This window comes from Acinetobacter sp. PC34, assembly GCF_051789135.1.
In the GTDB taxonomy this organism is placed as follows: domain Bacteria; phylum Pseudomonadota; class Gammaproteobacteria; order Pseudomonadales; family Moraxellaceae; genus Acinetobacter; species Acinetobacter johnsonii.
Genome location: NZ_CP196664.1, coordinates 749731 through 807401 on the forward strand (window position 1 = coordinate 749731; position 57671 = coordinate 807401).

Genomic DNA, 57671 nt, shown 5'->3' on the forward strand with positions numbered 1-57671 from the left:
AAGATTCAAATCATTTTCCAAAATCCCTATGCATCACTCAATCCTCGTTTTACTGTAGGGCAGATTTTAATGGAGCCGATGCAAGTGCATCGTATCGGGGCGGATGATACTGAACGCAAACAGATGGCTTTGGACTTGTTGGAACGCGTGAGCTTACCTGCACAGGCTTTTTATCGTTATCCACATGAGTTTTCAGGCGGACAGCGTCAACGTATTGCTATTGCCCGCTGTCTAACTTTAAAACCTGAGGTTTTGATTTGTGATGAGTCGGTATCAGCATTGGATGTTTCGGTACAAGCCCAAGTACTGAATTTGCTACAAGATTTACAGGATGAATTTGGACTGAGTTATATCTTTATTTCACATGATTTATCAGTGGTGAAATATATTTCAGATCAAATCATGGTGATGAACCATGGTGATTTGGTGGAAATAGCCAATTCAGATGATTTGTACCAGTCACCGCAGCACGAATATACCAAACGCTTACTCAGTGCTATTCCACAAAGTGTGTCATGAATGGGTGGTGGCTGTTGGCGGGAGAATAAAAACGCTCAATAGGTTGGGCGTTTTTTATGAGGAGCTTGCAGCTTGTTCGTGTTACAGAATAGAAAGTGATTATTGCAGCGTAAACACATATAAAAAGAGCCACTCGAAAGTGGCTCAAATTTTGACTTTAAAAATTAAAACTTTTTAAAGCCTTTATTTCCAAAAGGTTTACGTGGCGCATTTTCATCACGCGTGTCGCGTTGACCATAAGTGCCTTTGTTGCCAAAGTTCTCTGGACGGCTGTCACGTTGTGCATAGCCTGAGTTTTGGCGTGGTTCACGTTGACCATAACCAGTTTGTGCATTGTCCTGACGACGTTGGCTATGTCCATTTGGATTTTCACGGCGTTCACGATTGAAAGCTGGCTTCGCTTGTTGTTGGCCTTCATCTTCATTGTCACGGCGCTGTTGGCGTAAGAAACCACCACGACGCGCAGCCATTGGTTTTTCTTGCATACGTTCAGTACGACGTTTTGCCATGCCGTATAAACCAGTGCCTTGGCGCGGCTTTAGCTCAACCGCTTTGGTTAAGTTGTCGATGTCGTTTTTGTCCAACTCCATCCAACGACCGGTACGTAGTTCGCGTGGTAAAATAACCGTGCCATAACGTGTGCGGAGTAGACGGCTGACTTTTAAACCTTGCGATTCAAAAATACGACGTACTTCGCGGTTACGACCTTCTTTTACCACCACTTGATACCAACGGTTAATCCCTTCACCGCCAATTTCAGAGAATGACTCAAATTTCGCTGGGCCATCATCTAACACCACACCTTTGAGCATGTTGTTCTTAATTTGAGGCGTCACTTCACCCATAACACGTACAGCATACTCACGTTCAACTTCATTTGATGGGTGCATCAAGCGATTCGCGAGTTCGCCATCATTTGTGAACAATAGTAGACCTGTTGAGTTAATATCCAGACGACCCACCATCACCCAGCGATCATTCGCGATTGCAGGTAATTGATCAAATACCGTTGGACGTGACTCAGGGTCATTGCGTGAACAAATTTCGCCCTCTGGTTTATAGTAAATCAGAACACGACGACGAATTTCATCTTCAATTTGGAACGATACTTTACGACCATCGATGCGAAGCTCATCACCTGGTTCAATACGTTCGCCTACTTGGGCAACTTGGCCGTTGACACTCACACGACCAGCGGCAATGACTTCTTCCATATAACGGCGAGAACCCAAACCAACTCGTGCGAGTACCTTTTGCAACTTTTCACTCATGACAGCATAACCTTAGAAATTATCATCAACAGTTCACCTATTTACGACTTCGGTGCATTCGCATCGAGCGCCATAAAAGCTTCCTTGGCATCCTGCAGGGGAGGCAACTGACCTAAAGAATTTAGGCCAAATGCATTTAAAAATTGGGGCGTCGTAACTAACAACGCAGGTCTTCCTGGGAGTTCACGAAAACCAGATTCTTTAATCCAGTTCCAATCAAATAACGTGCGTAACAGTTGACTGTTATTTGAGACTCCTCGAATTTGTTCTATATCTGCTCGAGTGACGGGTTGATGATAGGCAACCACGGCCAACATTTCGAGTAGCGATGGCGAGAGACGAGTTGGTCGCTCTGGCCACGTTTGTGCAACGATTTGACGGTATTTTGCTCGAACTTGAAAACGAAAACCTTGAGCAGTTTCAATCAGTTCAATCGAACGACCATGTTGTAACATGGCAAGTTGTTGTAAAAACTGGCGTAAATCTTGTTTGCTATATTGATTTTGGAACGATTCTTTCAATCGTGCAAGTGAAACAGGCGCATCACTGGCAAAAATAATCGCTTCTAACTGCATCAACACTTCATGCAAGTTATCTTCATTTGTTACAGGAGCGGTTTGTTCTAACATTATTTTTTGACTCCTTGTATCGAAAGCGGTGCTTCAACACCTGAACTCACAATTTGAATACGTTGCTGACGGGTTAGCTCTAAAATGGCCATAAACGTCACGACCATGCCCATACGACCTTGGATGGGACGCAGTAAAGATTCAAAAACTAAAACTTCACCTGAAGCGACTTTGCTTTCAATAAAAGCCATGCGCTCTTCAAGTAAAACTGGTTCTTGTGCAATTTGATGGGTAATCGGCTCAGGTCGGTTAAATACACAGAACAGTGCATCACGTAGCTGTTGCACATCATGACCGTCATTATTATCTAGAGTTTGGCCTAAGCTGACATTGGTTGAGAAGGTGTCTCGCTCTAATATAGGCATTTGCCCCAAGCGTTCAGCCGCTTGTTTAATTCGTAGGTAAGTTTCTAAACGGTCAATCAGCTCTTGTTTTGGGTCTTTTTCAATTTGGATTGCATTGGGTGCTTTTGGCAATAGCAAACGTGACTTTAAATCAGCCAAGAGCGCGGCCATCACCATATAGTCTGCTGTCAGCTCAATGTTAAGCGACTTCATGGCATCCATATAAGACAGGTATTGCGCTGCAATCGGGGCAATATCTAACTGTAATAAGTCAAAGCCATTTTTTTGAATCAGGTAAATCAGAAAGTCGAGTGGTCCTTCAAAATGCTCTAAAAGAATTTCAAATGCAGCGGGAGGAATATATAAATCCTCAGGGATGGAGTCATGCCACTCATCCATAACACGGATTTGTGGGAGATCTTCCATGGCATTATGGACGGATTGATTCATTACAGTTATTGGCCACGCGAATTTTCAAAGGCATGATTATGTTTTTTCGAATCAGTACTTAGGAGAAAAAGTAGAGGTGATTTAAAAAATACATAATTTTAATAGGGCTTAGTGTAAAACAAATTGCGGTGTGAATACATGATTTCACCGACCAAATAACAAAAAAAGCTGTAAATAAATATAGAGTATTTATTTGTGTGATGCTTTTTATCCACTGATGTCGTAGCTAAATTTGCAGAAATGGGGTGGGTTTGAGACAACTTGGCACACTTAGGGCCTAGTCCTGTGGTTTGCAAAATAATCGATTTGCTGCAGATAGTTAGATGGGTGATACAGATTTATTGAGATTAGATTAGTGATGGACAACGCTTTAATTTTATAAATGGTTTGAAAGAGTGAAGAGAGTAGCTGAAGCTCAAGTTAATGTCAGTTGACGCCAAAGAAAAGATTTACTCAGGTGCTTGTAGCGCAAATTCAATGATGCGCTGACAGCTGTCTTGTAGGCAGAGATTTTTGGGTTCGAGGTATTTGAAATATTGTTGGATGGTCGAGATCGGTAGGAAATAGTTGTACAGATTCTTTTCCCACATAATGCAGTTGATTGAGCTATGGCGTTGCACCAAAGTCTCGGACTCAAGCGTCCAAGGACGCTGCACATATAAATTATGTTGCTCGGGAAATTGGTTGAGATTGAGCAAAACCATAAACAGGGTCATGTTGATCTCTTGAGAATGTGAGATTCAGTTTCCCTAGCGAATAAATGCAGCGCATCACTCAAATGCGCTGACATCGCCAAGCCCACGGCGAATCACTTCAGGGTGATCACCTGATAAGTCGACAATACTGGTGGTGCTCAAGGTACCCAGCCCGCTGTCGATAAACACATCAATTCGTTTTGATAGTTGCATTTCTATATCATAGGGATCATCCAGTGGTTCTTCCTGATTCGGCAGGATTAAGGTACTGGTTAGTAGTGGTTCACCCAACTCTTTGAGTAACATTTGGCACACTGGGTTACTTGGAATACGTAAACCAATGGTTTTTTTCTTCGGATGCATCAAGCGTTTAGGCACTTCACTGGTTGCAGGCAAAATGAACGTGGTCACGGCTGGTGTATTGTTTTTCAGTAAACGATACATAGCATTGTCGACTTTGGCATAAGTGGCAATATCGGACAGATCCGCGCAAATGATGGCATATTGATGTTTGGCCCCAAGGCCGCGAATTTGAGCAATCCGCTCCATGGCATTTTTATTCCCAATCTGGCAGCCAATGGCATAAGCGGCATCGGTCGGGTACACCACCACATCGCCTGCGCGAATCCGTTCTACTGCTTGGCTGATTGAGCGTGCTTGAGGGTTATCAGGATGGACTCTTAAATGAAGCATCGTTTTTATCTCCTGATGGTTTTTTCAACATTATCGCGCTTTATCTCGGTGCTGTTCAATGGCCAAAATGTGAATCGTGCTAAATTTAGTCGAGCATTTCTCTTTGAAATTCATCGCTCTGTAATGTTTTGCCAGCACGAGTACATAGGCAAATACAGTCAATGAAGTGTTTTGCATCACGTGGTAATTGAGCTTGGCCTGAAAAATAAGCCTGAACTTGAGCGAAAACATGGTCTTTGAAGCGGTTGCCGTCACCACCTTCACCAGTCAGATTGTCTAAGGAAACACGGAACTTCCGACCAAAAGCTGTGGCAAATAACCATTCAATGGCTTGTGGTTTAATTTCAACCTGTTCAAATAAAGCTTGTTGCTCAGCCGTACGACCATCGGGTGCATACCAGTAGCCTAAGTCTGGGAGTAGACGGCGTTTATCTCCTGCAATGCTCCAATGGCTGATTTCATGTAAGGCACTATTAAAAAAACCATGGGCAAATTGGATGCGTGCAGGGGTGCTGTCAATCGCGGGAAAATATTCAGGTTCAAAGTCACCTTTAACCAAGTTGACATTCAGGTGGGAAAACCAACGATTAAAGTGTAAGATGAGCCAATCAACTTGTTCTGCTTCTGTACACAAATTCTCCCACGTCGAGAGTTGCACTTGGCGGTTTGAAATGTCAGAATCGACAGTTGAAATTGTGCTCACAAGTGATGAAATACTCACTTCTGTTTGCGGCTGCAACAGATGCATGACTTAAGTTACCCAAATGGTCTGTCTAAATAAGTACAAAATTGTATCTTAATCTTTGACAGAGTACTGATGAATTTGTAGAATTGCCGCCTTAATTATGTCAGCAAATACCTTTCCGGCACAGATTGAGCCGTTTAAATGGGCCGAACAAGGCTTTACATGGTCAGGAACACTGCCATTGTCTCGCTTTGCTCGTATAGCCCGTGAAGCTGTTGGATCAATTGATGATCAATTGATTAACATAGACTGTAAGCTATCAATGGATGCGTATCATCGTATTGTATGGCTAGATGGTCACGTTGAAACGAACGTTCCAATGGAATGCCAGCGCTGTTTAGGCACGGTAAACATTGAACTCGTTTCAGATTTTCATCTAGCTCTAGTGGATGATGAGTCACTGATAGAGCGCTTGGATGAGGATGCTGATTTCATCGTCTTAGGTGAAAGTGAAGCAACGACGAAAGGTAGCTATGATGCGCCTGCGACGGCTGATTTACTGTCTCTGATAGAAGATGAATTGTTATTGTTGATGCCTTTGTCTGCTAAGCATGACGCTTGTGAACATAAGCACCAACCTGCCGTTGAAGAACTTGTTGAAGAAAAGCGGGATAATCCGTTTGATGTTTTGGCAAGTTTGAAGGGTAAACTTAACTAATTTTTGTGTTATACTCTTCCGTATAAGACAACTGAATTTGTTCTGATCCATATTTTTCGATTTGTAAGGAGCCATCATGGCCGTTCAGCAAAACCGTAAAAGTCGCTCTCGCCGTGACATGCGCCGTTCACATGACGCTTTAACCGAGAATGCATTAACTGTAGACCAAGCTACTGGCGAGACTCACCGTCGTCACCACGTATCTAAAGATGGTATCTACCGTGGTCGTCAATTATTCGCTAAAGCATCTGCTGAATAATTGTCGAAGCATTAAGCTTAAAGCTTAGTCGAAAAAAGGGGAGCGTAAAGCTCCCTTTTTTTGTTGTCGAATTTTTATCGCTGCTGTTTTTGTTGTATTTGGCAATTACATCGACCTAAATTAAGTGTTAAATTTTCGCTCCATAAACGAGAGCAAAGACAAGAAAGGACTTTTTTATGTCTGCGAAACAACTTGATCAAGTCGCTCAGGCAACAAAAACAGCTTTTGTATTTCCCGGTCAGGGTTCACAAAAGGTTGGCATGTTGGCTGAATTGGCAGAACAATTTGCCAGTGTTGAAGCAACATTTGCAGAAGCCTCTAAAGCGGTTGGATTCGATTTGTGGCACATTGCACAATCTGGTGAAGGTTTAGACCAAACTGAATTTACCCAACCGGTATTGTTAACTGCCAGCATTGCTTTGTGGCGTGTATGGTTAGAACTTGGTGGTGTTGCACCAAAGTATTTGGCGGGACACTCACTTGGTGAATACAGTGCGTTGGTTGCAGCAGGAAGTCTAAGCTTAGGCGATGCAGTCAAGCTGGTAAACTTGCGTGGCAAGTTAATGCAAAGTGCTGTACCTCAAGGTAAGGGTGCAATGGCAGCAATCTTAGGTTTAGATGATGCGCAAGTTGTTGCTTTATGCCAACAAGTTTCGAGTCAAGCTGAAGGTTCAGTTGAAGCGGCTAACTACAATGCTCAGGGTCAAGTGGTGATTGCTGGTGAAAAAGCAGCAGTTGAAGCAGTCATGGCTTTAGCCAAAGAAAACAGCGGCAAAGCGATTGCATTACCAGTTTCTGTTCCATCGCATTGTTCATTGATGAAGCCTGCTGCAGAACAGTTCGCGCAAGCTTTGGAACAAACTGCCATTGAGCTGCCTAGCATACCTGTAATACAAAATGTGGGCGCGGAAATTGCTACAGATGTAGCACAAGTCCGCCAAGCACTTACAGCTCAGTTATATGAGTCTGTACAGTGGACCAAAACAATGCAGTTTATTCAGGATCAAGGGATCCAATATGTTGCAGAGTGTGGTCCAGGCAATGTTTTGGCAAACTTGGCAAAACGTCTACCTAATATTGAAAAAGCATTTCCACTCGATAGTAAATCACGCTTGGAAGATGCACTAAATGCCATTTTAGTGGCTGAAGGAAAAATTGCATGACACAGGAACGCAAAATTGCACTCGTGACAGGTGCAAGTCGAGGGATTGGTGCTGCCATCGCTCAGCAACTTATTCAAGACGGTTATTTTGTTGTGGGTACTGCGACATCTGAGCCAGGTGCAGAAAAACTTGCTGTAAGCTTCGGTGAACACGGTGCAGGTAAAGTGCTTGATGTTCGTGATGGTGCTGCCATTGATGCGCTTGTCACTGACATTGAACAAAACTATGGCCCTGTGTTGGTTTTGGTGAACAATGCTGGGATTACCAAAGATAATTTGTTACTACGTATGTCAGAAGATGACTGGGATGACATTTTAAATATCCATTTAAAAGCAGTTTACCGTTTGTCGAAACGCGTTTTAAAAGGTATGACCAAAGCGCGTTTTGGGCGAATTATTAATATTAGTTCTGTGGTTGCACATTTTGCTAACCCAGGTCAGGCCAACTATTCAGCAGCGAAAGCTGGTATTGAAGCATTTAGCCGTAGCCTTGCAAAAGAAATGGGTAGCCGTCAAATCACTGTAAACTCAGTGGCGCCTGGTTTTATTGCAACAGAAATGACTGAGCAATTAAGCGAAGATATCCGTAAAAAAATGAGCGATCAAGTGGCCTTGAACCGTTTAGGTGATCCACAAGATATTGCAAATGCGGTGAGCTTCTTGGCATCAGACAAAGCAAATTACATTACTGGTACGGTAATGCATGTAAATGGTGGTCTATACATGAGCTAATTGGCTGATGGATAAACTTTCAAAATTTTAAAGATTCAATTAAACTAACGGCATTAAAAACGCCACAAGCAATGAGGAGAATTCCTGTGAGCGATATCGAACAACGCATCAAGCAAGCAGTTGCAGAACAACTTGGTCTTAAGGCTGAAGAAATCAAAAACGAAGCATCTTTCATGGATGACTTAGGTGCTGACTCTTTAGACCTTGTTGAGCTTGTTATGTCTTTCGAAAACGACTTTGACATCACAATCCCAGATGAAGATTCTAACGAAATCACAACTGTACAATCTGCGATTGACTACGTTTCTAAGAAACTAGGTTAATACATATTGTTTCAGCTTTGCTGAATGGAAAAGCCACCCACTTGGGTGGCTTTTTTATGCCTTTCAAAAACGCAAAGCGCCTAACTCATCTTTAAAATCTGCTATTTACTGGGGTAACTTACAAAGCTTTACCTTAAGAGGACTATTCGCTACCAAATCTGTTGTCTTTTTTGGGTATAAAAAAGGGTGTCTCATTTTTGAGCATTCAATATAACAACACTGATATAACAAGATGGAGCATAAACATGGGTCTTTTTGATTTTGTTAAAGGCATTGGTAAGAAAAATACAGCAGCAGCCGAGCCTCAAGCTGCACCAAGCACACCAGCAGAGCCATCTGCTCAAGAAATTGCCAACAAGTTATTGGGTCATATCAAAGCATTGGGCTTACCTGTGACGGGACTTTCAGTTAGCTATAACTCCACCACGGATTTGGCGACAGTGAAAGGGCAAGTTCAGACTCAAGCCGATAAAGAAAAGATTGTTTTAGCCGTCGGTAATATTGACCATGTGGCACAAGTCGATGATCAACTCACTGTGGCTAGCCCTGAACCTGAAAGTAAGTTCTACACAGTTAAATCGGGCGATAATCTATCAAAAATTTCCAAAGCATTTTATGGTGATGCCAACCAGTACAATAAAATTTTTGAGGCCAACCGTCCGCTATTGAAAGATGCAGATGATATTTTCCCAGGCCAGGTCCTGCGTATTCCTGCTTAAATTAAAAGGCTAAAAAAGGCGCATGAAGCGCCTTTTTTATTTGAGAGTGGAATGTTGATCGAGTGCTTAGCGACTTGCTTTCACAACAGCATGCTGACTGAGCATACCTAAGGTAATTTTTTTTACCTCATCTCGACTTTGTTGAATGTGAGCGCTGATCTTTTCAACGGCAAGCTCCGTCTGTTGCTGTGCTATATAATTCAAAATGGCTTGATGCTCCGCATAGGTGGCTTCAATCCGATCTGTTTTTGAAAAATCGAGGCGACGAATAATGCGAATTTTTTCACTGACTTCTTGGTGAATTTTGATCATTTCTTGATTGCCAATGGCGCGAACCAATGCGCAGTGAAAATCTTCATCAATTTTCGCCATGGCTTTTAAACTTGACAGATACTGCTCAGGTGCAACCATCCAAATTTTGTGTAGGTGTTTCATTTCCTTCGAGGGCTGAGATGCACTGCTGCATAACTTTCGAATTGCATACTGCTCAATCATGATGCGTAGCTCATACAGCTCATCGTAGTATTGCAAGTTCAACGGACGGACAGTCCAGCCACTACGAAATGCTACCTCTACATAGCCTTCTTGTTGCAGTCGATATAGTGCTTGCCGTGCAGGCGTGCGGCTGACCTGATAGCTCAAGGCGATTTCGGATTCGGTAAAACGTTCACCAGGCATCAATTTGAAATCAAAAATATCGTTTTTTATTTGCTGGTAAACAAGTTCAGACAAATTGTCTGAACTTGAACCTGCACGTGTCATATTCGGCATGCGTTATTCCATATAAACCAAAGGCTCTCCGCTATGAACGGTTTGTCCAGCCCGACAAATAATGGCTTTGACAGTACCATCATCCGCAGCGTACACCGGTAATTCCATTTTCATGGCTTCAATAATAGCAATGGTTTCCCCTTTTTTCACAATCTGACCTTGTTCCACTAATATTTTCCAAATATTACCGGTCATCGAAGCATGTAGCGCTGCATAGGCACTGTAGTCGGTCTCATCAGGTGCTTCTGCAACCAGATGTTCTTGATGATCAACGCTTTCTTTCCATAAGCCCACTTCAGCACTAAAAGCGTGTTGTTGCTGTGCTTTAAACTCGGCAATGCTGTCTTTTTCATCTTCAAGCAGTTGTAAATACGCTGCATAGTCAAATTCAGTGTCTTCAATTTGAATTTGTGCTTGACCATTTTCAAAGTCGGCACGCCATTGCTCTAACTCTGACTCAGATACGGGGAAGTATTTGATTTGATCAAAGAATTTTAGAAACCATTGTTTGTCGCCAAACTGTTTGTTCTTTTTAAACTTATTCCAGATGGGTAGGGTGCGTCCGACCAGTTGGTAACCTCCCGGAGAGTCCATACCGTAGATACACATATACATGCCGCCAATGCCTACAGTACCTTCAGCGGTAAAAGTACGTGCAGGGTTGTATTTCGAGCTTAATAGGCGGTGGCGTGGGTCAATCGGTACTGCACAGGGCGCAGTGAGATAAACATCACCAAGGCCTAAAATGAGGTAATGGGCATTGAAAATAATTTCTTTGACTTGCTCTCGGCTGTTTAAACCATTGATACGTTGAATAAAATCGACATTGTTCGGTAGCCAAGGTGCTTTGGCACAGACACTTTCTTGATAGCGTTCAACAGCACCTAAAGTTGCACTGTCTTCAAATGCCATTGGGAGATGAATGATCCGTGACGGAATCTTGATTTGGCTTAAATCTCCCATTTGCTGTTCAAGCTTGAGTAGAAATTCGATCAATTGATGCTGTGGAAGCGTGAGTCCATCGTATTTGATTTGCAGCGAACGTACACCGGGAGACAGCTCCAATATGCCTTTAATATTGGCTGCGCGAATGAGTTGCATGAGCTGATGAACGCGTAAGCGTAGCGCCAAGTCTAAAACGTTGTCACCGTACTCCAGTAGAATATAGCTGTCACCCGCTTGGCGGTATACCGTGCGTGGAGACACATCAGTTGCCTCTAAGCTGGCAAGAATTGCGGATGGTGGAATGTCACTGCTTGGTGGCTCAGAATTAAGGGCTGCATGAGCAAAATTTTCGATCCGTTCAATTTGTTGTTGTTCTAAGGTATTGGCTTGTTCAACGGTTAAAGGATAAAAGCTGATTTTATCATCGGCTTTAAGTTGACCCACTTTCCAAAGTTCAGCTTTGGCAATAGTTACAGGGCAAACGAAGCCCCCCAGACTTGGCCCATCTTTGGCTAAAATGACAGGGAAGTCACCTGTGAAGTTAATTGCACCAATGGCATATTCACAGTCATGGACATTGGATGGGTGGAGTCCTGCTTCACCTCCATTTTCACGTGCCCAACTTGGTGTTGGCCCTGACAGTCGGATGCCTAAACGATTGGAGTTGAAGTGTACGGTCCATTCGGAGGCAAAAAACTCTTCAATATATTCGGGTTTAAAAAAGTCAGGTGCGCCATGTGGTCCATACAGCACCCCAATTTTCCACTCTTTGCCATAGCTTGGAATGAGTGCAGGAGATAGAGCCTGTGGTTCTTGCGTGGCTAAAGGTGTATCGCTATTTGGATGGGTTGTGTTGACGAGTTTGATCATGTCACCTGCACGAAGCACGCGTCCTGCATGCCCGCCAAAGTTACCTAAAGCAAAAGTCGAACGACTGCCCAAATATAGGGGGACATCGAGTCCATGACGAACGGCTAAATAGCTACGGCAACCAGATTCGACTTGTCCTAAGCGGAGTACTTGACCTGCGCGAATGTGAATCGGCTGCCAAAAGGTCACGGGCTTATCATCCAGTTGCGCAGGGCATGGCGCACCTGTCAGTGCAATCATACTGTCTTGGTGGAACTTGAGGCTTGGGCCTTGCAGGGTGAACTCGAAACCTGCAGCGCTAGCATCATTCCCTACAATTTGATTGGCCAATTGAAAAGCATAGTCATCCATAGGACCCGATGGTGGTACACCGATATCCCAATAGCCAACACGTCCCGGAAAGTCCTGAATTGAGCTTTGCGTGCCAGCTTGGAGTACTTCAATCACATTCGGTACGTAGTCAAAGTCATCTAGCAAGCGTGTCCAGATTTGCATTTGTGCAAAGCGTTCATCAGAGATCACGCTATGTGCATAGTCTAAATTGGTGCTGATGCCATTTAAACGAGTTTGAGAGAGCACACTTTTTAGTTGCTCAATGGCTTGTTCACGGGTGTCCGCATGTACGATGATTTTGGCAATCATTGGGTCAAAATATTGCGAAATTTCTGTTCCTGTTGAAACCCATGTATCAACACGACAATTGTCTGGAAATACAACTTCGGTCAGTACACCTGGGCTGGGTTGGAAGTTTTTAACTGGATCTTCTGCATAAATACGCACTTCAATTGCCGCACCTTGCGGTTGGATGTTGCTAAGTGCAGTCCAATCCAGTGTATCGCCCGCAGCGACTTTAAGCATGCATTCAATCAGGTCTAAACCCGTCACCATCTCAGTGACAGGATGTTCCACTTGTAGGCGCGTATTAACCTCAAGGAAGTAAAATTCATCACGTGCAGCATCATAAATAAATTCGACCGTACCTGCGCTGCGATAATTGACCGATTTGCCGAGTTCAACTGCTGCTTGGTGTAGTTTTTGACGTGTGGCTTCGGGCAGATGAGCCGCTGGGGTTTCTTCCACCACTTTTTGGTTACGACGTTGCAATGAACAGTCGCGTTCGCCCAATGCAACCACTTGACCTTGGCCATCACCAAAAATCTGAACTTCGACATGACGCGCACGGTCAATAAAACGTTCTAAAAATACGCCCGAATCTTTAAAAAATTGTGCGCCTAAACGTTTGACGCTTTCATAAGCTTCAACTAAGGCTTGTTCATTATCACAGCGGGTAAGACCTATACCACCACCGCCTGCGGTGCTTTTCAGCATGATGGGGTAACCAATCTCTGTAGCTGCTGAAATTGCCTCATCTAAGCTTTCAAGTAAGCCTGTACCCGGTGTCATAGGAACCTGTGCAGCCGCCGCCAGTTCACGTGCACGGTGTTTTAAACCAAACTCTAAAATTTGTGTCGCGGTTGGCCCCATAAAAGCAATATTATTTTTCTCACAAGCCTCTGCAAATTCAGCACTTTCTGATAAAAAGCCATAGCCTGGGAAAATAGCTTCAGCCCCCGTTTTTTGTGCAGCTTGAATCAATTTTTCAATGCTTAAATAAGTGTCAGATGGTTTTAAGCCGTCTAAAGCAATGGCAATGTCCGCGTCTTTGACATGTTGTGCGTAACGGTCACTGTCTGAATATACCGCTACACTAGTCATCCCCAGTTTTTTTAAAGTGCGAATTGCACGTACGGCAATTTCGCCACGGTTTGCAATCAATACAGTTTTAAACATTTTAAAATTCCTAAATTTGACTAAGCTTGTTCTACTTTTGAATTGTTACGGTGCTGGATATAGGCGCGCCAACCACCAAAGTGACTGATGTTTTCGGCATCGTTTAAGCCATAAGGTTCGCAAATGAAACCTTTCACCCATCGACCGTCTGCCAGTTCGACATTGCCCATGCCCAGTGGTGTCGGAATCTCTGCGACAAATTCTCCAAAGCGAGCGGTCGGTACATCCCACAGTTCAACAATGATCTGCTGACCGTGTTCATTGACTCGGGCTAGACCGGGTTTAGGTGGGATCGTGCCATTTAGGGCAAATAGGGCATAGTGTTCAGCGGTATGCGTGGTTTCCACAAGCACAGCATCACGGGTGAGCAATTGGAAGTTCAGCGGCATTCCTGTCAGGTGTGCGCCAACCACCGCAACACGGATATGATGTGGAGAGACTGTGTTCTGTAGCTTTGGAATAGATGCATATCGGTCTAAGGCACCCAGCTTTAGGTTCAAATGCATCTGCCAAATTTTTCCAAATTCAATCAGGGCTTGGTCATACCATGCAGGTGCAATTAGGCTGATACCGAAAGGTAAACCGTCGGTGCGGAAACCCGCGGGCAGAGCGAGGGCACTTAAATCGGCGAGGTTGGTAAAATTGGTATAAGTCCCAAACTCAGAGTTCAGACTGATCGGTGACTGCTCCATTTCTACAAGGGTATGAATGGTTGGGGAGGTAGGAACAATCAATGCATCAAATTGGGATAAAATATCTTGAATTTTTCGGCTTAAGTCTTGCTTTAAGTACTCTGCGTTATAGGCATCAACTGCACTAAAATCATGACCTTTTTGAATGATTGTGCGCACTGTCGGATCGAAAACATCGGGTTGCTGTGCCAACAACTTGGCAACTGCCGCCGTACGTTCTGCCACCCATGAGCCTTGATAGAGTTGGGCTGCTAACAGTTCAAATGCTGAAAAATCAATTTCAGTAATTTCAGCACCTAGAACTTTTAATTGTTCTACAGCCAGTTGAAAGGCATACTTAGCTTGGTCATCTCCAAAGAATTCCAGTTTTTGAGGAATAGCAAAATACGGTTTAGCCGAGAGTTTCACAGGTGCAGTCTTTGGATGCTGGCGTGAATAGCTATCTAACGCATCGTAGTGTTCTACCATTTGGGCAATGGTGTCGGCGTCTGTTACCGTTAAAGCAAAAATCGAAATACAGTCCAAACTTTTACAGGCTGGGAGTAGACCACGATTTGAAAAACGACCTTTAGTCGGTTTTAGTCCAATAATATTGTTAAATGCAGCAGGAACACGGCCAGAGCCTGCAGTATCTGTTCCGAGTGCAAAGGGCACCAAGCCACGAGCAACAACACTGGCTGAACCAGAGCTAGAGCCACCACTGACATAGTCAGCATTAAACGTGTTACTGACTGCACCAAAGGGAGAGCGTGTCCCTACGAGACCAGTTGCAAATTGGTCTAAATTGGTTTTTCCTACAACAATGGCCCCTGCATTTTTAAGCAGGCGAATGGTTTCAGCATCTTGTGTAGCAACAGTTGTCAGGGCTTTGCATGCGGCCGTGGTAACAAAACCAGTAACGTCGATGTTATCTTTCACTGCAAATGGAATACCATATAAAGGCAATTCTTTGCTGAGGTCTGTGGCTTGATCTGCTTTTTGTTTTAAGGCTTCAATTTGTTGGGAAAGTATTTCTGTCGTAGCAATTGAAATCCATGCATGATCAGGTTGTGGTAATTGCGCTACATAGTCGATTAAATCTTCAAGATGAATATCTTGGTTGAGATAAGCGGTTTGCCATTCTTGAAGTGTCCAGCCAATGCATTTGTTCTGACTCATTTTTTGCATTCCAACTTGTATACATGATGGAATACAAAAATGCAGAATCTATGCCAATCTAATCAATTTGATTTATCTTTGATTATAATTTTTATAAATCAATTGGTTAAGAGTAAATCTTTGGATTAATTGAGTGATTCTAAGTGTTTTTAGAGTTGCACCAAAACAAGCGCATAGGGGAGCTAATGGTGCTTTTTATGATCAAGCCTTGGGTAGTTTGACGTTAAACTATTTAAAAGTAGGGTTTAAATCATATTCGTTTTTTATGTGAATTAAAGCCAAAAGAATTGAGGTTAAAACATATTATAAAATAGGATGATTCAAAGAAAATATACACACTCAGTTTTTAATTTTTATGTATAACTTAATGTATTTGAGCTATACCAAATCTGGAAAGTTGCAGCTTCATTTAATTCGTGACCAATACAACTGTTGAAATGTGCAGAGATAATCAATAAATAACGCGTATAACTTATAATAAAAACTCTTATTTTTTATAATTTTGCATTTATCTTTTTTAATCTTTTCTGTGTATTTAACTTCATGACATAGAGTGATATACCTAAGTTGGCTGGATCTCAATTCAAACATCTGACGTGAATAACTGGGTCTTTTTTCAAATAATAATTGATGTACTTAACTTGCATTTATCCTGCATAAGGTGATGATCTAAACTGTCTGTCGTTAGCAGATCAATTGCTACTATGTATAAGCTATTGGCAGTAGGCTATGTATCTATGGGGGAGTGGCCTATATTATCCTGATAAGCAACAGCTTCGAGAATTACGGGTTATGTAGAATACTGTAATTGTTAACGGGTTAAACGAAGTTTGAGTAAATTGCAAACCAGTTTGAAGAAAATAAAATTTTAATACTTCTATGGCGGATAAAGGAATGAATTGGGTTAAGCTGAATATGGGTGGGATAATATCAAAACTAGAAAAATAGAAACTTACAGATGGATCGGTCGTTTATTGAAAAAAGGCTCTGAAACTTAAAAATTCTATTAAAGTTACAAAAAATTAAAGAAATTTTTTGAGACTTTTGTACAATCAGCCACAACTTAAAATTTAATAATAACGATGCCCAATAATATTTATGCTGCAATAGAGCAACTTGGACTTACTGCACAAAAACGTGCTATTCATATTCAGTTCAGCAATACCTCGCTTAACGAACAAGTATTCCTTCAGCGCATAGATGGAACGCATGAACTGAATGCAGGTATAGAGTTACAGCTCCTTTGCTTATCTACCTCCGCTCATATTCCGTTAAAGCAATTCATCGGTAGTCAAGTCGCTGTCGATATTGTCACTGAAAAATCAGAACTCAATCGTATTTCAGGCATCATCACCAAGGCGGATGTGGGGGCAAGTGATGGCGCTTTAACCATATATCGTTTAACCGTGGAAGACCCGACAGCTTTATGGAAGCATCGACGCAACTCTAGAGTTTTCATGGCGAAGTCTGTTGTTGAGGTGGTTCAAACTATTTTTGCCGAGTGGCAGCAACGTAGCCCCTTATTTGCTTCGAGTCTGACATTGGATAAAGGTGGTTTAAGCAAAGAATATGATGTGCGCCCATTCATTATGCAAGCGAATGAGTTGGACAGTGAATTTATTCAAAGGCTGCTCTCTTCAGAGGGGATTAACTGGCTTATTGATGAGTCTCAGCTCAAAGTGTCCAGTTCAAGTGAACCCATTCAGCCGCAAAAACTTAGACTGATTGATGACAACGCCCAATATCAAAGTTTAGAGCGACAGAATATTCGCTTCCATCGTAGCAGTGCTGTAGAAAGCAGTGATTCGATTACAAATTTTGTCGGACAGCGTTCTATACAACCAACATCTGTCCATATTCAACATTGGCAAGCGAATACTTTAGAAATAGAAGAAGGTGCGGGTTCAGTTCAAAGCAAACATAGCCATAGTGATAATCAAGACAACGCCAGTCTAGGTTTAGAGCAAGCATGGCATTTTTCACCTGCATGGATACAAGACCTTAAAGGTGAAGATGGAACGACCAAATCAGGCAATGGTCAGATTGAAAAGTTTAATCAAAATCTTGGTCATTATTACGACCTACAAGCCAAGCAATTTATGGCTACCTCGACCGTACGAGATGCACAAGTGGGTTACTGGTTTGAACTCAACGAGCACCCTGAAATTGATCAGCATAGTGGTTCAGACAAAGAATTCTTAATCACATCTAAAAAATTCTATAATCAGAATAATTTACCTAAAGATTTGACCGATCAAATCACAGCTTTGCTGAAACAAACCAATTGGCAACAGGCTGAAATTACAACACATAATAAAGAAGAACGCCAAGCCAATCACCTCGTTTTACAACGACGTAATATCAGTATTGTTCCAGAGTACAATCCGCTGCGACAACGGCCTATTGCATCACCACAACGCGCGAAAGTGGTTGGACCAAGTGGTGAAGAAATTCACGTGGATGAATGGGGGCGTATTAAAGTCCGTTTCCTGTTCACCCGTAGTGAAGACAATACTCACGATGGCGGTGCAGGTTCAAATGACAATGACACAGATTCTGCTTGGGTTGATGTGCTCACACCTTGGGCTGGTGAGGGTTATGGCGCACGCTTCTTACCTCGTATTGGTGAAATCGTGGTTATCGACTTCTTTGATGGCAATATCGACAGACCCTTTGTTGTGGGGCGCATCCATGAAGCACAACGTCATCCAAGCAAGTTTGACAATACAGGCAAACTGCCAGATACCAAAAAACTGGCAGGGATCCGATCAAAAGAGGTTCAAGGAGAGGGCTTTGGGCAACTACGCTTTGATGACACGACGGGTCAGATCAGTACCCAACTACAAAGCAGTCATGGTGCGACACAACTGAATTTAGGGGATTTGAGCCATCCTAAAGAAACGGACACGAGTGAAAGGCGAGGTGAAGGTTTTGAACTGCGTACTGACCAGTGGGGAGCACTCAGAGCTAAACAGGGTTTATTACTTTCTACCTATCGACAAGATTCAGCAAATGGGCATCATCTTGATGCTTCTGAAACGAAATCACAATTTGAATCTAGTCTAAGTAAGTCAAAAGCTTTAAGTGAAGTTGCTAAAAATCAACAAACCGATCCATTAGAAATACTGGATAATCTAAAAGAGTTTATTGAACAAATTGAACAAGAAAGTGAGGCGAAGGCAAAAGCATTTAAACAAGCTTTAATGATATTGACCTCCCCCCATTCGATTGCTCTGACTACAAATGAAGATGTTCACCTTTCAGCAGATGGTCAAATTGGTCACAGTGCAGGGGACAGTATTAATTTTAGTACCCAAAAGAATTTACTTGCACATGCACAAAGTAAAATCAGTTTGTTTGCAGCACAGGACGGTGCGAAATTCTATGCAGGTCAAGGCAAAGTTGAAATACAGGCTCAAGCAGATGGGGCTGATTTGATAGCACGTAAAGGTGTTCAGATCATTTCAACTGAAGATGCTATTTACATTACCAGCCCTAAAGAAATTAAATTAATCGCTGATGGTTCGGAACTTAAGATTAATAGTTCTGGAGTCTTTGCAACAACTAGTGGAAAGTTTGAGGTTAAGGCGGGGCAGCATTTGTTTATGGGTGGGGCGAGTGTTTCACCTAATTTTCCAGCATTGCCAGCTCTAAATCTATTGCCTAAAGAGCTGGAGTTAAAATATGTCTATGATGATTTAAAGCCAGTAATCCAAGCACCTTATAAGTTAATATTTTCTGATGGTACCTCTCAGGAAGGAATACTTGATTCAAATGGCTATGCTAAGGTTCCTATTCCTGGAGATAAAACACAATCCAAAGTTTATTATGGATTTAGTCATGTAGAGGCAAAGCCTGATAAAGAAAAAGTAGCTAATCCTTTTAAAGATAGGAAAGTTATGAATGTCACAGAAGCAGAACAACTCATTGAACAATATAATCAACAAGAATTAGCAACCTTATTAGATGAATATTTTCCTGATGAGATTGAAGATATGATTAAAGGAGATGATATCGAATATGATGATCATATTAGTGATTATGAAGAACATTTAATTGCATCAGAAAATAATACAGAGGATGTACTGGAGGATGATGCAGAAGAAATTCTATTAAGCAGCGAGGATTCAACTTCTGGGTTAGGGCTAGGAGATAAACAATGAATACAGCTGTAGCAAGAACAACATCTCAAACAATGAGAGTTACCCAGAAAGGTGAGGAGTCGGCAGCTCAATGGATTAAAGGGGTACTTGATGGTAGTGGATCAAGCCCAGCACAGATTATTGTTGCTGTTGTGATTGGTTGTATTCCTTTTGTCGGTCAAGGGGTAGACGTTGGGAATGTCATTGTTTCTGTAGTGAAGATAGCTGAAAAACCAGAAGAGAAAGATAACTGGTTTGATTTGGTTTTTAATCTTGTGGCATTTATTCCTGTAGCTGGAGATGGGTTAAAAATTGTCTTTAAGCAATTACGTTCAGGTAAAGCGATGGGGGCTATTTTAGATGCGATTCCAAGTAAAACCATGCGAGGGAATGTTGATAAGTGGTTTAGGAATGTAAACTGGAATACTTATACCAAAGAGCTGCAAACGACCTGTAATAAGATTATTGATGGTTTAACTGATGTTTTTGATAGCTGGTTAACCAGAGCTGTATTGGGACAAGCCAGATTAAAAACTTTGGTTACTCAGTTGAAGCAAATGAAAAAAGTTGCCAATCAAAAAATTGATATGGTAATGAAAGAATTACAGGCTGCACATCAAAAAGCGTTAGGAACACCTTACCCTAATACTACAGCACGAGCTCCAGTTGTGACGACGAGAGCACCCTCAACACCAGCGGCAAAGACCCCTAGACAACCGAATCAACAACCTGCGCCTCACACACCGCCAAATGGTAGTGTACCTAAAAATACTGGTGGAAATGCGGCAAATGCTGGCACACAAAATAATTCAACCAAAAGAAAGCAAAGAAAGAGAAGACGACGTTCAAATCAAGAGTTAGGCTCTGGTGGTGAACATATAACGGATTACTACTATGTTAAACGCATGAAAAGTAGGACTAAAATCAATTTTAATGGTGTGCTTTATGAATATCATGATAAAGGTCACAACGGGATTGATCATGTATGGCATAGTGCAAGATTAGGGCATAAATACCGAGTAACCGACAGTAAGGCGACCAATGCTTTAAGTCATAGATCATTGATGACCCCCAAAGCTGCGATGATGGCTTTGAGAATGGGCTTAGATGTTTATATGGCTTCAGACGAAGACGATAAAGTAAAGCGTTCCGTAGGTACGACTGTGGGAGATGGCGTGCAAATGTCACATCTCTGGGTTTCTAGTAAAATCGAATCAGCAAGAATTATTCCTGCACATGATAGTTTAATTGAAGCTATTGAAGCTTGGAGACGAGTAGATTTTAAGCCATCAACAGAAAGAGTATTTAAAAATGGTAAAAGACAAACAATGGCTGTCCGTTGTCCTTATGATCGTAGTTTAGTAACTATTACTGGGGACAAATTTGATCATCATCAAAAATGTAAAGGACTTGATAAACCGAAGTGTACACGTACAGTGACAGCACATGGTATTAAATTGGAATTTGTTTTACCAAATGATATGTTGCCGGAGTAAGAAAGTTGAATAACCAAATAAATGATTTAAATATTGATTGGGAACAGTGGTTTAATCAACAAATACTAAATTATGGAAAATATAGAGATAGTTTCTTACAAGAAGATATGTATCAAAGGCGGTTTGATGCTTTTCTTAATGGTGTTTATTCAGTAACTGACGGTTTTCAAAAATATAAGGCAAATGCTAAATCCAGTAAAATGATGGCTGCTGGACATCAAAGAGTAAAAGATGTCTTAAATTTAATGTCATTACAGTACTCTGCTGGTGGAGATATTGCATTTATTCAGGAACTTTATCCATATCTTTTAAACTGGACAGAAGAATATGCCGAAATTCACAGTCAATATCATCAAAGCCCAGAGGCAGATGGTCGATATGTTTGGCATATCAGTTTAGGAACAGAAGACTATTGGTATATTGCTTTACGTCTGATTTGTTTTGGACTGTTGACTGGTTATGCGGATCAGATGGATCGGATTATGCCAATCATTGACTATGTAGAAGCAACGCCTGATGGACAGGAAAAAGATGGATTAATTGAACGTTTAGTTGCTCCTTTTGTTGCAGATCGTGGAACTCCACCAGATGAAGCAAGACGACATTTGCCTTATCGTAAGCTCATTAAAGTGTTTAATGCTTCACCTGAACAGCGTCCAGCTTTAATGCTGCAATACCTAGAAGACTGGTATGAGGCGAGCCGCCGAGAACCTTATTATGATCAACATCCTCAACCAGACATAAGATCTGGAGTTAGCTATTATGGGTATTGGTCATGGGAAGCAGCAGCGGTAACGTGGTTGCTGGATATAGATGATACGTCATATCGTGAACATCAGTTCTATCCAAAAGATTTGGTTAATTTTGCTCGAACACAGTCAAAAGTAGTTTTAGATGATCAACAATTAGAACGAATGAAAGTTAAGGGTGGAGAAGCCTGTATTAAAACAGGTTATTGGAGAACACCAGCACAACCAGATTTACGACAATACTTTAAACAGGGTGAGATTGTTCCTGCATTTATCGAGCTGGATTGGGGGGGAGTATATTGGTATTGGGATGGTGAAAAATAAGTTAATCATTTGAGAAAAGCCATCCTCTTTTGGATGGTTTTTTTACTTTTACCGAATGACATGCTGGAGCGTTAATAAATGTCCATACAAGTAAATGAGCAGACAATAGATTGGCAAAAGTGGTTAAGTTTAGAAATAAAAGACCCTGCTTTATTTAGAGATAATTTGCTTGAACAAAAAATGTATAGCAAAAGATTTGATACATTTGTGAATGGGATATATTCCGTAACGGATGGTTTTAGTAATTATAAAAATGAAAAAAAATATGGTGGCTATATTGCGGCAGGTCATCAGCGTTTAAACGATGTCTTAAATTTAATGTCTTTACAGTATTCGGCAGGCGGAAGTCTTGAGTTTTTAAAAGAAATATATCCATATCTACTTCATTGGACAGAAGAGTACGCAGAAGCAAGCCATTTATACAATTTAAGTCCTGATGCTGATGGACGATTTGTTTGGCATTTCAGTTTGGGAACTGAAGACTATTGGTATATTGCTTTACGTCTGATTTGTTTTGGGCTATTGACTGGCTATGCAGACCAGATGGATCGGATTATGCCAATCATTGACTATGTAGAAGCAACACCTGAAGGGCAGGAAAAAGATGGATTAATTGAACGTTTAGTTGCTCCTTTTGTTGCAGATCGTGGAACCCCACCAGATGAAGCAAGACGACATTTGCCTTATCGTAAGCTGATTAAAGTGTTTAATGCTTCACCTGAAAAGCGTCCAGCTTTAATGCTGCAATATTTAGAAGATTGGTATGAGGCGAGCTGTCGAGAGCCTTATTATGATCAACATCCTCAAACTGACTTAAGATCTGGAAGAGGCTACTATGGCTATTGGTCATGGGAAGCAGCAGCGGTTACTGTTATATCAAGAATAGATGATAGTAGCTATCGAGATAAACCTTACTATCCTAAAGATTTGGTTGATTATGCTCGAATTCAATATACGTCTTTAGATCAACAAGGTAATACTATGATCAAAGAATTACGATAATTTGTTTCTAATAAAAAAAGGCTGCAAATAGCAGCCTTTTTCTATGACAACATATGTGTCGCGTGACGTTTTACCTTACCAGCTCAACGCACCGCCAGTTTGATAGTCTGTTACACGTGTTTCGAAGAAATTCTTCTCTTTACGCAAGTCCATCATTTCAGACATCCACTGGAACGGGTTGCTCACACCAGCAAACTGCTCAGGCAAACCTAACTGAGCTAAACGGCGGTTACAAATGAATTTCAAGTATTCTTCCATCATCGCAGCATTCATACCCAATACACCACGTGGCATAGTGTCACGCGCATATTCGATTTCAAGCATCGTACCTTCAAGAATCATTTGAACGATTTCTTCTTGGAATTCAGCAGTCCATAAGCTTGGGTTTTCGATCTTGATTTGGTTAATCATGTCGATACCAAAGTTCAAGTGCATCGACTCATCACGTAAAATGTATTGGAATTGCTCAGCAACACCATTCATCTTATTACGACGGCCCATCGACAAGATTTGGCTGAAACCACAGTAGAAGAAGATCCCTTCAAGGACACAGTAGAACGCGATCAAGTTGCGAAGCAAAATTTGGTCGTTTTCAGGTGTACCAGTTTGGAAAGTAGGATCACTTAAAGACTGCGTATATTTCAAGCCCCAAGCTGCTTTACGCGCAACTGATGGAACTTCGCGATACATGTTGAAGACTTCGCCTTCGTCCATACCTAAAGATTCGATACAGTATTGGTAAGCGTGAGTATGAATAGCTTCTTCAAACGCTTGACGCAAAATGTACTGACGGCATTCAGGGTTGGTAATGTGACGGTAAATCGCCAACACCAAGTTGTTTGCAACCAATGAATCTGCTGTAGAGAAGAAACCAAGAGAGCGCATAACAATGGTACGTTCGTCTTCAGTTAAGCCATTTTCAGACTTCCAGAGCGCGATGTCATGGTTCATGTTGACTTCTTGTGGCATCCAGTGGTTTGCACAACCGTCTAGATATTTTTGCCAAGCCCATTCGTATTTGAACGGTACAAGTTGGTTTAAGTCCGCACGACAGTTAATCATGGCTTTGTCGTCAACTTGTACACGTTGTGCACCCATTTCTAGTTCTTCTAGACCTGGAGCAACATCTAAGCTTTCTAAGGCGTTAGATGCTCTTGCCAACGGATCGGCTGGATTTGTTGATCGGCTTCGAGCGGTTGAAGCGGGTTGTGCAGTTGCCACATTCTTCTGTGGTTGCTCTGCAGCAGATACCATCTGCGGATTAGCCGCTTTTTGCGGTTCGACGGGCGCAGACTTGTGTTCAGGTGCAGCCGGTTTTTGCGAATCATCTTCGAAATCGTCCCAACTTAGGATAGACATATCAATTCTCTCTACGTTGCTTTATATCTTTTATCGACATCCAGCAGTGCTGAGATGTCTTACTATACGCTTAATTTGTGAAAGCAAAATTAAGTTTTGCCAATCATTGTTCTAAAACTGTGCATAGAACGCGATTCTCACGACTTATTTTGCTTTCGCTTTTTGTTTTGGTTTGCTTTTACCCAAAAGTAGGCAATCGGCATATAAAACAAAACCACAAAGGAAATCACCAAGGTCGCAAGACCTAACATATAGTTATGAGTCATATGAAGCATGGTGATTTCCTAGGTTGTCTTTAATTTTTTAATCTCCCTAAATCCCTCTTTTAAAAGAGGGACTTTCACACCTCAATAAGTTTGGTGTAATTCCCCTCCTTTTAGGAGGGGTTAGGGGAGGTTATTACTGACAAGCCTCACAGTCTGGATTGTCAATTGAACACGCCATTGGCACTGGAGCTGCTTGACCGAAGCCTTCATCTTCAGCAACCACTTCTGGTTTAACTTCCTGAGCAACTGCTGCAACAGGCGCTGCCGTTACAGTTGCAGGTTTTACTGCATTCAATGCACCCGTGTTAATGGTTGATTTCTCAGCAGAAGTTGCACCTAAAGCTCGGAGGTAATACGTCGTTTTCAGACCACGTAACCAAGCCATTTTATAGGTCAAGTCCAGTTTCTTACCGTTTGCACCAGAGATGTAAAGGTTTAAAGACTGCGCTTGATCGATCCATTTTTGACGACGTGATGCAGCATCCACAATCCAGCGTGGCTCAACTTCAAATGCCGTCGCGAAGATTGCTTTAAGCTCTTCAGGAATACGAGAAATCTTTTGAACTGAACCTTCGAAGTGTTTCAGATCATTCACCATCACAGAGTCCCACAGACCACGGTCTTTCAACGCACGTACTAGGTACGGGTTGATCACTGTGAATTCGCCTGATAGGTTCGATTTTACATATAAGTTTTGGAATGTTGGCTCAATCGATTGAGACACACCACAAATGTTCGAAATGGTTGCAGTCGGTGCAATGGCCATCACGTTTGAGTTACGCATACCGTCTTTTTGAACTTTGGCACGTAAAGTGTCCCAGTCCAAACGTTGAGTGCGGTCAACTTCAAACATACGTTCAGGACGTGTTTTTGCAACAAGGTCTAGCGAGTCAATTGGCAGGATACCTTGATCCCACAGTGAACCTTTGAATGTCTCATAAGTACCACGTTCAACAGCCAAATCACTTGATGTTGAAATTGCGTAGTAGCTGATCACTTCCATCGATTCATCAGCAAAGTCTACTGCTGCATCAGAACCATAAGCGAGTTGCATTTCATACAGCGCATCTTGGAAGCCCATGATACCCATACCCACTGGGCGGTGTTTCAAGTTCGAGTTTTTCGCTTGTGGCACAGCATAGTAGTTAATGTCGATTACGTTATCGAGCATACGAACCGCTGTTTTTACTGTACGTGCAAGCTTTTCACGGTCTAACACACCACCTTGAACGTGTTGTACAAGGTTGATTGAACCTAAGTTACATACCGCAATTTCATCTTTGCTTGTATTTAATGTGATTTCTGTACACAAGTTAGATGAGTGAACTACACCAACGTGTTGTTGTGGTGAACGTAAGTTACATACGTCTTTGAATGTGATCCACGGGTGACCTGTTTCAAACAACATCGACAGCATTTTGCGCCACAAATCTTTTGCACGGATTTTCTTGTGCAACATGTTTGTTTCTTTCGCAATTGCTTCATAGTGTGCATAACGCTCAGCGAACTCTGCACCCATTAAGTCGTGTAGGTCTGGTGTTTCAGACGGCGTGAACAGGGTCCATTCAGCATCTTCAAAAACACGTTGCATAAATAAGTCAGGAACCCAGTTTGCTGTGTTCATGTCATGCGTACGGCGACGGTCATCACCAGTATTTTTACGTAGCTCTAGGAACTCTTCGATGTCCAAGTGCCAAGTTTCAAGGTATGCACACACAGCACCTTTACGCTTACCACCTTGGTTAACTGCAACAGCAGTATCGTTCGCCACTTTAAGGAATGGAACTACACCTTGTGACTTACCGTTTGTACCTTTGATATATGAGTTCAAGGCACGAACTGGCGTCCAGTCATTACCTAAACCGCCTGCCCATTTAGATAGCATTGCGTTATCACGCATAGCGCCATAAATGTCATATAGGTCATCATCAATGGTCGTTAAATAACAACTAGACAACTGTGGACGTAGCGTACCTGAGTTAAACAGGGTAGGCGTAGACGCCATGTAATCGAAGCTCGACAATAAGTTGTAGAACTCGATTGCACGTTCTTCACGGTTTGCTTCGTTGAGTGAAAGACCCATCGAAACACGCATGAAGAATAATTGTGGTAATTCGAAACGTACGCCATCTGAGTGGATGAAGTAACGGTCAAATAATGTTTGTAGACCTAAGTACGTAAATTGGTTTGAGCGTTCTGGTTGAATCGCTGCGGCCAATTTCGCAAGGTCAAAGTTAAGAAGCTCTGGTGAAAGTAGGTCTAGCTCAATACCTTTCTTCAGGAAAGTTTCTAAAGCATCGCCTTCAGCTGTGTCTTCAGACAAGCCAAGGAAAGTTAAACCAGTTGCGACCAATTCATCACGAAGTAGGCGAGCTGTCACGTAGGTATAGTTTGGTTCTTGTTCGATACGGGTACGTGTTGCCATCATCATCGTGGTTGCGATGTCAGACGCTTTTACACCGTTGTAAAGGTTTTTAATGGTTTCATCGATGATCGCTTGAACATTGATGCCTTCTAAACCTTCAGCCGCTTTTGTTACAGTCGCTTCGAGCTTACGCATGTCAAGCGGTTGAAGCTGACCATTGGCGTCAGTGATTTGTAAGGTTGGGTGATGGTTTTCACCTGCTTGTTTACGTGCATCAGCACGTTGATCGCGGTAGATGACATACGCACGAGCAACTTTCTGTTCACCTGTACGCATTAGCGCAAGTTCAACTTGGTCTTGGATTTCTTCGATGTGAATTGTACCGCCAGAAGGTAGGCGGCGACTGAACGTATTTAATACCATCTCGGTAAGTTGAGAAATACGATCGTGGATGCGGCTTGAGTCAGCACTTTGTTGGCCTTCAACAGCCAAAAATGCCTTACCAATGGCAACAGAGATTTTTTCTGCGTCAAAGCTGGCAACATCTCCAGTGCGTTTAATCACCTGAATTTGACCAGGGGTTGAATTCGATACGCTCATGCTAGCATAGCTCCATTTTGTCATCTATTTTTATGTCTATGGACCGTTTGAACTGGGCAGTTTTTATGCCACAGTGTTTGAGGTTTAAACACAAGACCTAGTGGTTTAAAAATTAATTGAACACAAGATACGGGAAAATTCAGGGTAGATCAATATTGACATTTTATTAAATATTTTGATCGATCTGGTCTCGAAAAGATCTCAAAAAGATCCCTTTTTTATGATTCTTGTATTAAGCCTTATTAGACAAGGCGATAGCATAACAAAGCTCGGTTTAAGTGCTTATAGATAACATTGTGGATAAGTTCAAAACAGACGAATGAGTGAGTTATAAACTGTTCAAACAGTGACTTGGTATGAAAAATAGCCATTTTGTAAAGAAACGTTTCTTTTGCTTTGGTTGGATATACAGCAAACGCGAGAAAGCGCTCATTTGGAGGCTAAAAAAATGTATAACAAAATGCTACTTTGATGTATCAGTTTGGTGAACAAGATCTTGTTTACAATGTAAACGTGTGTATATTGCAAAATATATCAGAGCGTATCCCTTGGATTTTAAAGGATACGTTAAGTCGTCAAAATAAAGGGGCACTCCATGAGCCAAGAAGAAAAGTTACCAAAAATTTTAATCGTAGAAGACGATGAGCGTCTAGCTCGCTTAACTCAAGAATACCTAATCCGTAATGGTCTTGAGGTTGGGGTAGAACCCGATGGTAACCGTGCCATTCGCCGTATTATTGCAGAACAACCTGATATGGTGGTGTTAGATGTGATGCTTCCTGGTGCAGATGGTTTAACCATTTGCCGTGAAGTTCGTCCACATTATCACCAACCGATTTTGATGTTGACTGCACGTACCGAAGATATGGATCAAGTGCTTGGTCTAGAAATGGGTGCAGATGACTATGTGGCAAAACCAGTTCAGCCACGTGTTTTACTTGCACGTATTCGTGCTTTATTACGTCGTACTGACAAAGCGCCTGAAGATGAAGTTGCACAGCGTATCGAATTTGATGATCTGGTGATCGATAACGGTGGTCGTTCAGTGACTTTAAATGGTGAGTTGGTTGACTTTACCAGTGCTGAATATGACTTATTGTGGTTGCTGGCTTCAAATGCAGGACGCATTCTTTCTCGCGAAGACATTTTCGAGCGTTTACGTGGTATTGAATATGACGGTCAAGACCGTTCAATTGATGTGCGTATTTCGCGTATTCGTCCAAAAATTGGTGATGATCCTGAAAATCCAAAGCGTATTAAAACGGTACGTAGTAAAGGCTACTTATTTGTAAAAGAAACCAATGGTCTTTAAGCCGTTTATTTGATTCGTTAAAACGGGACATTTTTAGTGTTCAAACACAGTATATTCTTGCGTATCTATGCTGGGCTGGTAGTGCTAGTCGCTATTGTTGCCCTCATGGGATATTTGCTTGTACAAATTATTAACTATCAGCGAGTGCAAGAATATCGCGAGTCTTTGACGGACGGGATTTCCTTTATTATTAGTGAAGGTGTATCCCGTCAGACCAATGCACAGCAAAAAGCAGACTGGATTTCAGATGCTTCAGATTTGCTTGAGCTGCCGATTAATATGATCCCTGCCAATAAGGTTGATTTGAGTCGTGCAGAGTTAAAACGGATCAGTGAGCGTAAAGCGGCTGTGCGTTATGATGCGCAAACGCAAGTGGCGTACTTGATCATTGGTCTAAAAGATGATCCGAATCATTTACTGTATATTAAAGTAGATAAAATTGGTGAGCTGCAAATGAAAGCACTCCCGATTTTTATCCTAGATTATTTGGTGTATTACCCAGGTCAAGAAGAAGAGTACTTGGAAAAAGTACAGAAACATTTCTCTTATCCTGTGCAGATTGAAGAAGTACAAAATCTGGCTTTAGAGTCTGAGCAGATTGGTCGTTTGCGTTTAGATCATAGCGTGATCTTATATCGTGATAGTGCTTCTGTGCGTGGTACCACCATTTCTATTGTGTCTCCACCTTTACCTAGTTCACCGAGCAAGGTTTTGGTATTGGGGCCTGTGCCTATTTTCAACTGGATGCCGTTTCAGCTCGCAGCAGGGATTACCTTGTTGAGCCTTTTTGTACTCAGTTTGGGGGTCTATGGCTTGCTTGTACCGATGCAGCGTAAACTGCGTGAGGTCAATTACGGTTTAAATCGTATGAAGGCAGGCGATATGACCCTACGTTTGCCTGTCGACGGCACGGATGAGATGGCCAGTCTAGCCAATAGCTATAACAGCATGTCAGACCATATTCAGCGACTCATCGAGGCGCAGCGCGAGCTGATGCGTGCGGTATCGCATGAGCTTCGTACGCCCGTTGCTCGGATTCGTTTTGGTATGGAAATGCTGGCTGAAGAAGATGATTATGAATACCGTCTTCAACAAGTCGATATGATTGATAAAGACATTGAGGCTTTAAATACCTTAATTGATGAAATCATGACCTACGCCAAGTTGGAGCAGGGCACACCATCACTTGATATTGAAAACATTGTATTGTTTGAAGTCTTAGATCAGGTGGTGGTTGAGACGGAAGCACTAAAAACCCAGAAAGAAATTCATTTAAATGCTCCTCCTTTAACCTTAACGGTTGAGGCTGAACGTCGTTATTTACACCGCGTGGTGCAGAATTTGGTTGGTAATGCAGTTCGTTATGGCGACCATCAGGTGCTGGTCAGTGGTGGTATTAATGACAGCGGTATGGCCTATGTTTGTGTTGAAGATGATGGGCCCGGTATTCCAGAAGACGAGCGAGAGCGCGTTTTTGAAGCCTTTGCACGTTTGGATGATAGCCGGACTCGAGCATCGGGTGGCTATGGTTTGGGTTTGTCGATTGTGAGCCGAATTGCCTATTGGTTTGGTGGTAGCGTTAAAGTGGATCAGAGTCCAAGCCTCGGTGGTGCACGTTTTACCATGACATGGCCGGCACATCGCTTTAGTAAGTCTAAAAAGAAGTATAGTGTTAAAGATAATACAGACTCAAAAAGCTAAGCATTGAAAATAAAAAAGCACCGAAATTCGGTGCTTTTTTATTTTCAATGCTGACTTATTCTTGGATGCTGGCATCGGGAGAAATAATCTGCTTGCCTTGTTTTAGGCTTTCAAGCGCATCTGCATTAAAGTCAATCAATAATGAGTTATTTTGGGTGTCTATGCCATAACGGCTAATGAGCTTCTGATCACCATTAATCGTTTCAATTTTATATTCATCCACAATATTCATAATGCCATCAAGGTTGGTGGTGGCTGAAGCTTTGTCTTGGCGAAAAAGCTCATAAATGTCGCGTAAATCAAAGATGGCATTATTGGCATCGGGGTGTTTACGAACATAAGTTTCAACATGGCGAATAAGCAACTGGGCAAATAAAAAATAGTTAGGTTTATGGGTGAATTCCAGACTCATGTGGTGCTCCTTATTCTTTGTTGTTGGTTGTCTATATCAATAGCACAAGAAAAAGCCAAGTGCATTAATTGATTGGAGTGATTTGCAAAAAAATACAAAAAATATGAGTGACTTAATCTACTTTTGTACTTTTTAAATAAACAAAATGGAGCGGTTGTTGAGCTTAGTTTTTTAAACTGCTGATTGTGTGATTGTTATCGGAATGAGGTTGAAAAATGGTTTATAGGCTTTGTTTGAATGTCAAAATTTGGAAAAATAATAGAATAGTAGTGTTTTATTAGATAAAGCGATTGGTTTCGAAATAAAAGGGCTTTCATCGAAAAAATCTCAAAAAACGAAGAGAAATCATCCTAAAGACGAAGGTCTATAAGCTAGCAACTTACGTCAGCAATCGGGTACAATTGGCGGGATTAATTTTGTGTTTGGTGTATTTGAAGGCCAATACATGCATTCTTTGTTAATAAATTAGGCCTGCCAGGAGTTATCCCCGCATGAGTGCCATTACTCCATACGAATGGGCAATTATTGCCTTCGTGATCGGCGTTACATTTCTTTGCGTCTTTATGCTCACTGTCCCATTACTCCTTGGGGGTAAGTCATGGGGCCGTGCAAAGCAAGAGCAATTTGAATCAGGTGTGGTTGGTGCTGGTGGTGCACGTATCCGCCTGTCAGCAAAGTTCTATTTAGTTGCAATCTTCTTCGTCGTATTCGACTTGGAGGCGCTTTACCTTTACGCATGGGCTACATCGGTTCGTGAAGTAGGTTGGGTGGGTTTCACCACTGCAGCAGTATTTATTTTAGTTTTACTCGTTGGTTTGGTTTATGAGTTGTCTACCGGTGCGCTTAACTGGTCGCCTTCTGACAAACGTAAAGCAGCAGGGATTAAACCTAAAGTTGGTTCTCCAAATATGAATCTTGCAGAAATCACTCGCTTTAATTCAATTGAAGAGTTGGTTATGGACCCTACAGGTCAAATCCCAGCTCAATCATCTGGTCGTGTGAAAGATAAGTCACCGGCTAAATCGTCTGATAAGGAGTAACTCGGGATGAAATATACATTAACCCGTGCGAATCCGGATGCTGATCAATATCCACTTCAAGAGCGTCAAATCGTAACGGATCCGCTTGAAGAAGAAGTGAATAAAAATGTGTTCATGACTCGTTTAGAGGATGTGGCACATACAGCAGTGAATTGGGGTCGTAAGAACTCAGTTTGGCCGTTTAACTTTGGTACATCTTGCTGCTACGTAGAGTATGCAACGACTTTAACAGGCGTGCATGACTTGTCGCGTTTCGGTGCCGAAGTAATCCGTGCTTCACCTCGTCAGGCTGACTTGATGATTGTTGCAGGTACATGTTTCGTCAAAATGGCTCCAGTTATTCAACGTTTATATGAACAAATGTTGGAACCGAAGTGGGTTATTTCAATGGGCGCATGTGCAAACTCTGGCGGTATGTACGATATTTATTCAGTTGTACAAGGTGTGGATAAAATCATCCCAGTCGATGTTTATATTCCAGGTTGCCCACCCCGTCCAGAAGCATTAATCCAAGCATTAATGTTGTTACAAGACCAAATTCAATTAGAGCGCCGTCCACTTTCTGCCGTGATTGGTGATGATCTTAAGCCAGTGTATAAGCCAAAGATGATGCCAGAACGTGACCGTAAGAATGCTGAACGTATTGCAGTGAAAAACTTACGCTCTATGGATGAAATTAAATAATTTAAACGACAGTTGTTTTGATGCACCCGGTCTGGGTGTAGTTGTCGTTTAGGTTGAATGAATTTGTATTAAATAGGAAGCCAAGCCAATGGCTGAAACTGAAAACGCTATGCCAGAGTCAGCGCAAGTTGATTCACGCCCAGCATTTGCAATTGTAGAAGAGCTCAAAACCAAATTTGGCGAGAACTTCTATGTGCAAACGACTTTTGAAGACTTTCCAACAGTCTGGGTTGAGCGCGCGCGCGTACAAGAAGTTTTAATGTTCTTGCGTACAGTGTCACGTCCATACGTGATGTTGTTTGACTTGTCTGCGGTAGATGAACGTTTACGTACACACCGCGACGGTTTGCCTGCGTCTGACTTTACTGTGTTCTATCACTTATTATCGCTTGAGCGTAATAGTGATATTCGTATCAAAGTTGCATTGAGTGAAAATGATGTAAATCTTCCAACTGCAACCAATATTTGGCCAAATGCCAACTGGTACGAGCGTGAAGCTTACGATATGTTCGGGATCAATTTCGAAGGGCATCCAATGCTCCGTCGTATTTTGTTGCCAACCTATTGGGAAGGTCACCCACTTCGTAAAGAATACTCTGCACGTGCCACTGAATATACACCGTATATGCAGAACCAAGCGAAGCAGGATTACGAACAGGAACACCTTCGTTTCGTACCTGAAGATTGGGGTATGAAGCGCGGTAATGACGACGAAGACTTCATGTTCTTGAACTTAGGTCCGAACCACCCATCTGCGCACGGTGCTTTCCGTGTCATTTTGCAGTTGGATGGTGAAGAAGTGAAAGACTGTGTGCCTGATATCGGTTATCACCACCGTGGTGTGGAAAAGATGGCTGAACGTCAAACTTGGCATTCATTCATTCCTTATACCGACCGTGTGGACTACTTAGGTGGTTGTGCGCAAAACATGCCTTATGTGATGGGTGTGGAGCAAATGGCGGGTATTACTGTACCTGACCGCGCGCAATGTATCCGTGTCATGATGTCTGAATTGTTCCGTATCAATAACCACTTATTGTATATCGGTACTGCGATTCAAGATGCCGGCGGTATGACGCCAGTCTTCTACATGTTTGCGGATCGTCAAAAAATCTATGATGCGATTGAAGCAATCACCGGTTACCGTATGCATCCAGCATGGTTCCGTATCGGTGGTACAGCGCATGACTTACCAAACAACTGGCAGCATCTGATACGTGAAATCCTAGATTGGATGCCGAAGCGTATGAATGAATACTACACAGCGGCGCTGAAAAACTCTGTATTTGTAGGTCGTACGCGTAACGTGGCTCAATATGACGCGAAATCTGCGTTGGCTTGGGGTGTAACTGGTACTGGTCTACGTGCAACAGGTATTGACTTCGACGTTCGTAAATATCGCCCATACAGTGGCTATGAAAACTACGACTTCGATGTGCCACTTGAGTACGAAGGCGATGCGTATGCGCGTGTTCTTGTTCACTTCCGTGAAATTGAAGAATCACTCAAAATCGTGAAGCAATGTTTAGACAACATGCCTTCTGGTGCATACAAAGCAGACCATCCATTGGCTGTTCCACCACCAAAAGACAAGACTTTACAAGATATTGAAACCTTGATTACGCACTTCTTAAGCGTATCTTGGGGTCCTGTAATGCCTGCAGGTGAAGCATCTGTAATGGCGGAAGTGGTCAAAGGTGCGTCGAACTACTACTTGACTTCAGACAAGTCAACGATGAGTTATCGTACCCGTATTCGTACACCGACTTTCACGCATTTACAGCAAATGCCTTCTGTGATTAATGGCAGTCTGGTATCTGACTTGATCATTTATTTAGCGACAATTGACGTCGTTATGGCTGACGTGGATCGCTAAGGGGTAAACGCATTATGATGATTTTGACTGATAAAAAGCCACGCGTGAATGTTGAAGGGATTTTGACTGCGGACGAAATCCACGAAATTGAACATCACATTGGTCACTACCCGTACCCACGTGCAGCATCTTTGGATGCTTTGAAGTGTGTACAACGCCGTAATGGCTGGGTAGATGACGCGCAGCTAAACGCCATTGCTCAGTTATTGACAATCAGTGTTGCTGATTTGGAAGGTGTTGCAACTTTCTATAACCGTATTTACCGTCAACCCGTGGGTCGTAACGTCATTTTACTTTGTGACTCGATTGCGTGTTTCTTGATGGGTGCGGAAACTTTAGCAGAAGCTTTTCAGCGCGAGCTAGGCATTCAGTTTGGTCAAACGACTGCTGATGGTCGTTTTACTTTGCTGCCGATTTGCTGCTTAGGTAACTGTGACAAAGGCCCAACCTTGATGGTGAATGAAGACACTCACGGTTTGGTTGAAGTTTCTTCAGTGAAACAGTTATTGGAGAAGTATGTATGAATACCGAACCAAAACCAATTTATGGCGAAGGTAACCCAGAAACGCATCCATTAACTTGGCGTTTGAGTAAACAAGAGCACGTTCGTAATGCCGATGATTACGAAGCGCTTGAAGGTTACGCGGGTCTGAAAAAAGCAATCACCATGCCGCCGAAAGATGTGCTTGAAGTGATTAAAGCTGCGACCGTAAAAGGTCGTGGTGGTGCAGGCTTCCCAGCAGGGATCAAATGGTCTTTGATGGCGCCAAATGACAACTCAGGTCCACGTTACCTGATTTGTAATGCCGATGAGATGGAACCAGGGACCTTTAAAGACCGTTTGTTGATGGAAAAACTTCCTCACCAATTGATCGAAGGGATGTTGATTGCAGCGTATACGTTAGAAGCAACCCATGGTTATATCTTCATTCGTGGCGAGTACATTGAAGCAGCTGCTTACTTAAATGAAGCGCTTGAGCAAGTTCGTGCCAAAGGTTACTTGGGCGAAAACATCCTTGGAACTGGCTGGAACTTCGAGTTGCATGTGCACACGGGTGCGGGTCGTTATATCTGTGGTGAAGAAACTGCATTGATTAACTCGCTTGAAGGTCGCCGTGCAAACCCACGTACGAAACCGCCATTCCCACAAGTTGCAGGTGCTTGGGGTCGTCCTACGATTGTTAACAATGTAGAGACCTACAACAACTTACCAGCAATCATGTTGCGTGGCCCTGAGTGGTATATCGGTTTATCTGCGGGTAAGTCGAAAGATCCAGGCACAAAAATCTATGGTGCATCTGGCAAGGTGAAATTCCCAGGTCTTTGGGAGCTTCCATTTGGTACAACTGCGCGTGAAGTCATTGAAGACTATGCGGGCGGTATGCGTGATGGCTTGAAGCTTAAAGCATGGTTACCGGGTGGTGCGTCTACAGACTTCTTGGCTGCTGAACACATTGATCTACCGATGGATGCTGAGAGCATCATGAAAGCAGGTTCACGTTTAGGTACGTGTTTGCTGATGGTGGTTGATGAAACGCAATGTATGGTTTCAGCGACTCGTAACTTAGAAGAATTCTTTGCACGTGAGTCATGTGGTTTCTGTACGCCTTGTCGTGATGGTTTACCGTGGGCGGTGAAAGCACTGAAAGCATTGGAAGATGGCACAGGTAAGAAAGAAGATATCGATCACTTACAAGAACTTACTCGTAAGCTTTGGATTGGTAAGACTTTCTGTGCGCATGCTCCAGGTGCAATGGAACCGTTGATGGGTGCACTCAAATATTTCCGTGGCGAGTTTGAAGCAAAAGTAGTGAATGCTGCTGCGCAAACTAGCAACGTAGAACAAGCTTAAGGAATTCGACTATGGCTACAATTCATGTCGATGGCAAATCGTACGAAGTCAATGGCTCAGAGAACTTGCTGCAAGCATGTTTGTCTTTGGGTATTGATATCCCGTACTTTTGTTGGCATCCATCCTTAGGTTCTGTCGGTTCTTGCCGTCAATGTGCCGTGACTCAATACGCGAATCCTGAAGATACGCGTGGCCGTTTAGTCATGTCATGTATGACACCTGCATCTGACAATACCTACATCTCGATTGAAGACAAAGAAGCGAAAGACTTCCGTGCGTCAATTGTTGAGTTCTTGATGACGAATCACCCACACGACTGTCCAGTCTGTGAAGAAGGTGGGCACTGTCATTTACAAGATATGACCGTGATGACTCAACACGACCGTCGTCGTTACCGTTTCACTAAACGTACACACTACAACCAAGAGCTGGGCTCATTCATTTCACACGAAATGAACCGTTGTATCGCATGTTACCGTTGTGTTCGTTACTACAACGACTATGCGGGTGGTACTGACTTTGGTGTGTACGCAAGCGCGTCACGTGTTTACTTTGGTCGCCCTGAGTCAGGCACTTTAGAGTCTGAATTCTCGGGTAACTTGACTGAAGTATGTCCGACAGGTGTATTCACCGACAAAACTCACTCAGAACGCTATAACCGTAAGTGGGACATGCAGTATGCGCCAAGCGTATGCCAAGGCTGTTCTTCGGGTTGTAACATTTCTCCGGGTGAGCGTTATGGCGAACTTCGTCGTGTCGAAAACCGTTTCAACGGTGAAGTGAACCAATACTTCCTTTGTGATAAAGGTCGTTTTGGTACAGGTTATGTGAACCGTGCAGATCGTCCACGTCAACCGCAGTTCCGTGATGGTGCTGAAGCAACTACAGTTTCTGTAGATCAGGCATTAGATACCGTTATTGCAAATATCCAAGGCAAAAAAGTTTTGGGTATTGGTTCTCCACGTGCATCACTTGAGTCGAACTTCGCGCTTCGCGAATTAGTTGGTCAAGAGAACTATTCAACGGGGCTGTCTCAAAAAGAGCAAAACTTGGTTGAATTGGCTGCATCGATTATGCAAACCGAAGGTGTATATAACCCGGGTATGCGTGAAATCGAAAGCTATGATGCTGTGCTTATTTTGGGTGAAGACTTAACGCAAACTGCGCCACGTATGGCGTTGTCTGTTCGTCAAGCGGCGAAAAACAAAGCCAAAGAAATGGCTGCGGAACGTCGTACTCAAGACTGGTTAGCAGAGCCGCTACAACGTATTGCTCAAGATGCGAAATCACCGATTTTCATCCTCGCTGCAACGCAAACACGCTTAGCTGATGTTGCAGCAGGTGAAGTGGTTGCTTCTCCAAACGATATCGCTCGTTTAGGTTTTGCCGTTGCTGCAGCAGTAAAAGGTGATGCAATTCTTGGTCTAGCGGATGATGCGAAAGCATTTGCTCAGAACATTGCAGATACATTGAAAGCGGCGAAGAAACCACTGATCATTTCAGGTACAAGTTTACAAGACGCATCAATCATGGAAGCTGCTGCACAAGTTGCGCAAAACCTTGGTGGAAATGCTGGCTTAAGCTTGACGGTTCCTGAAGTGAACTCTATGGGCTTAGCAATCTTCGGTGGACAAAGCTTAGAGCAAGCATTTGCACAAGATTATGACACGGTTGTGATCGTTGAAAATGATCTATTCCGTCGTTTGCCAGCGGTACAAGTTGAAGCAGCACTTTCTGGTAAAGACGTGATTGTTCTAGATCACTCTGAAACTGAAACTGTGAAGAAAGCGGATATCGTACTTTCTGCTGCGTCATTTGCTGAAGGTGATGGTACGGTTGTCTCTCAAGAAGGCCGTGCACAACGGTTCTACCAAGTGTATGACCCTAGCTACTACAAACCTGAACTGGCGATCAAAGAATCTTGGCGCTGGTTACATGCCATTGAAACCGGCGTGAAGGGCAAAGCGATTTCTTGGACCTTGCTTGATGATGTGATTGAGTCAGTTGCGAAAAACGTACCTGCACTTGCTGCGATTCAAGATGTGGCTCCAGATGCGGGCTTCCGTGTCCATGGTTTGAAAGTTGCGCGTGAACCGCGTCGTTACTCTGGTCGTACCTCTATGCGTGCACCATTGAACGTGCATGAACCGAAACAACCGACAGATATCGACTCGGCATTAACATTCTCTATGGAAGGTTATGTCGGGAACCAGACTCCGTCTCCACTGGTACCATTTGCATGGTCAGCAGGTTGGAACTCACCGCAAGCTTGGAATAAATTCCAAGATAACGTGGGTGGTCACTTAAAAGGTGGTGATTCGGGTGTGCGTTTATTCGATCGTTTAGCGAAGCGCCCAGCACGTACTTTCGTTGCTCCAGCAGTTATCGTTGCAAACCCTGAAAGCTTCCGTTTAGTGCCGATGCATCACATTTTTGCTTCTGGTGAATTTACTGTGAAAACACCTGCTATGGAATCGCGTATTCCTGAAGCGGTCTTTGCAGTGGGTGAGCAAGATGCAACTCGTTTGAATGTTCAAGATGGTCAAAAAATCACTGTGAAAGCAGGTGAGACTTCGATCGTACTTCCAGTTCAAGTGATTGATTATTTACCTACAGGTTATATTGGTTATCCAGTTGGTCTTGCACCTACGGTTTCACTTGCTGAGCCTGTATCAGTCGCGGTAGGAGCGTAATTCATGCAACAAGAATTAATCCGTCAAACGCCGCTTTGGGCTGAGAACTGGCCAATTGCCTACTCAGTCATTCAAGCGATTGTGATTTTACTCGTTGTAGTACTCATCGCTGCGTTGATGTCTTTTATTGAGCGTCGTTTACTGGGCTTATGGCAAGACCGTTATGGTCCGAACCGTGTAGGTCCTGGGGGGATGTTCCAGATCGTTGCCGACATGTTGAAAATCATGTTCAAAGAAGACTGGACACCAAAGTTTGCTGACAAATTGACTTTCCGTTTAGCTCCTGCTGTTGCCATGGCAACAGCGGTGATGTCGTTCATGGTTATTCCTGTATCACCATACTTAGGTGTTGCAGACATGAGCATCGGTCTATTGTTCTTTATGGCAATGGCAGGTATTGCAGTCTATGCGGTATTGTTTGGTGGTTGGTCATCAAACAACAAATATGCATTGCTTGGTGGTCTACGCTCTGCAGCTCAAACCATTTCGTATGAAGTGTTCTTGGGTATTTCATTGATGGGTGTGGTTGCAATTGCAGGCTCATTCAACATGCGTGAAATTGTAGAAGCACAAAAAGATGTATGGTTTGTCATCCCACAGTTCTTAGGTTTCTTAATCTTCGTGGTTGCAGGTGTTGCGGTAACTCACCGTCACCCATTTGACCAACCAGAAGCAGAACAAGAATTGGCGGAAGGTTACCACGTCGAGTACGGCGGTATGAAATGGGGGATGTTCTTCGTTGCAGAATATGTCAACGTAGTTCTGATCTCTGCATTGATCGTCACGCTATTCTTCGGTGGTTGGTTAGCGCCATTTAACATCGATATTCCGTTCATTCCACCAGTATTCTGGTTCATTATCAAAACAGCATTCTTTGTGATGATGTTTGTCTTGGCTCGTGGTTCACTTATGCGTCCGCGTTATGACCAAGTGATGAACTTTGGTTGGAAGATTTGCTTACCATTAGCGTTAGTTAACTTATTAGTTACTGGCGCAGTGATTCTGTGGTAAGGGCAGGGAGAATAAAATGTATAAAATTCTAGCTGGGTTCGGGTCAATCGTACGTTCACTGTGGATGGTTTTCTCACACGTGACACGTAAACGTGACACCATTCTTTACCCAGAAGTGCCAGCCGAACAAATTGTTCCACCACGTTTCCGTGGTCGTATCGTGTTAACACGTGACCCAGATGGTGAAGAACGTTGTGTTGCGTGTAACTTATGTGCAGTTGCATGTCCTGTTGGCTGTATTTCACTACAAAAAGCAGAAAAAGAAGATGGTCGTTGGTATCCGGAGTTTTTCCGTATCAACTTCTCACGTTGTATTTTCTGCGGTATGTGTGAAGAAGCATGTCCGACGACTGCAATTCAAATGACTCCAGATTTCGAGTTGGGTGAATACGTTCGTCAAGACTTGGTATATGAGAAAGAAAATTTACTCATTTCAGGTCCTGGTAAATACCCAGATTACAACTTCTACCGTGTAACAGGTATGGCTGTAACTGGAAAAGACAAAGGTCAAGCGCAGCGTGAAAGCGCACCAGTTGATGTACGGAGCTTATTACCATGATGTGGCCATTTTATTTGATGGCACTTGTGGCCATCGTTTCGACGATTCGTGTTGTGACCAACGCGAATCCTGTACACGCTTTATTAAGCTTGATCGTGTCACTTCTTGCGGTTGCAGGCATGTTTATGATCGTAGGTGCGCCATTTGCTGGCGCGCTTGAGATCATCGTCTATGCAGGCGCGATCATGGTGTTATTCGTATTCGTAGTGATGATGTTAAACCTTGGTCAACACACCGTTGAACAAGAACGTAAATGGTTAACATCGTCTGCTTGGGCATATCCAGCACTCATGAGCTTCTTAATGGGCTTGGTGTTGGTGTGGATGCTCGGCTCTGACTACACAGCTGCTGGCCCTGTTATGGGTACTGAAGTTGTGGGTCCAAAAGTCGTTGGCCAAGCACTCTTTACTCACTATTTATTATTGGTTGAAGTTGCTGCCATGTTATTGCTTGCTGCGTTGGTTGCAGCATTCCATCTTGGCAAACGTGAACCAGGTGCAGAAGAGGACAAACAATAATGGGCAACATCCCTTTAGAACATGGTTTGATTGTTGCAACCATTCTTTTTGCACTGGGTTTTTACGGTGTGATGGTGCGACGCAATCTATTATTTATGTTAATGAGCCTTGAAATCATGATGAACGCAGCTGCGCTTGCGTTTGTTTTGGCTGGTAGTGCATGGGTACAACCAGACGGACAAATCATGTTTATTCTGATCTTAACGCTTGCTGCGGCAGAGGCTTGTATTGGTCTTGCGATCGTCCTTCAGTTCTACCATCGCTTCCATCACTTGGATGTGGATGCTGCTAGTGAGATGCGCGGATGAGTTTTTTATATTTAACAGTATTATTCCCGCTCATTGGTTTTGTCCTTTTAGCGGCAGGTCGTAACAAACTTCCTGAAAATGTCGCTGCCATTATTGGTGTGGGGGCGGTTGGCCTTTCTGCATTGGTTGCTTTGATCGCTGGTCTAGACTTTGTTAATAACGGCAAAGTGACCTATGTTCAACATCTTTGGACATGGTTCAATGTAGGCAATCTAAGCCCAGGCATTAGCTTACATCTTGACGGTTTATCACTGCTCATGATGGGTATGGTGACGGGTGTCGGTTTCCTTATTCACATCTTTGCATCATGGTATATGCGTGGTGAAGAAGACTTCGCGCGTTTCTTCTCTTATTTCAACCTGTTCGTTGCTAGCATGTTGCTGCTCGTATTGGGCGATAACTTAGCGTTATTGTTCTTAGGTTGGGAAGGCGTAGGTCTATGCTCTTACTTGCTGATTGGTTACTACTACCAAAACCCTGCAAATGGTTTTGCGGCAATTAAAGCATTTACCGTAACACGTGTTGGTGATGTTTTCTTACTGATCGCTTTGTTCTTAATTTACCAACAGTTCGGTACTTTAAACATTGCAGAAGTGGTTGCAGCTGCACCAACAGTGATGACACAAAGTTCATCTTTAACCATTTGGACAGCACTGATGTTGTTCTTGGGTGCAGCAGGTAAATCTGCACAGATCCCATTACAAACATGGTTGGCCGATGCAATGGCAGGTCCTACACCTGTATCTGCATTGATCCACGCTGCAACGATGGTAACCGCAGGTGTTTACCTGTGCTGCCGTATGTACACCGTGTTTGAAATGGCACCTGAAGTGATGATGTTTATCTCAATCACAGGTGCGGTAACGTTGTTAGTGGCTGGTTTTGCTGCATTGGTTCAAACCGACATCAAACGTATTTTGGCTTACTCAACGATGAGTCAGCTGGGTTATATGTTTATGGCAGTGGGTGCTGAAGCTTACCAAGCAGGCTTGTTCCACATGTTAACTCACGCATTCTTCAAGGCATTATTGTTCTTGTCTTCAGGTGCCGTGATTTTAGCTTACCACCACGAACAAAACATCTTCAAGATGGGCGGTTTGTTCTACAAGAACAAATTCCTATTTGCTTGTTTCGCCATTGGTGGCGGTGCATTGGCCGCGATTCCATTCATTACCGTGGGCTTCTTCTCGAAAGATGCGATCTTGGGTGCAGTTTGGGTACAAGGCGAATCAATCGCAGTGTATAACTCATTGTACTGGGCGGGTGTAGCAGGTGCATTCTTAACGTCGATTTACACATTCCGTCTCATTTGGGTTGTGTTCTTTGGTAAAGAAAATACACCGTATCATGCGATTAAAGGCATTACTTTCTGGGGTCCTTTGGCGATTCTTGCTGTACTTTCAACTTTCGTCGGTGCGGCACTTAAAGCACCAGTGGAAAGCATTTTAAATGCAGCAAAAATTCCAGCATTTGTGATTCCTGAAGCTTTAGAACATGGTATGCACAGCGCAGAATATACTGCTGTGGGTATTGCATTGGTTGGTTTAGTGATTGGTGTGGTCTTGTTTGCGTTTGCTTATAGCGCAGTGAAAGGCTTTGCTAAAACGTCATTGGGTGCAGGTCTTGCAAACATTTGCCGTAATGCACTAGGCTTCGATGCGCTTTATGACATCGTTTTTGTGAAACCATATTTGCTTATTGCGAAGATTTTAGGTCGTGATCCAATTGATCGTTTGTGGTTAGTCTTGCCTGCACTTGTAAAAGGTGGTCATAGCTTCACAAGTTCACGTCAAACGGGTTCATTGCGTGATTACGCATCAAGCATGGCATTAGGTATCTTTGTATTACTAATGGTCTTGATCGTAACTCAGATCGTGGGGAAATAAGATGGAAATCACAAACAACTGGATTCTACCCGCGCTGATCTTAGTTCCGTTCATTGCAGGTTTTATTTGTTGGTTAGTCGACAAACTCGACGACAAACTGCCGCGTTATATTGCGCTGATTGGTATGCTCATTACTTTGGGCTTAACATTTGCGCTGTGGCAAACAGGTACATTTAACTACGAACTTGGCGCGAAAGTGCCATCGTGGTCTGCTGAATTCATGTTGCCATGGATTCAAACTTTAGGCATTAACATCCATTTAGCGGTGGATGGCCTATCTCTATTAATGGTGGGCTTAACGGCACTTTTAGGTGTGTTGGCTGTCGGCTGTTCTTGGGGTGAAATTCAAAAGAATGTTGGTTTCTTCCACTTAAACCTTTTATGGTCTTTGGGTGGTGTGATCGGTGTATTCTTAGCGATTGACATGTTCTTGTTCTTCTTCTTCTGGGAGATGATGCTTGTACCTATCTACTTCTTGATCGCGCTTTGGGGTCATAAAGGGGCAGAAGGTAAATCACGTGTTTACGCTGCAACCAAATTCTTTATCTATACGCAAGTCGCTGGTCTTATTATGTTGATCGGTATCCTAGGCCTAGTGGTTTATGGTTACATGATGACAGGTATGATCGGTTTTGATTACAACTACTTATTAGCTGTAGCCAACACTTTAGACAAAGAATTACCTACCGTTGCTTATGCATTCATGCTGTGTTTATTTGTCGGTTTTGCGGTAAAACTTCCAGTTTTCCCATTACACGGTTGGTTACCAGATGCGCATGCACAAGCACCTACAGCAGGTTCGGTTGACCTTGCAGGTATCTTAATTAAGACCGCTGCATATGGTTTACTACGTTTTGTGATTCCATTCTTCCCAGCGGCTTCTGCACAGTTTGCAGACATCGCGATCATTTTCGGTTTAATCGGTATCTTCTACGGTGCTTGGTGTGCTTTCCAGCAAACCGATATGAAACGTTTACTTGCGTATACGTCAATTTCACACATGGGCTTTGTTTTACTTGCGATTTACGCAGGTAACATCTTAACCTTCCAAGGTTTGATGATCATGATGTTGGCACATGGCCTATCATCTGCTGCATTGTTCATTATGTGTGGTCAAGTGTACGAGCGTGTTCATACGCGCGATATGCGTTTGATGGGCGGTATGCGTGGTCAGTTCCCATATCTTGCATTCTTCCTCATGTTCTTCGTGGCGGCGCTTGTAGGTATTCCGGGTCTAGGTAACTTCATTGGTGAGTTCCTGATCCTGATGGGTTCTTATGCAAAATTCCCAGTGTTTACTATTCTTGCAGCAGTAAGCTTAGTATTTGCAGGTCTTTATGGCTTGATTCTGATCCACAAAGCGTTGTTTGGTACGCCAAACGAAGAACAACAGCAGCACTACAACAACCCATTGAAAGACTTAAATGCACGTGAAGTAGTGATCTTGTTAATCTGTGCTTTCGGTCTGTTATGGCTTGGTTTGTACCCACAAAGCTTCCTTGATATTTCAAATTCAAGCATGGCGTGGTTAGCGAACAGCTACATTCCTGTACAAGAAGTAGTTGACGTTGCGAGTCAAGCAACTGTTCAACTCGAAAATGTGGAGATGCAATAAGTCATGAACTTCACAATGTCATTTTCTGAGCTTATGCCTTTAGCTCCTGTGATGATCGTTGCTTTAACAACGATTGTCGTGATGATTCTTACTGCAATTAAGCGTAACCATAACTTAATTGCAACAGCATCAGTGGTGGGCTTAAACCTTGCAGCAGCATATGTACTATTCACAATGTTCGGTGGTGCTTTTAAACCTGCGAACGTGATGGGTATGTTCATGGTGGATGCGTTCACCTTGCTGTACCAAGTAATTATTCTAATTGCTGCTTTGGCGTGCTGTACTCTGTCGCATGCCTATATTGAAAGCTATAAAGATAACCGTGAAGAACTGTATATCTTAATGTTGTCATCAGTGACTGGTGCAATGTTAATGGTGGCAAGCTCTCACTATGCATCGTTCTTCATTAGCCTTGAGTTGATGTCGATTCCTGTATATGGCTTATTGGCCTATACACACCAACGTTCTAAGTCTTTAGAAGCGGGGGTGAAGTACTTGGTGCTTTCAGCAACAGCTTCAGCAATGTTGTTGATGGGTATGGCTTATATTTACGCGTACACAGGATCAATGTCGTTCTATGACAATGTTCAAGCGTTAATGCAAAATATCCAACAGCCAATGGTACTTTTAGGTTTAGGCCTGATCGTTTTTGCTGTGGCATTCAAACTGTCTTTAGCGCCATTCCACAAATGGACACCAGACGTTTATGCAGGTGCACCAACACCGATCGCAACTTTCCTTGCTACAGCTGCAAAAGTAGCAACGATTGGTCTGTTTGTACGTTACATCCTTACTTCAGGTGCGATCCTTGTTGACTCAATCGTGACGATCTTAACCGTGATTGCGGTGTTATCGATCTTGGTGGGTAACTTCCTTGCAGTGAAACAAGTGAATTTGAAACGTATCTTGGCATACTCTTCAATTGCGCACTTTGGTTACTTGTTGATTGGTTTAATCAGCATGACTTATGCAAGCCTTGGTAACGTATCGGTCTATGTGATCACTTATGTGTTAACCACGATTGGTGCGTTCGGTGCGGTTGCATTGATGTCTAGCCCATACAACAACGTAGACGAAGCAGAAAGTCTAGCGGACTACCGTGGTTTATTCTGGCGTCGTCCAGTGTTGACAGCGGTGTTAACCGTGATGATGCTATCGCTTGCGGGTATTCCTTTGACAGCGGGCTTCATTGGTAAGTTCCTTGTGGTCATGGCTGCAGTAACGACTCAACATTGGTTCCTTGCTGCGATGATCATCGTTGGTTCTGGTATTGGTCTGTACTACTACCTCCGTGTGATGGTTGTTATGTACATGACACCACCAGATGCACCTCGTGTAGACGCTGTGGATCATTGGGGCCAAAAAGTGGGTGGTATTATGGTGCTTTTAGCTGCAGCAGCAGTGCTTGTGATTGGTATCTATCCAGATCCAATTATCAAGTTAGCACTTCAGTCAGAGATTCTATCTCCAATCCACTTTATGCTTTCTCAACAGCACTAATTTTTAAAAACGTTTCGTTTTAACAAAAAAGCCTCCATCAATTGGGGGCTTTTTTGTTTTTATCGCACGATAAAAAGCTTTATAATGTAAGGAATTTTATTTTACCTTTTAGGTGCTCTCCCGTGGCTATCCATGAAATTCGTCATCCACTGATTCGTCATAAGCTTGGTCTTCTTCGTCGTGCAGATATCAGCACTAAAAACTTCCGTGAGTTGGCTCAAGAAGTGACCATGCTGTTGACCTATGAAGCGACCAAAGATTTACCTGTTTGCGACCATGAAATTGATGGTTGGAATGGTAAAGTAACGGTAGATCGCATTGTGGGTAAAAAAATTACGGTTGTGCCAATTTTACGTGCGGGTATTGGCATGTTAGATGGTTTCTTAAACCTGATTCCAAGTGCAAAAGTGTCTGTACTGGGTTTAGAGCGTGATGAAGAAACGCTTGAAGCACGTACTTATTACAAAAAATTAGTTCCAGATGTACAAAACCGTTTAGCGATGATCATCGACCCAATGCTTGCAACGGGTTCTTCATTGGTTGCTGCGATTGATGTATTGAAAGCAAGTGGCTGTAAAGACATTCGTGTGATGGTGTTGGTTGCGGCGCCTGAAGGTATTAAACGTGTTTTGGATGCGCACCCAGATGTCACTATTTTCACGGCTTCAATTGACCAAGGCTTAAATGCCAATGGTTATATCGTGCCGGGTCTAGGCGATGCGGGCGATAAAATCTTTGGTTCAGTTCAAAAAGATTAAGATTGAGCCCCAGCAAAAAGAGGCTTTTATAGCCTCTTTTTTATATACTACAACAAAGCGTGTACATATTAGGATCTGTTTATGAAAGCCGAGCAATATCAAGGAAAAGTTAAGCAATATAACGCTGACAAAGGTTTTGGCTTTATTTCCTCACCTGAAGGCGACGTATTTTTTCATATCTCGGATTTCCCTGCAGACTCAGGTGAGCCGAAACGCAATGAACGCGTGAAGTTTAATGTGGTTGAAAATGGCGATCGCTATAAAGCAATTAAAATTGAGCGGGTTGAAGACAACTCTGCCAAAGCCAAGAAATCGAAAGTCTCAAGTCATAATAAATCGATTACCACAGACTTATTGTCTAATTTTAGACGCTAAGTCAGCGTTGATTCAGAGTTCAATCGTGCAAAGATTAATCTTTGCATTTTGAAGCAAAGAGGCTTTTTAGCCTCTTTTTTATTGATTACAATACGAAAAATACAGTTGAATAGAGCAGATTATGTTTCTGAAAGGAAAAATCAAAAGCTTTAGTACCTCCCGTGGTTTTGGTTTCATTGAGGTGGAAGGGGATATTGATGATGTATTTTTTCATATCAAAGATTTGCCACAGCACAACATTGAACCCAAGATTGGTGAAGTACTTCAGTTTATGATTGTAGAAGACCAAGGCAAGTTTAAGGCTGGCAATATCCAGCGGCTTGGTCTGTCCTCAGAAAGCAAAGCAACGACATCACCAAATAAGAAAAAAGCACGTACCCAAGCCTCACCACGTTACCATGAGGCAGGGCATAAAAGTACCATCATCACCGTGATTGGGATCATCATCGTCGCGGCATTGGGCTTTTTGATCTATGGGAAATATCAAAGTTATTATAGTGCAGAAAAACAGCGTAAAGCTGAGCAGTTGATGCTCGAGCAACAACAGATTGTAGAAGAACAGCGTAAAGCTTTAGGAAAGTTGCCCGATCAAATCCTATCTGAGCAAGGGAAGCGTAATTTAGATGCAGGTCTGCATCAGACCAATCAACCCCGTTCTGAACGCGTAACGGAAAGTATTGATAAACAAAACGGTCGTTTACCTGTCAGCACTGGACAGTTTAAATGCGATGGACGTACCCATTGCTCCCAAATGCGTTCTTATGAAGAAGCGGTTTACTTCTTAGGGAATTGTCCAAATACCCAAATGGATGGGAACAATGATGGTGAGCCTTGTGAGCGCCAATTTGGGAAATAAAAAAGCACCCTTGGGTGCTTTTTACTTACTTACTTATTTTTCGCAGAATTTCATAAAGGCTTTGAGTCCTGGGCCTTGGTACTTCTGACGATGCACCAACATGAACAGTGGACGTGTGAGAGACCAAAACGGCGTATCAAGCACCACCAACTGGCCTTTTTCGCGCAAAGGTTCCGTTGCCAGTTTTGAAATGCATGACATCCCTAAACCACCTGCCACGATTTTTAAAATTGCTTCATTATGACCCAAGGTCAGACGGATATTGGCATCAGGCAAGTCTTTTAAAATAGCATTATCAAACACTTCACGCGTACCTGAACCTTCTTCACGCAAGATCCACTCGACCGATTTAAAGTCTTCAGGTGTTAATGTACGATTTAACTGCGCCAAAGGATGATCTGGTGCACAGCAGACGGCTAACTCATCGTCACGCCAGTGAATACATTGCAGTTGCGGCAAGTGACAAGAGCCTTCAATCAGGGCCAAATCTAGTTGGAACTGATTCACCGCCTCAATCATTTGACGGGTATTACCAACTTGCAGCTGTAAATGGGCTTGAGGTTGAATTTGTAAGAAGTCAGCCATCAGGTCAGGCATGAGGTAGTCACTGATGGTCAGGGTTGCACCCAAACGTAAATCAATGCTTTGTAACTCACCTTTAGCGGCTTGCTCGAAAGCATCACAGCGACCCAAAATTTCTAAAGCTTGTGGCAGCAGGAAACGACCCAGATCATTGAGCTGAAGACGCTTACCTAGACGGTCAAACAGTGGAGCCCCTAAACCGTCCTCTAGATCTGCTAAAGCCATACTCGCAGCACTCTGGGTGAGTCGAACCGCATCACTGGCTTTGGTTACTGTGCCTTCTTGAGCAACTGCTACAAAAACCGCCAACTGGCGTAAAGTCATGCGCATGAATATAGCCTTAACATTTAAAAAATATTAACAAATTATGTGGTCATGCTAACATGAGCAACGTCTTTGATGCCACGCTGAAATCATGTCAATTGAAAAATTTAGCCTAGAAAAGGTTTTATCCGTACACCGTTGGACCAATACACTTTTTAGCTTCACCATGACGCGACCTGCACATTTTAAGTTTACCGCAGGACAATTTGCCCGTATTGGCATCAAAGTGGGTGATGAATTGGTGGTTCGAGCGTATTCGGTGGTGTCTTCTCCCTTTGATGAAACTTTAGAGTTTTTCTCGATTGTGGTGCCTGAAGGTGCATTTACTTCGAACTTACAACACTTAAAAGTCGATGATGACATCTACCTTGAAAAGATCCCGTACGGTTTTTTGACTTTGGCGCGTTATCAGTTGCCGTTACCAAAAGACTTATGGCTACTTGGTACAGGGACAGGGCTTGCACCTTTTATTTCGATGTTGCAAGACTTTGAGACGTGGTCGAAGTACGAGAGCATTACGCTGGTTTATAGCGTACGTACAGCCTCTGAATTAGCGTATGCAACACGTATTCAAGAAATTGCAGAGACCTTTGGTGAAGGACATACAGGCTTTAAATTTGTGCCGATTATTACACGTGATCCACATGCGCCACTGCATGACCGCTTACCTGTACTGATTGAAAATGGTGACTTGGAAAAAGCAGTCGGTTTGAGCCTGAACCCTGAAACCAGTCATGTGATGCTGTGTGGTAACCCGCAAATGGTCGAAGACACCAAAGAAGCCCTAAAAGCACGTGGTTTGACGATGAACCGCCGTGGTGAAGGAAATATTGCGGTCGAAAACTATTGGTAAGATTCAAAAGCTCACATGGATAGCGATATCAAAGTATTGCTAAAACATCGCTTTAGCACAGAGAAAGAGTCGAAATATCGCGCAGGTTTTGTTGTTGACTGAAACACTTTAAACTGAGGAGCAGTGGGGTAAATGCTAAAAATGGATTCATTTCGTAATCGATTGATGGTGTTATTTGCTGGTTTGGCGTTTACTTTGGGGCTCTGTATTACCTTATATATCGGTAAAACTGCTTCGGCTCAAATGAGTAAATCCAGCGGTCAAACCTTATATATTGCTGCGAAGAGTATCAGTAATACTTTGGCAAATTCGTTGACAGAACGTGAACGGGAAATGGTGCTTTTGAGTCAATCACCGTTTATTGCTGAGGCAGACTTTAATAATCCACGTGTTCAACAGCAACTCGATCAAGTTAAAAAATCATATCAATATTATGCATGGCTTGGGATTGCTAACCCCGAAGGTAAAGTCGAAGTTGCGGCAAACCATTTATTGCAAGGTGCAGATGTATCTGAGCGGGATTGGTTTATTCACGGTTCCAAGCGAGTATATTTGGGCGATGTACACAAGGCTGTTCTGCTCGCCAAAAAAATCAAAGCCATTAACCCGAATGAACCGATGCGTTTTATTGATTTTGCGACTCCCATTTATGACCCTACGACGCATAAAATAAATGGCGTTTTGGCTGCGCATGCAGACTGGAGCTGGGCAAGCCATGTGCTGAAAAGTTCATTGTCTGAAAATGCCGCACAACGTGGGATTGAAGTCTTTATTGTGAACCAAGCGGGTGAAATTCTGTATCCGTTTAAAAGTATTGGTCAGGTGAACCCTCCGAGTTTTAGTAAACAACATGGCAATTACTTTGTGCATGACTGGGGAGAAGGACAAAACTACCTCACCACGGATGTTCCTGTATTTTCAAAAACACAGATGAACTTAGGTTGGCATGTCATGATTCGCCAGCCAGTTTCGATAGCCTTGGTAGAAGTTCGGTCACTGCAACATCAAATCTTAGCTATTGGTTTTGTGATTTCATTACTGCTACTTTTTGTGACTTATCGCTTAGCGAATCGTTTTAGCCGTCCAATTGAAAACTTGGCAAAAAGTGCGCATGCAGTCGAGCAGGGACGTGAAGATGTTTACTTTGAGGCGAATACCAGTATTCGAGAAATTAAAGGCTTGTCACAGTCATTAAATAGTATGACCGACACACTGTTGACACAAAAACATCAGCTAATGGATGCCAATACAACGCTTGAGCAAAAGGTTCAGGAACGCACAAAGGAACTTAAAGCGGCCAATATAGAATTAGAAAAGTTGGCACGGCATGATGCACTGACAGGACTATATAACCGCCGTGCTTTGACCGATTATCTGGATTATTTATACGCTCAGTTTACACGTAGTCACGTGGGCTATGCGGTGCTGTTGTTGGATGTGGATTACTTTAAAAAAGTGAATGATCAGTATGGGCACGAGGTGGGTGATCGAGTCTTAAAAGGGGTGGCGCAGGTGTTGTCCTCGAACATCCGTGAGTCGGACTTTGTTGCTCGTTATGGTGGTGAAGAGTTTGTGGTGTTGTTACCCACGACCACGCTTGAAGGTGCAATGGTTTTGGCTGAAAATCTACGACAAACTGTCGAACAAGCCCCAATTTTGGATCAGCATCCCATCAGTATTAGTATCGGGGTGAGTGTGGTTCAGGTTACAGATAGCGATGCACAGACCGCCATGCGCCGTGCAGACCAGCATTTGTACCAAGCTAAAGCGCAAGGGCGTAACCGTGTGGTTGCACTTTAACATTGAGGCTTTGACTGTGGCAGATTGGAGTGATCTGCTACACTGAAGTATCTTCTGCTTTACTGTGCATTGTTGTGATGTCTTACGATATAAAAATGAGCCAACTGCCTAAGGTTGAGCGCTCCCCGCAGCAGAAAAAATTAAATCGTTTAATTGATCAGATTGAACAGCAAAAACAAGAGCTGGCAGCATGGAAAAATGCGCAAGCCGACATTCGAAACTATACACGCAGTAAGCTTTTACCTGTGTATAGCGAGTTACACACGGTTTTATTTGCACAGCTTGATACCCTGTGGAAGCACTTAGCCAGTGACGCCTTTAGCAAAGTTGATCTGGCGCAGATTGACACCAAAATAGCCGCTTTAGCCAAGATGCTAAAAAAATCTCAGATGCTAACTTCCGTGCAGAAAGAACAGGTAGAGAAAGTGGATACTTTCTATATGCAGCATGCAGAGCATGTATGGGCGAAGAAAACCAAAACGAACTCAATACAAAATCATGACCTCGCTGAAACGGTAGTACAAAACGTGGATGTGGACTGGGAAAATTATGAATACGATTCTACCCAGTATGACGCAGAGCGGGAACGTGCCAAGCAGTTAAAACAACAAGAAAAACGTGAGCAAGCAGCCAAAATGGCAGTGCAGTCGCTGAAAACGGTGTATTTAAAAATTACCGCGATGATTCACCCAGACCGTGAACCTGACGAAGCGAAGAAGTTGGAAAAAACTGAGCTTTTACAGAAGGTCAATGATGCTTATGCAGAGCAGGATTTATTTTATTTACTAAAACTTCAGTTACAGCTAGAGACCAATAAAGGCTTAAGCTCAAAAGCTTTAAGTTCTGAACAAGTGAAGTTTTATCAGTTGTCTTTAGAAGCACAGAGTCAGAATTTGCAAAGTCAGTTAGAAGAGATTTTTGCGTCTTTTCACTTAAGCAGTCATATCAATACCAAACAGCTCAAAATGAGTGATGTGTATAAGGTGGTTGATAAGGACGTTGCTGAGTTAAAGCAACAGTTGAAGTGGGAAAAAGAACGTTTAAAGCATATGAAAAAGGTGAGTGGGGTCGAGATGTTGTTGGAGCATGGGGTGCTTTAATGCTTTTCTCCCTCTCCCTTAGGGAGAGGGAGCTGCAAGTGATTTTATAGCACCATGAATTTAATAATGAAAATTCCCTCTCCTTTTAGGAGAGGGCTAGGGAGAGGTAATAATAAAAATGATAGACCCACAATTATTAGAATTCGCCAAAACTATGCGAAGCAATGCCACAGATGCAGAACATTTAATATGGCAATTACTTCGTGCTAAACGATTTATGAATCTTAAGTTTCGCCGTCAGCATGTGATCAAACCTTATATTGTGGATTTTTACTGTCATGAAATTGGTTTGGTCATTGAGTTAGATGGAAGTCAGCATGGCACAGACGATGCGATTGAGTATGATGCCGAACGTAGCAATTTTTTAGAGACTTTGGATTTGAGTGTGGTGCGTTATTGGAATCATGATGCTTTGAGTACTAATGTTATAGCCTATGAATAGTTTGGATGGGACTAAAATATACATGACAAGTTTTTCAATCACTTTCTTACTTGCTTAAGTGGAAAAATGATGCTATCTAATCTTAAATTTTTGATTAATAACTAGTTGTTATAGAAACTGGCGGTGTGTTTTGGATTTTAAGAAGAAAATTTTGGAACTTCAACCCACAGAGTTGATGGTTTTAATAACGGTTTTATTAGTGATGTTAGGAGGTTCGAACCTCTATGCATATTTTAGTACTTTGGGGGTGGAATTTTTAATTAAAGATATAACAATATCTTTATTAGTAATGTCCACCTTTAAGCTATTCATATTCTTTTTATTATGCTTTGTTATAGCATATATAATATTCCAATTAGGAGTTCTTTTAGCATTTATATTAAATGTAATTTTAAGTTTTTTCAATTTTGAAAATATAAAAGAACATTCTTCTTTACTTTGGATTTTTGTTGCCTCTCTTCCCTCATTGTTTTTTTTAGTTTATTGTCTTCAATATGAAGATTTTAGATCACTTATTCTATTGATTTTTTTTAGCTGTACTGCATTAATATTTAAAGAAATTAACAATAAGTTTTCAATAGAGGATATAAATGTACTTATTTGTTTGTTAATTTCATGTTTTGCTATAGGGAATTATCAAGCAAAAGTTGATTCAGATGTTACAAGAAGTAAATTAGCCAAAGTTGAAAATTATGCTAAAAATCAAGATTGGAGAATTTTAACTTATCTAAATGAAAATGTAATTCTGTTAAATTTGAAAAAAGTTAATAATAAAACTGAATTTAAAATAGTTAAATTTGAAAATTTGGAGTTTTCAGTTGATAAAAAAAGTTATGAATAATCAGCTCTTTATACTACAAATTAAATCAAACTACCAACACATTAAAGCGCTGCAATCTGCTCCATATTCGCTTTAATTTTCGTTAACTGGTCCGCAAACTCAGCCAATTTTACTTTTTCACCTTCAACCACAGCCACAGGAGCTTTCGCTACAAAGCCTTCATTAGAAAGTTTGGTGGCAATTTGGTCATGCTTCTTTTACTTTTATATGAGTTTTTACGATCAGTTTTTAATTAAAAATTAATATATATTAGATAAATACAGTCTTTTCTATCAAATGATGTAGTTTCATCAACTATTATGAGATTCTCCTTTAGTTCTTTTGATAGATTGATATAATGTTGATTTGCTGCTCTTACTGATTGATTTTCAAGAAAAACCATAAATTTAAAATATTCTGTCGTATTTAATTTTGACTTAGTCTTACCATAAAGTAGGTTATTTAAATCTTTAGTTATACCATTTCGTTGAGCAGACCCATATTTTGTCCCACCATTAATTGGAATATTACACTTAACTTCAGCTATCAATTTTATAATTTCATTTGAAACAAGATCATAACCATTAGTACTAGGTTTTATGGATAAAATTTCATCGGTTAATTTTTGTTTTGACTCTTGAGAAAGATGAAACTTTTTTGAAATCCAATTAACAAATGAAATTGTTATTTTCATGGTTAATAGGTTATTTATATCAGAGAGAGCCATTTTCAAAGAAATTATTTTATCACTGTCAAGACGACTATAATAATCATCTTCTGGAAGAGAAAATTGCGTGATAAAAAAATTATTTAATCTACTTTTAAGTTCTTCTTCACGATGATATTTCATAAAAATAAAGGGCTGAATAATCAGCCCTTTATATTACAGATTAGATTTTTAATTACAACACCTTAAAGCGCTGCAATCTGCTCCATATTCGCTTTAATCTTCACTAATTGGTCAGCAAACTCAGCAAGTTTAACTTTCTCGCCTTCAACTACGGCCGCAGGTGCTTTCGCGACAAAACCTTCATTAGAAAGTTTGCCTGCAATGACGTCATGCTGCTTTTGCACTTTGTCTAAGTCTTTTTGCAAACGACCCAATTCCGCTTTCGGGTCAATTAACCCTTTCATAGGAACAAAGACAGACACGTGACCTACAACAGATGAAGAAGACAATGGTGGTTGTTCACCGTCAGCCAAGAAAGTAATGCTTTCCACTTTCGCCAAGGCTTTAAACAACGCTTCAATACGTGTGATCTGTGCTTTCTCAGCTTCCGTCGTGTTTTGTAGAAGCACTGGTAATAGACGTGCATTACCTAAGCCCATTTCACCACGGATGTTACGTACTGCACCAATCAAACCTTGAAGCCATTGCATGTCTGCTTCAGCCTGTTCGTTTACACGCTCAGGGTTAGCAACAGGGTACTGCGCCAGCATAATGGTTTCGCCAGAAATACCGAGTTTCGGTGCAAGTGTTTGCCAAATTTCTTCAGTCAAATACGGCATGATTGGGTGTGCAAGACGTAAAGATGCTTCCATCACCGCAAGAAGTACACGACGAACTTCAGCTTTACGCTCAACCGATACGTTTTCATCATTCAGAACAGGTTTCGTCAGTTCGACATACCAGTCACAGTATTCATTCCAAATGAACTCGTAAATTGCTTGTGCAGCCAAGTCTAAACGGTAAGTTGCAAAGGCTTGTTGTACCGCAGCTTCTGCTTTTTGCAGACGGCTCAAGATCCACTGTTCAGGCAATTCCCAAAGGTCTTGACGAACTTCGCTACCAATTTCTTGATTTTCACAGTTCATCATTACGAAACGGGTTGCGTTCCAGATTTTGTTGGCAAAGTTACGGTAACCTTCAACACGTTTCATGTCGAACTTAATGTCACGACCTGTGTTCGCCAGTGCACAGAAGGTGAAACGAACTGCGTCTGTACCATAAGCTTGAATGCCTTCTGGAAACTCTTTACGGGTTGATTTTTCAATCTTCGCTGCTTGTTTCGGGTTCATTAGACCTGTAGTACGTTTTTGTACCAAAGTCTCAAGGTCAACACCGTCAATCAAATCCAGTGGGTCAAGCACGTTGCCCTTAGACTTCGACATTTTTTGACCTTCGCCATCACGAACTAAACCGTGAACGTATACCGTTTTAAACGGAACTTGTGGCGTACCATCTTCATTTTTCATGAAGTGCATCGTAAACATAATCATACGAGCAACCCAGAAGAAGATGATGTCAAAACCAGTCACTAACACATCAGTTGGGTGGAAAGTATTGAGGAAATAGTTTTCCGCATCGATCGAAGCATCGCCAGTCCAACCAAGGGTTGAGAACGTCCACAGTGCAGAAGAGAACCATGTGTCCAGTACGTCTTCATCTTGGCTAAGCGCAACATCAGCAGGGATGTTGTTTTTGGCACGGACTTCAGCTTCGTCACGACCCACATAGATGTTACCTTCAGCATCGTACCAAGCTGGGATACGGTGACCCCACCAAAGTTGACGAGAGATACACCAGTCTTGAATGTTGTTCATCCACGCCATGTACATGTTGCTGTACTGTTCAGGCACGAACTTGATGCGACCGTCTTGAACCGCTTCAATGGCAGGTTGAGCCAATGGTGCAATTTTTACATACCATTGGTCTGTCAATAATGGTTCAACGATCACACCTGAACGATCACCACGAGGTGGTTTCAAGGTGTAGGGTTGGATTTGGTCTAACCAGCCTTCAGCTTCAGCTTGTTCAACCAATTTTTTACGTGCTGCAAAACGCTCTAAACCAATATAGTCCGCAGGGGCAGCAATGGTTTTCGAGATTTGTTCGCCCGCTTTCGCGATGTATTCAAACTCTGCCAACACTTCTGCATTTTTATTGAAGATATTGATGATAGGCAATTCACAACGCTTGCCAACTTCATAGTCGTTAAAGTCATGTGCAGGCGTAATTTTCACACAGCCTGTACCGAATTCTTTATCGACATATTCATCTTTAACGATTGGAACGGCACGACCTGTAATTGGCAGGATTATGTTCTGACCCACAAGGTGTGTAT

Annotated in this window: 50 protein-coding genes and 1 pseudogene (2 of these 51 only partly in view); 34 read left to right on the plus strand and 17 right to left on the minus strand. The window is 42.4% G+C overall.

Translation table 11 applies throughout. The features are described 5' to 3' along the window. Positions 1-519, plus strand: partial view of an ABC transporter ATP-binding protein gene (locus ACSC9N_RS03680; RefSeq protein WP_010327372.1) — the final stretch only. The gene continues 1212 nt to the left of window position 1, outside the view; only the last 519 of its 1731 coding nucleotides appear in the window; its start codon lies beyond the left edge, outside the window; its stop codon occupies positions 517-519. A 164-nt stretch (positions 520-683) separates the two neighbouring features. On the opposite strand, the gene rluB is transcribed toward ACSC9N_RS03680, so the two are convergent. The 6 genes from rluB to ACSC9N_RS03710 all read right to left on the minus strand — a co-directional run bounded on the left by rluB (position 684) and on the right by ACSC9N_RS03710 (position 5349). Then, entirely contained in the window at positions 684-1790 is a 1107-nt protein-coding gene (gene rluB, locus ACSC9N_RS03685) for a 23S rRNA pseudouridine(2605) synthase RluB (protein ID WP_010327371.1), read from the minus strand. A 41-nt stretch (positions 1791-1831) separates the two neighbouring features. Further along, complete coding sequence (gene scpB, locus ACSC9N_RS03690; protein ID WP_010327370.1) at positions 1832-2419, minus strand: SMC-Scp complex subunit ScpB; 588 nt, start codon at positions 2417-2419, stop codon at positions 1832-1834. Further along, a complete protein-coding gene (locus tag ACSC9N_RS03695) occupies positions 2419-3213 on the minus strand; it encodes a segregation and condensation protein A (RefSeq protein ID WP_005400316.1) in 795 nt (264 codons plus the stop codon). Before ACSC9N_RS03695 ends, scpB begins: the two co-directional genes overlap by 1 nt. A 449-nt stretch (positions 3214-3662) precedes the next feature. Continuing rightward, positions 3663-3929 carry a hypothetical protein gene (locus ACSC9N_RS03700; RefSeq protein WP_010327369.1) on the minus strand — a complete coding sequence of 89 codons (267 nt, stop codon included), beginning with the start codon at positions 3927-3929 and terminating at the stop codon, positions 3663-3665. Positions 3930-3983: 54 nt separating this feature from the next. After that, positions 3984-4601, minus strand: a complete 618-nt coding sequence (locus ACSC9N_RS03705; RefSeq protein WP_004695345.1) for an L-threonylcarbamoyladenylate synthase — start codon at positions 4599-4601, stop codon at positions 3984-3986. An 85-nt stretch (positions 4602-4686) separates the two neighbouring features. Beyond that, complete coding sequence (locus ACSC9N_RS03710; RefSeq protein ID WP_010327368.1) at positions 4687-5349, minus strand: elongation factor P hydroxylase; 663 nt, start codon at positions 5347-5349, stop codon at positions 4687-4689. A 97-nt stretch (positions 5350-5446) separates the two neighbouring features. On the opposite strand from ACSC9N_RS03710, the gene ACSC9N_RS03715 reads away from it, so the two are divergent. The 6 genes from ACSC9N_RS03715 to lysM all read left to right on the plus strand — a co-directional run bounded on the left by ACSC9N_RS03715 (position 5447) and on the right by lysM (position 9199). After that, positions 5447-6004, plus strand: a complete 558-nt coding sequence (locus tag ACSC9N_RS03715) for a YceD family protein (RefSeq protein WP_004982945.1) — start codon at positions 5447-5449, stop codon at positions 6002-6004. A gap of 76 nt (positions 6005-6080) precedes the next feature. Further along, positions 6081-6263, plus strand: a complete 183-nt coding sequence (gene rpmF / locus ACSC9N_RS03720; protein ID WP_004279227.1) for a 50S ribosomal protein L32 — start codon at positions 6081-6083, stop codon at positions 6261-6263. 176 nt (positions 6264-6439) lie between these two features. Then, a complete protein-coding gene (fabD, locus tag ACSC9N_RS03725) occupies positions 6440-7426 on the plus strand; it encodes an ACP S-malonyltransferase (protein WP_010327367.1) in 987 nt (328 codons plus the stop codon). After that, positions 7423-8157 (plus strand): 3-oxoacyl-ACP reductase FabG, encoded by a 735-nt coding sequence (gene fabG, locus ACSC9N_RS03730; protein ID WP_010327366.1) that lies wholly within the window; start codon positions 7423-7425, stop codon positions 8155-8157. The genes fabD and fabG overlap by 4 nt, the downstream gene beginning before the upstream one ends. An 86-nt stretch (positions 8158-8243) precedes the next feature. Next, on the plus strand, positions 8244-8480 hold the full coding sequence (gene acpP, locus ACSC9N_RS03735) for an acyl carrier protein (RefSeq protein WP_004695351.1): 237 nt from the start codon (positions 8244-8246) through the stop codon (positions 8478-8480). Positions 8481-8725: 245 nt separating this feature from the next. Continuing rightward, positions 8726-9199, plus strand: a complete 474-nt coding sequence (gene lysM / locus ACSC9N_RS03740; protein WP_004982938.1) for a peptidoglycan-binding protein LysM — start codon at positions 8726-8728, stop codon at positions 9197-9199. A 66-nt stretch (positions 9200-9265) separates the two neighbouring features. Here lysM and ACSC9N_RS03745 read toward each other — a convergent pair whose 3' ends face one another. From ACSC9N_RS03745 to atzF, 3 genes are read right to left on the minus strand one after another with little or no spacing between them, the layout of a single operon-like run. Next, a complete protein-coding gene (locus ACSC9N_RS03745) occupies positions 9266-9970 on the minus strand; it encodes a GntR family transcriptional regulator (RefSeq protein WP_010327365.1) in 705 nt (234 codons plus the stop codon). A gap of 3 nt (positions 9971-9973) precedes the next feature. Further along, the gene (gene uca, locus ACSC9N_RS03750; protein WP_010327364.1) at positions 9974-13576 is read right to left on the minus strand and encodes an urea carboxylase; all 3603 of its coding nucleotides are present in this window, start codon (positions 13574-13576) and stop codon (positions 9974-9976) included. 20 nt (positions 13577-13596) lie between these two features. Next, positions 13597-15426, minus strand: coding sequence for an allophanate hydrolase (atzF, locus tag ACSC9N_RS03755; RefSeq protein ID WP_010327363.1), 1830 nt, complete (start codon positions 15424-15426; stop codon positions 13597-13599). A 1082-nt stretch (positions 15427-16508) separates the two neighbouring features. Here atzF and ACSC9N_RS03760 point away from each other — a divergent pair. From ACSC9N_RS03760 to ACSC9N_RS03775, 4 genes are all read left to right on the plus strand, one after another. After that, on the plus strand, positions 16509-19589 hold the full coding sequence (locus ACSC9N_RS03760) for a type VI secretion system Vgr family protein (protein WP_010327362.1): 3081 nt from the start codon (positions 16509-16511) through the stop codon (positions 19587-19589). Continuing rightward, positions 19586-21064, plus strand: a complete 1479-nt coding sequence (locus ACSC9N_RS03765) for a hypothetical protein (protein WP_005239026.1) — start codon at positions 19586-19588, stop codon at positions 21062-21064. Before ACSC9N_RS03760 ends, ACSC9N_RS03765 begins: the two co-directional genes overlap by 4 nt. A 5-nt stretch (positions 21065-21069) precedes the next feature. Continuing rightward, positions 21070-22137 carry a PoNe immunity protein domain-containing protein gene (locus tag ACSC9N_RS03770; RefSeq protein WP_029575095.1) on the plus strand — a complete coding sequence of 356 codons (1068 nt, stop codon included), beginning with the start codon at positions 21070-21072 and terminating at the stop codon, positions 22135-22137. A gap of 78 nt (positions 22138-22215) precedes the next feature. Beyond that, the gene (locus tag ACSC9N_RS03775; protein WP_010327360.1) at positions 22216-23139 is read left to right on the plus strand and encodes a PoNe immunity protein domain-containing protein; all 924 of its coding nucleotides are present in this window, start codon (positions 22216-22218) and stop codon (positions 23137-23139) included. A 75-nt stretch (positions 23140-23214) separates the two neighbouring features. Here ACSC9N_RS03775 and ACSC9N_RS03780 read toward each other — a convergent pair whose 3' ends face one another. The 3 genes from ACSC9N_RS03780 to ACSC9N_RS03790 all read right to left on the minus strand — a co-directional run bounded on the left by ACSC9N_RS03780 (position 23215) and on the right by ACSC9N_RS03790 (position 27729). After that, the gene (locus tag ACSC9N_RS03780; RefSeq protein ID WP_010327359.1) at positions 23215-24498 is read right to left on the minus strand and encodes a ribonucleotide-diphosphate reductase subunit beta; all 1284 of its coding nucleotides are present in this window, start codon (positions 24496-24498) and stop codon (positions 23215-23217) included. Between the two features lie 137 nt (positions 24499-24635). Further along, positions 24636-24773 carry a hypothetical protein gene (locus tag ACSC9N_RS03785; protein WP_164996881.1) on the minus strand — a complete coding sequence of 46 codons (138 nt, stop codon included), beginning with the start codon at positions 24771-24773 and terminating at the stop codon, positions 24636-24638. A 124-nt stretch (positions 24774-24897) separates the two neighbouring features. Beyond that, entirely contained in the window at positions 24898-27729 is a 2832-nt protein-coding gene (locus ACSC9N_RS03790) for a ribonucleoside-diphosphate reductase subunit alpha (protein ID WP_004695373.1), read from the minus strand. A 595-nt stretch (positions 27730-28324) separates the two neighbouring features. Between ACSC9N_RS03790 and bfmR the strand changes: the two genes are divergently transcribed. Further along, positions 28325-29041 carry a response regulator transcription factor BfmR gene (gene bfmR / locus ACSC9N_RS03795; protein ID WP_004695375.1) on the plus strand — a complete coding sequence of 239 codons (717 nt, stop codon included), beginning with the start codon at positions 28325-28327 and terminating at the stop codon, positions 29039-29041. Between the two features lie 36 nt (positions 29042-29077). Next, positions 29078-30742 (plus strand): sensor histidine kinase BfmS, encoded by a 1665-nt coding sequence (gene bfmS, locus ACSC9N_RS03800; RefSeq protein ID WP_029575094.1) that lies wholly within the window; start codon positions 29078-29080, stop codon positions 30740-30742. A gap of 55 nt (positions 30743-30797) precedes the next feature. On the opposite strand, the gene ACSC9N_RS03805 is transcribed toward bfmS, so the two are convergent. Beyond that, a complete protein-coding gene (locus tag ACSC9N_RS03805) occupies positions 30798-31154 on the minus strand; it encodes a hypothetical protein (protein WP_004695379.1) in 357 nt (118 codons plus the stop codon). 491 nt (positions 31155-31645) lie between these two features. On the opposite strand from ACSC9N_RS03805, the gene ACSC9N_RS03810 reads away from it, so the two are divergent. The 16 genes from ACSC9N_RS03810 (at position 31646) to ACSC9N_RS03885 (ending at position 48685) form a co-directional block, all read left to right on the plus strand. Next, on the plus strand, positions 31646-32194 hold the full coding sequence (locus ACSC9N_RS03810) for an NADH-quinone oxidoreductase subunit A (protein ID WP_004695380.1): 549 nt from the start codon (positions 31646-31648) through the stop codon (positions 32192-32194). Between the two features lie 6 nt (positions 32195-32200). Continuing rightward, positions 32201-32878 carry a NuoB/complex I 20 kDa subunit family protein gene (locus ACSC9N_RS03815; protein WP_004695382.1) on the plus strand — a complete coding sequence of 226 codons (678 nt, stop codon included), beginning with the start codon at positions 32201-32203 and terminating at the stop codon, positions 32876-32878. An 88-nt stretch (positions 32879-32966) separates the two neighbouring features. Further along, positions 32967-34754, plus strand: coding sequence for an NADH-quinone oxidoreductase subunit C/D (gene nuoC / locus ACSC9N_RS03820; protein ID WP_010327357.1), 1788 nt, complete (start codon positions 32967-32969; stop codon positions 34752-34754). Between the two features lie 14 nt (positions 34755-34768). Continuing rightward, the gene (gene nuoE / locus ACSC9N_RS03825) at positions 34769-35278 is read left to right on the plus strand and encodes an NADH-quinone oxidoreductase subunit NuoE (protein WP_004982912.1); all 510 of its coding nucleotides are present in this window, start codon (positions 34769-34771) and stop codon (positions 35276-35278) included. Next, positions 35275-36606, plus strand: coding sequence for an NADH-quinone oxidoreductase subunit NuoF (gene nuoF / locus ACSC9N_RS03830; protein WP_005400342.1), 1332 nt, complete (start codon positions 35275-35277; stop codon positions 36604-36606). The genes nuoE and nuoF overlap by 4 nt, the downstream gene beginning before the upstream one ends. Positions 36607-36617: 11 nt before the next feature. Then, the gene (nuoG, locus tag ACSC9N_RS03835; RefSeq protein ID WP_010327356.1) at positions 36618-39299 is read left to right on the plus strand and encodes an NADH-quinone oxidoreductase subunit NuoG; all 2682 of its coding nucleotides are present in this window, start codon (positions 36618-36620) and stop codon (positions 39297-39299) included. A 3-nt stretch (positions 39300-39302) separates the two neighbouring features. Continuing rightward, positions 39303-40310: an NADH-quinone oxidoreductase subunit NuoH gene (gene nuoH, locus ACSC9N_RS03840; protein WP_004695391.1), complete on the plus strand. Its 1008-nt coding sequence runs from the start codon at positions 39303-39305 to the stop codon at positions 40308-40310. A 16-nt stretch (positions 40311-40326) separates the two neighbouring features. Continuing rightward, positions 40327-40869 carry an NADH-quinone oxidoreductase subunit NuoI gene (gene nuoI / locus ACSC9N_RS03845; protein WP_004651038.1) on the plus strand — a complete coding sequence of 181 codons (543 nt, stop codon included), beginning with the start codon at positions 40327-40329 and terminating at the stop codon, positions 40867-40869. Continuing rightward, positions 40869-41387 (plus strand): NADH-quinone oxidoreductase subunit J, encoded by a 519-nt coding sequence (gene nuoJ / locus ACSC9N_RS03850; protein ID WP_171056751.1) that lies wholly within the window; start codon positions 40869-40871, stop codon positions 41385-41387. The genes nuoI and nuoJ overlap by 1 nt, the downstream gene beginning before the upstream one ends. Beyond that, complete coding sequence (gene nuoK, locus ACSC9N_RS03855) at positions 41387-41695, plus strand: NADH-quinone oxidoreductase subunit NuoK (RefSeq protein ID WP_004695395.1); 309 nt, start codon at positions 41387-41389, stop codon at positions 41693-41695. Before nuoJ ends, nuoK begins: the two co-directional genes overlap by 1 nt. Continuing rightward, complete coding sequence (gene nuoL, locus ACSC9N_RS03860; protein ID WP_010327355.1) at positions 41692-43581, plus strand: NADH-quinone oxidoreductase subunit L; 1890 nt, start codon at positions 41692-41694, stop codon at positions 43579-43581. Before nuoK ends, nuoL begins: the two co-directional genes overlap by 4 nt. Positions 43582-43588: 7 nt before the next feature. Continuing rightward, a complete protein-coding gene (gene nuoM, locus ACSC9N_RS03865; protein WP_029575093.1) occupies positions 43589-45196 on the plus strand; it encodes an NADH-quinone oxidoreductase subunit M in 1608 nt (535 codons plus the stop codon). A gap of 3 nt (positions 45197-45199) precedes the next feature. Continuing rightward, positions 45200-46696 (plus strand): NADH-quinone oxidoreductase subunit NuoN, encoded by a 1497-nt coding sequence (gene nuoN, locus ACSC9N_RS03870; protein ID WP_005400347.1) that lies wholly within the window; start codon positions 45200-45202, stop codon positions 46694-46696. A gap of 122 nt (positions 46697-46818) precedes the next feature. Further along, positions 46819-47454, plus strand: coding sequence for a uracil phosphoribosyltransferase (upp, locus tag ACSC9N_RS03875; RefSeq protein WP_058870138.1), 636 nt, complete (start codon positions 46819-46821; stop codon positions 47452-47454). An 81-nt stretch (positions 47455-47535) separates the two neighbouring features. Next, on the plus strand, positions 47536-47829 hold the full coding sequence (locus ACSC9N_RS03880; protein ID WP_005400349.1) for a cold shock domain-containing protein: 294 nt from the start codon (positions 47536-47538) through the stop codon (positions 47827-47829). Between the two features lie 121 nt (positions 47830-47950). Then, positions 47951-48685, plus strand: coding sequence for a cold shock domain-containing protein (locus tag ACSC9N_RS03885; protein WP_278345179.1), 735 nt, complete (start codon positions 47951-47953; stop codon positions 48683-48685). 33 nt (positions 48686-48718) lie between these two features. Here ACSC9N_RS03885 and gigC read toward each other — a convergent pair whose 3' ends face one another. Next, complete coding sequence (gene gigC / locus ACSC9N_RS03890) at positions 48719-49597, minus strand: LysR family transcriptional regulator GigC (protein ID WP_010327351.1); 879 nt, start codon at positions 49595-49597, stop codon at positions 48719-48721. 85 nt (positions 49598-49682) lie between these two features. Here gigC and ACSC9N_RS03895 point away from each other — a divergent pair, with 85 nt between their 5' ends. From ACSC9N_RS03895 to ACSC9N_RS03915, 5 genes are all read left to right on the plus strand, one after another. Continuing rightward, the gene (locus ACSC9N_RS03895; RefSeq protein ID WP_010327350.1) at positions 49683-50444 is read left to right on the plus strand and encodes a ferredoxin--NADP reductase; all 762 of its coding nucleotides are present in this window, start codon (positions 49683-49685) and stop codon (positions 50442-50444) included. Between the two features lie 132 nt (positions 50445-50576). Beyond that, complete coding sequence (locus ACSC9N_RS03900; protein WP_010327349.1) at positions 50577-52244, plus strand: sensor domain-containing diguanylate cyclase; 1668 nt, start codon at positions 50577-50579, stop codon at positions 52242-52244. 77 nt (positions 52245-52321) lie between these two features. Next, complete coding sequence (locus ACSC9N_RS03905) at positions 52322-53344, plus strand: hypothetical protein (RefSeq protein WP_029575092.1); 1023 nt, start codon at positions 52322-52324, stop codon at positions 53342-53344. A gap of 118 nt (positions 53345-53462) precedes the next feature. Further along, positions 53463-53786 carry an endonuclease domain-containing protein gene (locus ACSC9N_RS03910; RefSeq protein ID WP_010327347.1) on the plus strand — a complete coding sequence of 108 codons (324 nt, stop codon included), beginning with the start codon at positions 53463-53465 and terminating at the stop codon, positions 53784-53786. Positions 53787-53937: 151 nt separating this feature from the next. After that, complete coding sequence (locus tag ACSC9N_RS03915; protein ID WP_129556767.1) at positions 53938-54627, plus strand: hypothetical protein; 690 nt, start codon at positions 53938-53940, stop codon at positions 54625-54627. 41 nt (positions 54628-54668) lie between these two features. On the opposite strand, the pseudogene ACSC9N_RS03920 reads toward ACSC9N_RS03915, so the two are convergent. The 3 genes and pseudogenes from ACSC9N_RS03920 to ACSC9N_RS03930 all read right to left on the minus strand — a co-directional run. Further along, positions 54669-54824 (minus strand): annotated as a pseudogene (locus ACSC9N_RS03920) (hypothetical protein); the annotation flags it as partial. Positions 54825-54859: 35 nt separating this feature from the next. Further along, positions 54860-55456: a hypothetical protein gene (locus tag ACSC9N_RS03925; protein WP_439036114.1), complete on the minus strand. Its 597-nt coding sequence runs from the start codon at positions 55454-55456 to the stop codon at positions 54860-54862. A 62-nt stretch (positions 55457-55518) separates the two neighbouring features. Continuing rightward, a protein-coding gene (locus tag ACSC9N_RS03930; RefSeq protein ID WP_010327342.1) for a valine--tRNA ligase crosses the window boundary here: on the minus strand, positions 55519-57671 show its 3' portion. It continues 742 nt past the right edge of the window; 2153 of the gene's 2895 nt are visible here — the last part of the coding sequence; its start codon lies off the right edge, out of view — the gene reads right to left on this strand; it ends in the stop codon at positions 55519-55521.

What these genes read in the sequence shown, in the direction of transcription:
- rluB (WP_010327371.1), bottom strand. Translation starts at nt 1,790, where the DNA reads ATGAGTGAAAAGTTGCAAAAGGTACTCGCACGAGTTGGTTTGGGTTCT.
- scpB (WP_010327370.1), bottom strand. Translation starts at nt 2,419, where the DNA reads ATGTTAGAACAAACCGCTCCTGTAACAAATGAAGATAACTTGCATGAA.
- ACSC9N_RS03695 (WP_005400316.1), bottom strand. Translation starts at nt 3,213, where the DNA reads ATGAATCAATCCGTCCATAATGCCATGGAAGATCTCCCACAAATCCGT.
- ACSC9N_RS03700 (WP_010327369.1), bottom strand. Translation starts at nt 3,929, where the DNA reads ATGACCCTGTTTATGGTTTTGCTCAATCTCAACCAATTTCCCGAGCAA.
- ACSC9N_RS03705 (WP_004695345.1), bottom strand. Translation starts at nt 4,601, where the DNA reads ATGCTTCATTTAAGAGTCCATCCTGATAACCCTCAAGCACGCTCAATC.
- ACSC9N_RS03710 (WP_010327368.1), bottom strand. Translation starts at nt 5,349, where the DNA reads ATGCATCTGTTGCAGCCGCAAACAGAAGTGAGTATTTCATCACTTGTG.
- ACSC9N_RS03715 (WP_004982945.1), top strand. Translation starts at nt 5,447, where the DNA reads ATGTCAGCAAATACCTTTCCGGCACAGATTGAGCCGTTTAAATGGGCC.
- rpmF (WP_004279227.1), top strand. Translation starts at nt 6,081, where the DNA reads ATGGCCGTTCAGCAAAACCGTAAAAGTCGCTCTCGCCGTGACATGCGC.
- fabD (WP_010327367.1), top strand. Translation starts at nt 6,440, where the DNA reads ATGTCTGCGAAACAACTTGATCAAGTCGCTCAGGCAACAAAAACAGCT.
- fabG (WP_010327366.1), top strand. Translation starts at nt 7,423, where the DNA reads ATGACACAGGAACGCAAAATTGCACTCGTGACAGGTGCAAGTCGAGGG.
- lysM (WP_004982938.1), top strand. Translation starts at nt 8,726, where the DNA reads ATGGGTCTTTTTGATTTTGTTAAAGGCATTGGTAAGAAAAATACAGCA.
- ACSC9N_RS03745 (WP_010327365.1), bottom strand. Translation starts at nt 9,970, where the DNA reads ATGCCGAATATGACACGTGCAGGTTCAAGTTCAGACAATTTGTCTGAA.
- uca (WP_010327364.1), bottom strand. Translation starts at nt 13,576, where the DNA reads ATGTTTAAAACTGTATTGATTGCAAACCGTGGCGAAATTGCCGTACGT.
- atzF (WP_010327363.1), bottom strand. Translation starts at nt 15,426, where the DNA reads ATGAGTCAGAACAAATGCATTGGCTGGACACTTCAAGAATGGCAAACC.
- ACSC9N_RS03760 (WP_010327362.1), top strand. Translation starts at nt 16,509, where the DNA reads ATGCCCAATAATATTTATGCTGCAATAGAGCAACTTGGACTTACTGCA.
- ACSC9N_RS03765 (WP_005239026.1), top strand. Translation starts at nt 19,586, where the DNA reads ATGAATACAGCTGTAGCAAGAACAACATCTCAAACAATGAGAGTTACC.
- ACSC9N_RS03775 (WP_010327360.1), top strand. Translation starts at nt 22,216, where the DNA reads ATGTCCATACAAGTAAATGAGCAGACAATAGATTGGCAAAAGTGGTTA.
- ACSC9N_RS03780 (WP_010327359.1), bottom strand. Translation starts at nt 24,498, where the DNA reads ATGTCTATCCTAAGTTGGGACGATTTCGAAGATGATTCGCAAAAACCG.
- ACSC9N_RS03785 (WP_164996881.1), bottom strand. Translation starts at nt 24,773, where the DNA reads ATGCTTCATATGACTCATAACTATATGTTAGGTCTTGCGACCTTGGTG.
- ACSC9N_RS03790 (WP_004695373.1), bottom strand. Translation starts at nt 27,729, where the DNA reads ATGAGCGTATCGAATTCAACCCCTGGTCAAATTCAGGTGATTAAACGC.
- bfmR (WP_004695375.1), top strand. Translation starts at nt 28,325, where the DNA reads ATGAGCCAAGAAGAAAAGTTACCAAAAATTTTAATCGTAGAAGACGAT.
- ACSC9N_RS03805 (WP_004695379.1), bottom strand. Translation starts at nt 31,154, where the DNA reads ATGAGTCTGGAATTCACCCATAAACCTAACTATTTTTTATTTGCCCAG.
- ACSC9N_RS03810 (WP_004695380.1), top strand. Translation starts at nt 31,646, where the DNA reads ATGAGTGCCATTACTCCATACGAATGGGCAATTATTGCCTTCGTGATC.
- ACSC9N_RS03815 (WP_004695382.1), top strand. Translation starts at nt 32,201, where the DNA reads ATGAAATATACATTAACCCGTGCGAATCCGGATGCTGATCAATATCCA.
- nuoC (WP_010327357.1), top strand. Translation starts at nt 32,967, where the DNA reads ATGGCTGAAACTGAAAACGCTATGCCAGAGTCAGCGCAAGTTGATTCA.
- nuoE (WP_004982912.1), top strand. Translation starts at nt 34,769, where the DNA reads ATGATGATTTTGACTGATAAAAAGCCACGCGTGAATGTTGAAGGGATT.
- nuoF (WP_005400342.1), top strand. Translation starts at nt 35,275, where the DNA reads ATGAATACCGAACCAAAACCAATTTATGGCGAAGGTAACCCAGAAACG.
- nuoG (WP_010327356.1), top strand. Translation starts at nt 36,618, where the DNA reads ATGGCTACAATTCATGTCGATGGCAAATCGTACGAAGTCAATGGCTCA.
- nuoH (WP_004695391.1), top strand. Translation starts at nt 39,303, where the DNA reads ATGCAACAAGAATTAATCCGTCAAACGCCGCTTTGGGCTGAGAACTGG.
- nuoI (WP_004651038.1), top strand. Translation starts at nt 40,327, where the DNA reads ATGTATAAAATTCTAGCTGGGTTCGGGTCAATCGTACGTTCACTGTGG.
- nuoJ (WP_171056751.1), top strand. Translation starts at nt 40,869, where the DNA reads ATGTGGCCATTTTATTTGATGGCACTTGTGGCCATCGTTTCGACGATT.
- nuoK (WP_004695395.1), top strand. Translation starts at nt 41,387, where the DNA reads ATGGGCAACATCCCTTTAGAACATGGTTTGATTGTTGCAACCATTCTT.
- nuoL (WP_010327355.1), top strand. Translation starts at nt 41,692, where the DNA reads ATGAGTTTTTTATATTTAACAGTATTATTCCCGCTCATTGGTTTTGTC.
- nuoN (WP_005400347.1), top strand. Translation starts at nt 45,200, where the DNA reads ATGAACTTCACAATGTCATTTTCTGAGCTTATGCCTTTAGCTCCTGTG.
- ACSC9N_RS03880 (WP_005400349.1), top strand. Translation starts at nt 47,536, where the DNA reads ATGAAAGCCGAGCAATATCAAGGAAAAGTTAAGCAATATAACGCTGAC.
- ACSC9N_RS03885 (WP_278345179.1), top strand. Translation starts at nt 47,951, where the DNA reads ATGTTTCTGAAAGGAAAAATCAAAAGCTTTAGTACCTCCCGTGGTTTT.
- gigC (WP_010327351.1), bottom strand. Translation starts at nt 49,597, where the DNA reads ATGCGCATGACTTTACGCCAGTTGGCGGTTTTTGTAGCAGTTGCTCAA.
- ACSC9N_RS03895 (WP_010327350.1), top strand. Translation starts at nt 49,683, where the DNA reads ATGTCAATTGAAAAATTTAGCCTAGAAAAGGTTTTATCCGTACACCGT.
- ACSC9N_RS03900 (WP_010327349.1), top strand. Translation starts at nt 50,577, where the DNA reads ATGCTAAAAATGGATTCATTTCGTAATCGATTGATGGTGTTATTTGCT.
- ACSC9N_RS03905 (WP_029575092.1), top strand. Translation starts at nt 52,322, where the DNA reads ATGTCTTACGATATAAAAATGAGCCAACTGCCTAAGGTTGAGCGCTCC.
- ACSC9N_RS03910 (WP_010327347.1), top strand. Translation starts at nt 53,463, where the DNA reads ATGATAGACCCACAATTATTAGAATTCGCCAAAACTATGCGAAGCAAT.
- ACSC9N_RS03925 (WP_439036114.1), bottom strand. Translation starts at nt 55,456, where the DNA reads ATGAAATATCATCGTGAAGAAGAACTTAAAAGTAGATTAAATAATTTT.